44 protein-coding genes, 1 tRNA gene and 1 pseudogene (2 of these 46 cut by a window edge) are annotated in these 57,671 nt (G+C 41.9%); 23 read left to right on the top strand and 23 right to left on the bottom strand.

The window, feature by feature from the left end; genetic code table 11:
• A pseudogene (locus ACXAFK_RS06835) lies at positions 1 to 125 on the top strand (single-stranded DNA-binding protein); its annotated part reaches 124 nt to the left of the window's first position; the annotation flags it as partial.
• Between the two features lie 390 nt (positions 126 to 515).
• Here ACXAFK_RS06835 and ACXAFK_RS06830 read toward each other — a convergent pair.
• The 12 genes from ACXAFK_RS06830 to ACXAFK_RS06775 form a co-directional block, all read right to left on the bottom strand.
• On the bottom strand, positions 516 to 1,184 hold the full coding sequence (locus tag ACXAFK_RS06830; RefSeq protein ID WP_369884912.1) for a bifunctional 4-hydroxy-2-oxoglutarate aldolase/2-dehydro-3-deoxy-phosphogluconate aldolase: 669 nt from the start codon (positions 1,182 to 1,184) through the stop codon (positions 516 to 518).
• 21 nt (positions 1,185 to 1,205) lie between these two features.
• Complete coding sequence (locus tag ACXAFK_RS06825; RefSeq protein WP_369884911.1) at positions 1,206 to 2,252, bottom strand: PfkB family carbohydrate kinase; 1,047 nt, start codon at positions 2,250 to 2,252, stop codon at positions 1,206 to 1,208.
• Between the two features lie 106 nt (positions 2,253 to 2,358).
• Entirely contained in the window at positions 2,359 to 3,453 is a 1,095-nt protein-coding gene (locus tag ACXAFK_RS06820; RefSeq protein WP_474957223.1) for a bile acid:sodium symporter family protein, read from the bottom strand.
• 29 nt (positions 3,454 to 3,482) lie between these two features.
• The gene (locus ACXAFK_RS06815) at positions 3,483 to 3,965 is read right to left on the bottom strand and encodes a nuclear transport factor 2 family protein (protein ID WP_474957222.1); all 483 of its coding nucleotides are present in this window, start codon (positions 3,963 to 3,965) and stop codon (positions 3,483 to 3,485) included.
• A 31-nt stretch (positions 3,966 to 3,996) separates the two neighbouring features.
• A complete protein-coding gene (locus ACXAFK_RS06810; protein ID WP_474957221.1) occupies positions 3,997 to 4,854 on the bottom strand; it encodes an RraA family protein in 858 nt (285 codons plus the stop codon).
• A 121-nt stretch (positions 4,855 to 4,975) separates the two neighbouring features.
• Positions 4,976 to 5,911: an RraA family protein gene (locus tag ACXAFK_RS06805; RefSeq protein WP_474957220.1), complete on the bottom strand. Its 936-nt coding sequence runs from the start codon at positions 5,909 to 5,911 to the stop codon at positions 4,976 to 4,978.
• A gap of 28 nt (positions 5,912 to 5,939) precedes the next feature.
• On the bottom strand, positions 5,940 to 6,905 hold the full coding sequence (locus ACXAFK_RS06800) for an RraA family protein (RefSeq protein ID WP_474957219.1): 966 nt from the start codon (positions 6,903 to 6,905) through the stop codon (positions 5,940 to 5,942).
• Between the two features lie 60 nt (positions 6,906 to 6,965).
• The gene (locus tag ACXAFK_RS06795; protein ID WP_474957218.1) at positions 6,966 to 7,604 is read right to left on the bottom strand and encodes a NanQ anomerase/TabA/YiaL family protein; all 639 of its coding nucleotides are present in this window, start codon (positions 7,602 to 7,604) and stop codon (positions 6,966 to 6,968) included.
• 24 nt (positions 7,605 to 7,628) lie between these two features.
• Positions 7,629 to 9,260, bottom strand: a complete 1,632-nt coding sequence (locus ACXAFK_RS06790) for a RagB/SusD family nutrient uptake outer membrane protein (RefSeq protein WP_474957217.1) — start codon at positions 9,258 to 9,260, stop codon at positions 7,629 to 7,631.
• A gap of 11 nt (positions 9,261 to 9,271) precedes the next feature.
• A complete protein-coding gene (locus ACXAFK_RS06785; RefSeq protein WP_474957216.1) occupies positions 9,272 to 12,643 on the bottom strand; it encodes a TonB-dependent receptor in 3,372 nt (1,123 codons plus the stop codon).
• Positions 12,644 to 12,728: 85 nt separating this feature from the next.
• Positions 12,729 to 13,892, bottom strand: coding sequence for a FecR family protein (locus ACXAFK_RS06780; protein ID WP_474957215.1), 1,164 nt, complete (start codon positions 13,890 to 13,892; stop codon positions 12,729 to 12,731).
• A 190-nt stretch (positions 13,893 to 14,082) separates the two neighbouring features.
• Entirely contained in the window at positions 14,083 to 14,655 is a 573-nt protein-coding gene (locus tag ACXAFK_RS06775; RefSeq protein ID WP_474957214.1) for an RNA polymerase sigma factor, read from the bottom strand.
• A 502-nt stretch (positions 14,656 to 15,157) separates the two neighbouring features.
• Here ACXAFK_RS06775 and ACXAFK_RS06770 point away from each other — a divergent pair.
• Positions 15,158 to 15,523 carry a hypothetical protein gene (locus ACXAFK_RS06770; RefSeq protein WP_474957213.1) on the top strand — a complete coding sequence of 122 codons (366 nt, stop codon included), beginning with the start codon at positions 15,158 to 15,160 and terminating at the stop codon, positions 15,521 to 15,523.
• A 64-nt stretch (positions 15,524 to 15,587) separates the two neighbouring features.
• Here ACXAFK_RS06770 and ACXAFK_RS06765 read toward each other — a convergent pair whose 3' ends face one another.
• The 3 genes from ACXAFK_RS06765 to ACXAFK_RS06755 all read right to left on the bottom strand — a co-directional run bounded on the left by ACXAFK_RS06765 (position 15,588) and on the right by ACXAFK_RS06755 (position 24,464).
• Positions 15,588 to 15,842 (bottom strand): Arm DNA-binding domain-containing protein, encoded by a 255-nt coding sequence (locus ACXAFK_RS06765; protein WP_474957212.1) that lies wholly within the window; start codon positions 15,840 to 15,842, stop codon positions 15,588 to 15,590.
• Between the two features lie 216 nt (positions 15,843 to 16,058).
• Positions 16,059 to 16,132: transfer RNA gene (locus tag ACXAFK_RS06760), tRNA-Pro, on the bottom strand.
• Between the two features lie 97 nt (positions 16,133 to 16,229).
• The gene (locus tag ACXAFK_RS06755) at positions 16,230 to 24,464 is read right to left on the bottom strand and encodes a T9SS type B sorting domain-containing protein (RefSeq protein ID WP_474957211.1); all 8,235 of its coding nucleotides are present in this window, start codon (positions 24,462 to 24,464) and stop codon (positions 16,230 to 16,232) included.
• Positions 24,465 to 24,693: 229 nt separating this feature from the next.
• Here ACXAFK_RS06755 and ACXAFK_RS06750 point away from each other — a divergent pair, with 229 nt between their 5' ends.
• A complete protein-coding gene (locus ACXAFK_RS06750) occupies positions 24,694 to 25,812 on the top strand; it encodes a PQQ-dependent sugar dehydrogenase (RefSeq protein ID WP_474957210.1) in 1,119 nt (372 codons plus the stop codon).
• A gap of 8 nt (positions 25,813 to 25,820) precedes the next feature.
• On the opposite strand, the gene murQ is transcribed toward ACXAFK_RS06750, so the two are convergent.
• Both murQ and ACXAFK_RS06740 read right to left on the bottom strand, forming a co-directional pair.
• Positions 25,821 to 26,633, bottom strand: a complete 813-nt coding sequence (murQ, locus tag ACXAFK_RS06745) for an N-acetylmuramic acid 6-phosphate etherase (protein WP_293299169.1) — start codon at positions 26,631 to 26,633, stop codon at positions 25,821 to 25,823.
• A 7-nt stretch (positions 26,634 to 26,640) separates the two neighbouring features.
• Positions 26,641 to 27,390, bottom strand: coding sequence for a DeoR/GlpR family DNA-binding transcription regulator (locus ACXAFK_RS06740; RefSeq protein ID WP_224835070.1), 750 nt, complete (start codon positions 27,388 to 27,390; stop codon positions 26,641 to 26,643).
• Between the two features lie 179 nt (positions 27,391 to 27,569).
• Between ACXAFK_RS06740 and nagB the strand changes: the two genes are divergently transcribed.
• The 9 genes from nagB to ACXAFK_RS06695 all read left to right on the top strand — a co-directional run bounded on the left by nagB (position 27,570) and on the right by ACXAFK_RS06695 (position 40,520).
• Complete coding sequence (nagB, locus tag ACXAFK_RS06735; protein WP_474957209.1) at positions 27,570 to 29,477, top strand: glucosamine-6-phosphate deaminase; 1,908 nt, start codon at positions 27,570 to 27,572, stop codon at positions 29,475 to 29,477.
• 53 nt (positions 29,478 to 29,530) lie between these two features.
• The gene (locus ACXAFK_RS06730) at positions 29,531 to 32,503 is read left to right on the top strand and encodes a SusC/RagA family TonB-linked outer membrane protein (RefSeq protein WP_474957208.1); all 2,973 of its coding nucleotides are present in this window, start codon (positions 29,531 to 29,533) and stop codon (positions 32,501 to 32,503) included.
• A 17-nt stretch (positions 32,504 to 32,520) separates the two neighbouring features.
• Complete coding sequence (locus tag ACXAFK_RS06725) at positions 32,521 to 33,855, top strand: RagB/SusD family nutrient uptake outer membrane protein (RefSeq protein WP_252079254.1); 1,335 nt, start codon at positions 32,521 to 32,523, stop codon at positions 33,853 to 33,855.
• Between the two features lie 90 nt (positions 33,856 to 33,945).
• Positions 33,946 to 35,430, top strand: coding sequence for a glycoside hydrolase family 10-like protein (locus tag ACXAFK_RS06720; RefSeq protein ID WP_474957207.1), 1,485 nt, complete (start codon positions 33,946 to 33,948; stop codon positions 35,428 to 35,430).
• A 7-nt stretch (positions 35,431 to 35,437) separates the two neighbouring features.
• On the top strand, positions 35,438 to 35,920 hold the full coding sequence (locus tag ACXAFK_RS06715; protein WP_474957206.1) for a GNAT family N-acetyltransferase: 483 nt from the start codon (positions 35,438 to 35,440) through the stop codon (positions 35,918 to 35,920).
• Complete coding sequence (locus ACXAFK_RS06710) at positions 35,917 to 37,197, top strand: MFS transporter (protein ID WP_224835076.1); 1,281 nt, start codon at positions 35,917 to 35,919, stop codon at positions 37,195 to 37,197. Before ACXAFK_RS06715 ends, ACXAFK_RS06710 begins: the two co-directional genes overlap by 4 nt.
• A complete protein-coding gene (locus ACXAFK_RS06705; protein WP_474957205.1) occupies positions 37,190 to 38,773 on the top strand; it encodes a glycoside hydrolase family 3 protein in 1,584 nt (527 codons plus the stop codon). Before ACXAFK_RS06710 ends, ACXAFK_RS06705 begins: the two co-directional genes overlap by 8 nt.
• Positions 38,770 to 39,435: a class I SAM-dependent methyltransferase gene (locus tag ACXAFK_RS06700; RefSeq protein WP_474957204.1), complete on the top strand. Its 666-nt coding sequence runs from the start codon at positions 38,770 to 38,772 to the stop codon at positions 39,433 to 39,435. Before ACXAFK_RS06705 ends, ACXAFK_RS06700 begins: the two co-directional genes overlap by 4 nt.
• Positions 39,432 to 40,520 (top strand): anhydro-N-acetylmuramic acid kinase, encoded by a 1,089-nt coding sequence (locus tag ACXAFK_RS06695; protein ID WP_474957203.1) that lies wholly within the window; start codon positions 39,432 to 39,434, stop codon positions 40,518 to 40,520. The genes ACXAFK_RS06700 and ACXAFK_RS06695 overlap by 4 nt, the downstream gene beginning before the upstream one ends.
• Here the strand turns inward: ACXAFK_RS06695 and ACXAFK_RS06690 are convergent.
• The 4 genes from ACXAFK_RS06690 to ACXAFK_RS06675 all read right to left on the bottom strand — a co-directional run bounded on the left by ACXAFK_RS06690 (position 40,517) and on the right by ACXAFK_RS06675 (position 45,463).
• Positions 40,517 to 41,731, bottom strand: a complete 1,215-nt coding sequence (locus tag ACXAFK_RS06690; RefSeq protein ID WP_224835080.1) for a multidrug effflux MFS transporter — start codon at positions 41,729 to 41,731, stop codon at positions 40,517 to 40,519. The genes ACXAFK_RS06695 and ACXAFK_RS06690 overlap by 4 nt on opposite strands.
• Positions 41,732 to 41,966: 235 nt before the next feature.
• Positions 41,967 to 43,508 (bottom strand): acyl-CoA carboxylase subunit beta, encoded by a 1,542-nt coding sequence (locus ACXAFK_RS06685; protein WP_293294455.1) that lies wholly within the window; start codon positions 43,506 to 43,508, stop codon positions 41,967 to 41,969.
• A 5-nt stretch (positions 43,509 to 43,513) separates the two neighbouring features.
• A complete protein-coding gene (gene accC, locus ACXAFK_RS06680; RefSeq protein ID WP_474957202.1) occupies positions 43,514 to 44,956 on the bottom strand; it encodes an acetyl-CoA carboxylase biotin carboxylase subunit in 1,443 nt (480 codons plus the stop codon).
• 6 nt (positions 44,957 to 44,962) lie between these two features.
• Positions 44,963 to 45,463, bottom strand: coding sequence for an acyl-CoA carboxylase biotin carboxyl carrier protein subunit (locus tag ACXAFK_RS06675; RefSeq protein WP_293294451.1), 501 nt, complete (start codon positions 45,461 to 45,463; stop codon positions 44,963 to 44,965).
• Between the two features lie 180 nt (positions 45,464 to 45,643).
• Between ACXAFK_RS06675 and udk the strand changes: the two genes are divergently transcribed.
• The 11 genes from udk to ACXAFK_RS06620 all read left to right on the top strand — a co-directional run bounded on the left by udk (position 45,644) and on the right by ACXAFK_RS06620 (position 55,943).
• A complete protein-coding gene (gene udk / locus ACXAFK_RS06670) occupies positions 45,644 to 46,252 on the top strand; it encodes a uridine kinase (RefSeq protein WP_224835084.1) in 609 nt (202 codons plus the stop codon).
• A 2-nt stretch (positions 46,253 to 46,254) separates the two neighbouring features.
• On the top strand, positions 46,255 to 46,584 hold the full coding sequence (locus ACXAFK_RS06665) for an FtsB family cell division protein (protein ID WP_224835085.1): 330 nt from the start codon (positions 46,255 to 46,257) through the stop codon (positions 46,582 to 46,584).
• Complete coding sequence (locus ACXAFK_RS06660) at positions 46,581 to 47,966, top strand: methylmalonyl-CoA mutase subunit beta (protein ID WP_474957201.1); 1,386 nt, start codon at positions 46,581 to 46,583, stop codon at positions 47,964 to 47,966. The genes ACXAFK_RS06665 and ACXAFK_RS06660 overlap by 4 nt, the downstream gene beginning before the upstream one ends.
• Positions 47,959 to 50,031: a methylmalonyl-CoA mutase gene (gene scpA, locus ACXAFK_RS06655; protein WP_474957200.1), complete on the top strand. Its 2,073-nt coding sequence runs from the start codon at positions 47,959 to 47,961 to the stop codon at positions 50,029 to 50,031. Before ACXAFK_RS06660 ends, scpA begins: the two co-directional genes overlap by 8 nt.
• Positions 50,032 to 50,164: 133 nt before the next feature.
• On the top strand, positions 50,165 to 50,938 hold the full coding sequence (locus tag ACXAFK_RS06650) for a ParA family protein (protein WP_224835088.1): 774 nt from the start codon (positions 50,165 to 50,167) through the stop codon (positions 50,936 to 50,938).
• Positions 50,939 to 51,844 (top strand): ParB/RepB/Spo0J family partition protein, encoded by a 906-nt coding sequence (locus tag ACXAFK_RS06645; RefSeq protein ID WP_474957199.1) that lies wholly within the window; start codon positions 50,939 to 50,941, stop codon positions 51,842 to 51,844. It begins immediately after the preceding gene.
• Entirely contained in the window at positions 51,837 to 52,484 is a 648-nt protein-coding gene (locus ACXAFK_RS06640) for a DUF5683 domain-containing protein (protein ID WP_293294440.1), read from the top strand. The genes ACXAFK_RS06645 and ACXAFK_RS06640 overlap by 8 nt, the downstream gene beginning before the upstream one ends.
• Before the next feature lie 4 nt (positions 52,485 to 52,488).
• Complete coding sequence (dapB, locus tag ACXAFK_RS06635) at positions 52,489 to 53,190, top strand: 4-hydroxy-tetrahydrodipicolinate reductase (protein ID WP_474957198.1); 702 nt, start codon at positions 52,489 to 52,491, stop codon at positions 53,188 to 53,190.
• Positions 53,191 to 53,240: 50 nt separating this feature from the next.
• Positions 53,241 to 54,983 carry a signal peptidase I gene (gene lepB / locus ACXAFK_RS06630; protein WP_474957197.1) on the top strand — a complete coding sequence of 581 codons (1,743 nt, stop codon included), beginning with the start codon at positions 53,241 to 53,243 and terminating at the stop codon, positions 54,981 to 54,983.
• A 23-nt stretch (positions 54,984 to 55,006) separates the two neighbouring features.
• The gene (locus ACXAFK_RS06625) at positions 55,007 to 55,642 is read left to right on the top strand and encodes a WbqC family protein (RefSeq protein WP_474957196.1); all 636 of its coding nucleotides are present in this window, start codon (positions 55,007 to 55,009) and stop codon (positions 55,640 to 55,642) included.
• Positions 55,635 to 55,943, top strand: coding sequence for a DUF6122 family protein (locus ACXAFK_RS06620; protein WP_474957195.1), 309 nt, complete (start codon positions 55,635 to 55,637; stop codon positions 55,941 to 55,943). Before ACXAFK_RS06625 ends, ACXAFK_RS06620 begins: the two co-directional genes overlap by 8 nt.
• Here ACXAFK_RS06620 and ACXAFK_RS06615 read toward each other — a convergent pair.
• A complete protein-coding gene (locus ACXAFK_RS06615; protein ID WP_293294430.1) occupies positions 55,932 to 56,987 on the bottom strand; it encodes an endonuclease/exonuclease/phosphatase family protein in 1,056 nt (351 codons plus the stop codon). The genes ACXAFK_RS06620 and ACXAFK_RS06615 overlap by 12 nt on opposite strands.
• Positions 56,988 to 56,990: 3 nt before the next feature.
• On the bottom strand, positions 56,991 to 57,671 hold the 3' portion of the coding sequence (locus ACXAFK_RS06610) for a rhomboid family intramembrane serine protease (RefSeq protein WP_474957194.1). It continues 183 nt past the right edge of the window; the window shows 681 of its 864 coding nt (coding positions 184-864); its start codon lies off the right edge, out of view; its stop codon occupies positions 56,991 to 56,993.

Here is a 57,671-nt window from a genome sequence, read left to right as displayed (position 1 = left end):
ACAACCAAGGGGAAAAGATCCAGAACACCGACTGGCACCAGGTCGTGGCCTGGGGCAAGACCGCCGAAATCCTAGAAAAGTACTCCACCAAAGGCAGCGAAATCGGCGTGCAAGGTAAGATCATAACTGGACCATCCATATTTTTATAAGTTAATGTAAATCAAAAACTAACACTAATATTTTAAATCCTGTACACCTTATTGCACATTTTTGTATAGATTGAGTATAAGTACATGTCCTCCAGAGAATAAAACCAGAGAATAAAAATAGTCAAAACCGTACAAAAAGTACCAAATATTTTATAACTAAATCCACATTATGTAAATTCTGGATAATCCTCCCAAATTAAATACTAAATCTATTTTAAGCTTTAGATTTTTGGTAAATCAAAATATTGAATTTTCAATATTTGTAGTTGAAATAAATACATCAGTATTCATCGTAACTATGGTTTTAACTAGTGCTCAGTCTCATCCTGGACTTACAACAATAAGCGAGTAATTAAATAAGGGCTATCAGTTTCTTATTTTGATAATGGTAGCCAAAGTTTCCCTGACCAAATGTTCGAGACCTTCAAAATCTTTATTGGCCAAAATATCCTTGCTGATCAGTTTGGATCCCATGCCCACGCAGGTAACACCCGCATCGAACCATCCTTTTAAATTGGACTCCTCGGTGCTCACGCCACCGGTGGGCATGATGCTCGTCCAGGGCTGGGGGCCCTTGATCGCCTTCACGAACCCGGGGCCATAGGTAGAACCAGGAAAAAGCTTGATCACCTCGCAGCCCAGCTCTTCCGCACGGTTGATCTCCGTCAAAGATCCGCAGCCAGGGGACCAAAGTACTTTTCTGCGGTTGCAGGCCAGGGCTATGTCTTCCCTTAGGGAAGGGGTCACTATAAAATTGGCCCCCATCTGCATGTACAGCGATGCTGCTGCAGCATCCGTTATGGAGCCGACCCCCATGATCATTCCGGGCAGTTCTTTGATCGCATACTTGTTCAGCTCGGAGAACACCTCATAGGCAAAATCGCCCCGGGCAGTGAACTCCATCAATCTTGCCCCGCCATCGTAACAGGCCTTGAGCACCTTTTTGCCCAACGCTATATCGGGGTGGTAAAAAAGAGGGACCATTCCTGTATCCCTCATTGCGTTCACTACATCAATTCTTGAAAATTGTGCCATTTTTATGTGCTTTGTGATTTTTTATCTGGCCACCCTTCCGGAGGCATCGCCACTCATCAATTTTTCTACTTCGGCCACTGTTGCCAAGTTGGCATCTCCCTTTATGGTATGCTTTAGGCAGGATGCCGCTACGGCAAAATCCAGTGCGTTCTGGTCGTCCTCAGGGTACTTGAGCAGTCCGTAGATCAATCCGCCCATAAAGGAGTCCCCTCCTCCGACACGGTCCACTATGTGGGTAATCTGGTATTCGGGGGACTTGTACATGGTCTTCCCGTCATAAAGCACCCCCGCCCATGTGTTGTGCGATGCCGATAGGGAGCCCCTTAGTGTGGTGATCACCTTCTTGGCCCGTGGGAAACGTTTCATCATCTGCTCACAGACCGATAGGAAGGCCTCGGCCTTTACGTGCTCTCCCTGGGTGGTAATGTCCAGACCTTCTGGCTTGATCCCGAAGTGCTTCTCCGCATCTTCCTCGTTGCCCAGTACTATGTCGCAGTACGAGGTGAGCTCCGACATGATCTCCTCTCGTTTGGCATCATCGCAATAGTTCCACAGCTTGGCGCGGTAGTTAAGGTCCGTGGATATGGTAACTCCCATATCGCTGGCCACCTTTACAGCCTCCAGACAGGCATCGGCCGCGCCTTGGGAGATCGCAGGGGTGATCCCTGTCCAATGGAACCATTCCACACCCTCAAAGACAGCTTTCCAATCTACCATGCCCTGCTCGATCTCGGCCATGGCCGAATGTGCTCGGTCGTAGACCACCTTACTGCCACGGGTAACGGCACCGGTCTCCAAAAAATAGATACCCAGACGATCGCCTCCAAATATGACCTTGTCCGTACCAACACCGCGCTTGCGCATCTCCATAAGGGCGCAATCCCCTATGTCGTTCTTGGGCAAACGTGTCACAAAATCGACCGGAACTCCATAATTGGCCAGGGAAACCGCTACGTTAGACTCCCCGCCGCCATAGACCACATCAAAGGAGTTTGCTTGTGAAAACCTTAAAAATCCCGGAGGGGCCAAACGAAGCATGATCTCCCCGAACGTTACTACTTTTTTCATTTTTGTATATTTTTTGTGAGAATTAAAAAGGGAAGAGGACATGATGGGCATGCTATTCTCTTCCCAATCAACTAAACAAACTCAAACAACTTAAATTTATATTTGTTCATGAATTGATAACTTGATTTGGTGTTTTTTTATGCCAATATGAAGCTAAAATGGAACCAGTAATATTCATTAACGGCCCGAATACTGCAGGTGCAAGACCCATTGTAGCTATCTTACCAAGTGTATTGGCTATTCCAGAAGCCAAACCGCCATTTTGCATCCCAACCTCAATGGATATGGTACGAGCGTCTCGTTCATTCATTCCTACCAAACGTGCATACAAATACCCTAAAAGGTAACCAAATAGGTTGTGCACCAATACAAGTAATAAAAGTAAGCCTCCTATATCCAACAAACTATCACGTCCAGCTGCAGTGATAACTATAATAATTAATCCGATTGCCAACATGGATATGAGTGGCATAGCCTTATCCAGCCATTTCGTTCTACCAAGTAATAAGTGGTTGAACAACAATCCTGCTCCTATTGGCAATATAATCATCTTGGTAATGCTCCACATCATCGTAAGCACATCGATCTCCACAAACTGACCTGCAAGAATTTTCATTAACAAAGGTGTAACAAAAGGTGCCAAAAGTGTTGCAATCGAGGTAATAGTTATGGAAAGGGCCAGATTGGCCTTGGCCAGATAGGCCATTACGTTTGAAGCAACCCCACTGGGCGAACACCCAATCAGAACAATGCCTGCTGCAATTTCAGGAGGAAAACCACTAATTTTTGCAAGAAGAAAACCCACAAGTGGCATTATGGCCAATTGTGCCGAAACCCCAACAAAAACACCCTTCGGGGATTTAATGATTTCAGCAAAATCCTTGATACTCATTGAAGTACCCATTCCAAACATGATAATTTGGATTAACGGTATAATCAAATTTGTGAGTTTGAAATCCCCAATTTGAACAAAATAATTTGGCCAATATAAAGAGAGAACAACTCCCGCGAAAATTAATGCGGCAAACACATAACCTTTAAGGTTTTCATATCCTGAAAATCCAATCGCCAGTAAAATAAAAAAGCCTACAAGCAGGATTCCGCTCGACTCAATACTCCCTGTTGCGACCATAATCGAATATGTCAATAGTAAAAGTCCAGCGATGATCAATACGTACGAATGAATTTTTGATTTTTTCAAAATATATATTAGTTAAGTTGTACAACTTTTTATCTTAATTTGTATGCTTGGCGAGCCAATAACTTCCAAATTCCAGTTTTGTTCTTTTGATAAACTTGGATATTTCCTATTCTAATATCCACTTGTTCTCCATTATTAGTAGCCTTGGCTTGAAACACATGCCTTACGATAGCCGTATCATCGAACAGGTATATATTCTGTTCAGGATTATCGATCATGGAAAAGTCAAAGGGCCCATTGACAACATCGTTTATAAATTCATTTTTGTTCTGAATAAGTCCACTGGAATGACCATAGGTCAATGCATCTGAGGTCAACTTTTTAAGTTGAACACTGTCTGCATTTACCATCGCATTGTTGAAATCGGTAATAACTTTTTGTATTCCCTTCCGGTGGTTTTCATCCAGTTCTTCAATCTGTACAACTGAAACATCAGTTTCCTTTTGACTTTCCCCGATACAGGATACACAAAAAATGGTGATGATCATGATATACTTACCAAACTTTGACATTTCGATTTATTTTTAATTAATGCTTAATTCTTTACCAAGTTCTTTCACTTAGAACGTTTTCCAACTGTTCCTTGGACATGCTACCGTATTCTGGATGGTTGCCCAGCCATTCTAAAAAATCATCTTTGATAGTGTCGGTCCATTTATTGTCGATTTCTCCTGTGGTGTATTTTTTTGACCTTACCATTTCAAATCCAAACATATCCTTTAACCCTACAAACTCAGCCGTTGATACCGCTAGTTCTGCTAGGTGGGCCGGTATGAACAAGACACCTTCCCTTTTAGCCAATACCAAATCTCCTGGAAGAACCATTACGTTTCCTATTCTTATCGGGGTATTGAGCCCCATTAATACTTCTTCTTCCAAAAATGAAGGGTGAAAATCACGGACAAATGCATTGAACCCTTCAATTTCACTTATGGCCTCTAAATCCCTAGCACTTCCATTGAACACTACCCCATTACCGGATTTACTAAAAATTGAAGTGGCCAGTGTGGCCCCCATAAGGGTCCCAGCATCGATTTTCCCAAAACTATCGGCCACATAAACATCTCCATCAGAAAGGACTTCTATAGGCCAAGAATTGGTATTTCCTTTTCTTCCATGGGAATTAATGCCCCTTTCCTTTATATTTTTCTCAACATCTGGACGACTGGGCATAAAAACTGCTGTCAATGCTCTTCCTACGACCGGCACATCATCGTGCACCATTTTCCAATTGCCTTCAAACTGATTGGTATAGCCTTTGTTTTCCAAAACGGTCCACGCATCGTCTATTCCAATTTTTGCTGCTCTTTTCAATACTTCATTTGGGATTTTAGGACGACCGTCCGCGAACCTCTCCCCCTTCCATTCCGATGTGAGAAAAATTAGTTCTTCTTTGGACATGGTCTGGCCAATTAGGGATAATCCTGTTGTGATAAAAAAAATAACTGATAACAGTATGTGAAGCTTTCTATAAATCATAATTTTAGGATAAATTGACAAAACGGGTTAAGTCCGAAGCTCATCAATGTTTTCTTTTGGCCAAATAATTTTCGACATCTTCCTTGGTGACTGTAAGTGGCTTCGGATATTTTTCGACCCATGCCCTAAATTCATTGGCAATTTTATCAGACCATTCGCCATGTATCTCTCCAGTAGGATATTTGTTCTGCTGTAACAAGTACCTTTCAAACTCATCGTTAAGAGAGGTCATTTCTGCGGAGGAGACCAAATCATTCACCATATGGGCGGGAATAAATGCCACTCCGTACTCATTGGCGAAAACAATGTCTCCCGGAAATACTGTTACTTCACCAATCCGTATGGGTGCATTGATCGATGTTGGTGTCATGTCCTTGATAAAAGAAGGGTGGTGCCCCTTTACCCATGCATTGAAGCCTTTGGTTTCCTTAAGTTCTTGCATATCCCTTATAGAACCGTAGAATATGATACCCTTTCCGGTTTTACCATAAATGGAATTACCTAAACTGGAACCGATAAGGGTACCATCTTTGATTTTGCCATAGCCATCGGCCACATAAATATCATTTTTGTCCAACACATCAATGGGCCATGTGTTTATACCTCCTCTTTGTGGCCGCCCCTCAAGTTTACCTTGTACCCTAATAATACTATCCAAATCCGGTCTAGTAGGCATAAATTGGGCTGTAACCACGCGCCCGGTCATAACCTCACCAGGTTTTAGCACTACCCAATCCAGTTCCACCTGGTTTCGATAACCTTTGCGCATCATGTAACCCCACACCTGCTCCAAAGTAGCATGCTCAAGTCGCTCCAATACCAAATCCGAAACTTTAGGCCTCCCATCTTTATATCTTTCACCCTTCCACTGGGATGTCAATGTTTTAACATACTCCGGAGATGCACCAATGTTTTGTGCAAATACCTGTAAGTTTCCTAAAACAGTCATGATTGAGAATATAATTATTGCTTTTTTCATTTTCTTATTTGTTTAGACATTTTTGATTTCAGCTATCTCTCCTCTTTTGTTCTCTCTCCTTTAAATAATTATCCAATTCCTTCTTTGGCATTGGTAAATTTGGATGTTTGTTCAACCATGCCTTGAAATCCTTCTCCAATACATCATCATCTACTACAAATCGCTCATTTACGTATTCATATTTATTAGTATTCATGGCAAACTTGATATACTCGTCATAAAGTGCCGTAAATTCGCCCGCAATCACCACTTTTTGCACCAAATGTGGAGGGATAAAGGCTACTCCGGTAGATTTGGCAAGAACTACATCGCCTGGAAGTACTGTCACCCGTCCAATACGGATCGGAGCATTTACACTGGCTGTCAGCATTTGTTTGATCGCCGATGGGTCCGATCCGCGAATCCAAAAATTAAATCCTTCTATTTCCGAAAGCCCCTCAACATCGCGTAATGAGCCATTGAATATCACCCCCCTTTTACCTGCTTTATAAATTGCGTTTCCGAGATTGTCACCTATCAATGTTCCATCTACCATTTTTCCATAGCTATCCGCCACATAGACATCTCCATTCATCAATTTGTTTATGGGCGCATAGTTGGTGACCGGTGTTTTAGTTCCTTCTTTTTCGGCCTGTTTCTGTATGTACTTATTGAAGTCTTCACGCAAAGGCATAAATTGGGCAGTCACGACCCGGCCCGTCATGACCTGGTCCGGATGTAATATTTCCCAACCATTCTCATATGGGCTGGCAAAATTTTCGAATTGGTTATGATATCCAAAGTTTCTCAAGGAGCCCCATACCTCTTCCATGGAAAGTGCCTTTAGCCTTTCGAGGAGTTGATCTGAGACTTTAGGCCTACCGTCCGGAGTTCTTTCCCCGGTCCATTCAGAAGTCAACGATTTGATAGTTTCCGGTTGCCACACCACATTCTGTGAATGCAGACCAACAACGGTACATACTATGGCAATACTTGTTAAAAATACTTTTTTCATAATGTTTTATTTTACAACTAACACCTCAATTAGTTCATTTTTAATAGTTTAGTTTTTACTTTATGGAACCCTGACCTTGATCAAGATTTTCTTAATCGTATCATGGCCCTTTTTCCTATAAGCAGGACGATGAATGTCTTTTGGTGAAAAAATGAAGAACGTACCCGGCCTGGCCACATAGAATTTTCCGTTTTCCACATTATAGTTCTCTACATCTCTTTTGGGGTCATAGGCAGCACTGGAACTATACCTAGCAGTTTTTAATGACGTAACGCCCATACCGGCTCTACCAATCGCCACGTATTGTAGATCATTGAAATTTTGATGGGTTTCCCAATTAATTTCCGATATATCCTTTGTGGGCCCTTCAGAAACAAAGGCAGTAACATTTCCCTCATCAATAATATATCGACCGGGTTCAAGGGTTTCTAGATTGTGGGAGGCAAGAAATTCAAATGCTTGGTCCCACCAATTGGGATTGGCACAATATTGACGTGCCAGTTCCTCTTTATCGATTGATCTATGCGGCTTCAACTGTAAGCCATTCATCCAAGCCTTGCTCTTATACCATTTGGAAACATTCTCTTTATCACATGGCGAATCCAAACGTTGAGAATATGCTGCCGAACAACAAAATATGAATACAAGTAGTATAAGAACCCTTTTTCCAAAGGGTTCTTTCAATCTTACTATAACCATGATTATCAGTTTTTTAACAACAGATTAATACCCTGGATTTTGTTCAAACTCCTCACGGTTGGTAAGTCGATCTATCATATTGCTAGGAATAGGACGTAGTAAATGCTTTTCTTCAATATTGTCCCTTCCAAGTACATTATACATTTGCACTCTTTCAATAAGTTTGCCTGTTCTTTTTAAATCGGCCCACCTAAGCCGTTCTGCACCCAACTCCAATGCTCTTTCATCCAAGATAAAATCTATATCGAGCTGGTCTTCGGTGACTTCCATTTCCAACTCTTTTCCAGGCCATGCAGCGCGATGTCTTATCGTATTGATATGATCGACCGCTTCGGCGAGGTTGCCCTCTTTCATATGGGCTTCGGCAGCGATCAAATACATTTCGGCCAATCGAATTTCGATTACATTCTTGGTCCCTACCCCGCTATTTATAGATGGTCTTAATGGATCCTTGTATTTTCTCATATGTGGAAAAAGTTCCCTTGAACCGGTTGGGTTTTCTCCATTATACAAATCATTGATGTCGAAAACACCGTATTTTTGCTCCAAAATTGCTTCTTCACTATCCGGTATGTCCCATGGAACATAAATAAAGGCGGTATCACCAATTTGCATATTACCCACTAAGGTGGATTCATTATTTGCTATCCAGGCCGTTTTCCAAGATTTGGCAAACCTTGAATCATTTTCGCGGTTAGAAGCCAATAAATCAAAGTAGTAACGGGTCGCCACAAATCGCGGCCATGGGCGATCATTTTCCAAAGCCCTTGTCATTCCAGGTTGGAGGTCATACCTTGGTGTAAAGTAAAGGAAATACGCATTTCCGCTCCCATTGAGCCTTTCATCCTGAGAGAATTGTATAGACCAAATCACTTCTGAATTCACTCTGTTATCCACATCCCAAAGGCGTGAATAATCATCCAAAAGTGAATAACCATAATCATTGATCACCTTTTCTGCATACGTTGCCGCATTGTCGTTTTGCTCAAGGGTCAAATATACTCTTGCCAATAAAGCTTGCGCGGCAGCCTTGGTGACCCGTCCAAATTCATCTTGGGTCTCGGGAAGGTGCTGTTCTGCAAACAGCAGATCCTGTACAATTTGTGTATACACCTCAGATTCGGACGCCCTTGTAGCCGTTGTGACCACATCGGTCACCTCCTCTGTGACCAGGGGCACCCCGCCAAAATGCATTACCAAAATATGGTAGTACCAAGCTCGCAAAAAGTATGATTCCGCAACCTTTTGATTGACTTCACTTTCGGACATTTCCTCTACTTCACCTGCCCTTGATATAGCGGTATTACAAGCCGCTATACCTTGGTAAAAAGGCGACCACAAATTCCAAAGAACAGGATTAGCGGGTTGGATACCGGAATTGTATGCGTTGAACTCAATAAATGTTCCATCAGATCCATTGGTCCAAAGGTCAGTTCCAAAGAAAACCAGTGGGGCAAAATTGTTTCCCCCAGCAAACAGCGTCCTTGTAAACGTATAGTTGGAATTTACAAGGTCATTGAACCCCTTTTCCGTGGTAAAATAAGTATTGATCGGTGGGGATACTATCTTTTCCTCATCCAGAAAATCACTGGAACAACCGCTCAAAAAAGTAGCGACAATAATGTTTAGTATTACTATATTGATAAGTCTTTTCATAACTATTATTTTTAGAATTGAATATTAAGACCAAGAATAACTGTTCTGGTAGCCGGGTAAGATGAAATAGTTCTTGTTCCATCAACAACAGTTCCAGCCAAATCGGCTTTCATATTGAAATCCCGCATTTCGGATTTTGTCCAGTAGGCCAAGTTTTCGCCTGACAAATAAAGTCTTATGCCTGAAAGTGGCGTTTTATCGATCAATGAGTCCGGGAACCGGTATCCCAAAGAAACCTGTCGAAGGCTGATTAAACTTGCATCCCTGTATGTCAATGTACTTCCATACAACCCGCTACCCTCATACAGCTGATTTGGTCTTGGATAATTATTGGTTGGATTCGTAGGTGTCCAATAATCAAAGACCAACTTATTGTATCGCTTCTTGGAGAATGGGGCAAAAGGCCCTATTGAAGCCATTCCGCCCCAACGAATATAGGTCTGAAAAGAAAGGTCAAAGTTTTTGTATTTAAAGGTATTGGTGATGTTGCTCACAAAATCGGGTTGAGGACTTCCCAATACCATCCTGTCCGCATCGGTAATAGCTCCATCATTGTCCACATCCAAAACTTTTATTTGGCCAGGCTCCTCCCCATAACTTGCAGCTTCAGCACTTTCATTCTCTTGCCATATACCTATCTTTTTGAAGTCATAGAAAACCTCGATTGGTTCACCAATAAACCATCTATTTCCAACATCATCAACCTTTCCATTGTAGAGTTCGTCAATTTCAGTATTGTTGCGAAAGAACGTTAAATCCGTGCGCCAGTTAAAATCTTCTGCAGCTATGTTCACCGAATTCAAGGATAGTTCAAAACCTTTGTTCTTTGTTTTTCCAACATTTTGGAGTACTTGGTCATACCCTGCCGTAATTGGTAGTTTACGGAACATCAAAAGATCATAGGTATTGGTATTGTATACATCCACACTACCTGAAAGCCTTCCTCCGAACAGCCTAAAATCCACTCCTAAATTATAAACTGCCGTGGTCTCCCATTTAAGGTTCCTGTTTTCCAATTCGGTAGGATAATACCCGAATCCGGGTACTTCGTTCCATGAATAGGCACTTCTGTCAGCGCCACCTTGGGTTTGATATGGACTGATTCCCTGGTTACCTGTAACACCGTAGCTCAATCTTAGCTTTAGGTCGTCCAGCCAGTTATCGGTACTTTTCATAAAATTCTCATCCGATATGCGGTAAGCAAATGCTGCAGAAGGAAAATACCCCCACTTGTGATCCGGTGAAAATTGTGATGCTCCATCAGCACGGATGGACAATGTTAGAAGATACTTGCTGTCATATCCATAAAATATCCTACCTGCATAGGACAGAAGTTTAGTCTCGATCAAATTTGAACTTACCGAATTCACCAAGGTTGCACTACCAAGGTTATGGTACCTGGAATCTTCATAGGGAAGGTCACTAACCCCTGCTCCACTTGTCTCCAACCTGGTTGTTTGAATTCCCTGAATGGCTGTTACGGTCAACTGATGTTTCTCATTGAACAGTTTATTATAGGTGAGGATACTTTCATACAACAATAGATTATCCACTGAGTTGTCCACCTGTGCAGTGGCCGTTCCAAGGTTCCTTGCAAGTGAGTAATAGCCAGCTGACTCTTTAATCGTTCTTAACTTGAAATTGGTTCCAAGGTTTAATCTATAGGTCAAATCCGGCGTTATCTTTGCTTCTCCAAAGACATTTAAAACAGCTCCCCAACTTTTATTATCCCATCGATAGGAATCATAAATATAATCTGCCAATGGATTCAACAAAAGGCCATCTGCTGTTGCTGTAAACCTCGGTGTACCATCATCCTCATATAGTTTACCCAGAGGACTGGACTGAAATGCTTGAAACAGCGCCGCACTTGACTTTCTCCTGTTGTATGAATGATTCAATAGAATAGAAGCCCCTCCGGTAAAAATTGGTGAAAATGTAAAGTCCAAATTGGTCCTCATACTGTAACGGTCAAAGTTTTCTCCGGGTATTATTCCATCTTGCTGAAAATAGTTTCCAGAAAAATTATACTTTACTTTTTCCGATCCGCCACTGACCGTCAATTGGTGCTTCTGTTGAAATCCATGCTCATAGAGCAGGTCTTGATAATTTAAACCATTGTCACCTCGCCTTAGACTCTCTATTTCTATTTCGTCGAATATTATTTCATCATATTCATCACTGGTACCTCCTTCTGGATAGTCGCCAATGGCCCGATAGGCTTCCCTAGCAATCTCAGCATATTGGGGCCCATTGGCATAAGGTATGGTACCATAAGCCATTATAGGGCCTCCATAACTTTCGAAAACAAATCTGGGAGCTCCAGTAACTCCTCTTTTGGTGGTTATAATGATTACACCATTGGCCCCTCTAGCCCCATAAATAGCTGTTGAAGAAGCGTCTTTCAACACATCAACGCTCTCAATATCATAAGGGTTTATGTCATTTAACGTACCATAGTATGGGGATCCATCCAAAATAATCAAAGGGTCGTTTGTAGCCGTAAAAGACCGTTGCCCCCTCAGCTGCAATTGGGTTGAAGACCCAGGTCCTGTTCCGGAAGAAACCACATCTAAACCCGGAATCCTACCTACCATTCCTCCTTCAATAGAGGTCATCGGTATATCTGCTATATCTTCTGTACCTACAGAAGCAACCGAACCGGTAACATCTCTTCGCTTTTGAGTTCCATACCCTACGACCACAACCTCATCCAGCGATTGCGAATCCTCGACCATGACAACATCAATAGTGGTTGACAGTCCAACGGTAATTTCTTGTCTGGCAAAACCAATGGAAGAGAACACCAATACCGATTCCGGACCAGAAACCTCAAGGGAATAATTACCATCGAAATCTGCAGCTACACCATTTGTAGTGTTCTTTTCCACTACACTGGCCCCCGGAATAGGAATCCCTTGGTTATCCACAATGGTTCCACTAACCGTCTGTTGAACAATTTTCGGTTTGGGCGGTGGAATATTTTTAATTTGATCCTCCACACTCTTTGTGATGATAGGATGGATGGTTTTTTTAAGGACAATTTGATTTTTCACTATGGAATAACTGACGTATTGTCCCGCAAAAATCATATCCAATATCTCTGGTATACTTTTCTTCCTTACTTCAAGGGAAACAATTCTATCCTCATTGATCTCACCTATCTTGTAAAAAAAAGTGAATTCACTTTTTGCCTCTATTTCTTCAAGTACACTTTGGATGGTCCCATTTTCCACGTTCAGATTTATTTTCGTTTTTTGGGAAAATGTATTCGCTTGCACATTGAGCAAGGCACACACCAAAAGAAAAAATGAGAGCTTCATAGTTCGGTTCTTGTTAAGAATATTTTCCAGAAAGTCTGGAAACCAATCTATTTTTTGCATAATTTTGAATGGTTTTGATTAGTTACTAACATTTCAATTAAAATCAATTATCATCGGGAGGTGTTGCACCACTTCCCGATTTTTTTTATCTGTTCACATCTTCATCATAGGCATCTAGTTTTTTGTTTATTATTATTTTTCCGTCACCGATTTTATAATCAAAGCCTGCACTTTCTTTGAACGTGTCCATTAGGTCTATGATCGATTCTTCACTAAACTTGCCATGAAAACGGGTCCCTTCCAATTCAGAATAGTTATTTTGGACTTCTACATTATATCGACGTTCTATTTTTCGAATGATTTCCGCGAATGAATCGTCATTGAAAATGAGTATATCTTTGGTCCAACCAATATAATCCTCTACATCTACCTCATTTATGTTCAGTCCTTCATGAACCAACGAGGCCTTCTGACCTGGTTTTATCACCATGGGAGCAAAATTGACGGCTTTAGCACCATTGTTACTGACCTTTACACTACCTTCAACCAATACGGTATGATATGTAGATCCTTCATAAGAACTCACATTGAATTGTGTGCCCAACACTTCAACCTCCAGTTCATTGGCCATAACAATAAAAGGAAGCTGCTCATTTCGCTCAACTTTAAAGAATGCCTCGCCTGCCAAGAATACTTTTCTATTTCCATCGGGTAAAAAATTGACCGGAAACTTTAATCTTGTGCCAGCATTTAGGTGGACGTTCGTACCGTCTGAAAGGACCAGTTTAAAGGTCTTTCCCTTTGGGACACTGATCTCGTTATAAACAATGTCCTTGATAGTACTATCTTTCTTATAAGTAAGAACTCCTTTATGTTGGTATGCTATGACTTTTCCAGATTCATTGGTAATTTCCCCTGCCCTATTTTCATTGAGGTTATTTTTTCCCTTTCCTGTTTGAAGAACTATCATTTCACCTTCCATTTTATTAAGCTCCTCCTTTGGGATGCTGAATAAGTAATACGACATGAAGGCGAGGGTCAATCCGATAAAAACAGCTGCATATTTGAGCCAAGAAGCACTATATATTTTTCTCAGGCTACCTTGGTCATTAGTACTGACCTTTGATTTCAACCTTTCCCAAACCTCCTGCTTTATGGTCTCATTAAAATCCAAGTCAGACCAATCATGTCTGTCATCTTGATATGATTCCAAAAAACTTTCCAATAGCTCTTCTTCCGCAACAGTACATTTACCGTTAAGGTACTTTTCAAATAAGCTTTTGGCCTCTTTTTTACTTAGGTGTCTCATGTAGCTCTTTTAGTTGGACATATTGTCCTTCTGTATACTAAGTACCAAATCGTATCAAAAGGTACCTGTTGAGATTACATTATTTTTAATTTTAAGGTATATTTTTTATCATTACACATTTTATTTATGCGTAAAATTGACATTATAATAAGTTTAAAAGGACAATGCTAAATATATCAGAAACTTGTTCTTATATAAAGAAGACGAAGAACAGGGATTGGCTAAAGACTATTTGTTCAGGTGAAATTTGTTGCCTTAAAATCTTGAGGGCCTTGCTTATTTGGTTTTTTACGGATTGTATGGACAAACCCAATTCTTCGGCGATTTCTTTGTTCGACTTTTCTTGAAATCGACTCATGATAAAAATCTCCCTACATCTTGGACTTAGATTATCCACCAGTTTCTCTATCCATGACTCCAATTCATCATATTCCATTCTTCTGGAAGCATTCAATGATGCATCAATTAGGTTTAACCTGGTCAAATCTGTCTCGGTAAAACGTTGGTTACGCAACTTCTTGAAAATTTGGAACTTTACCGCTTGGTACAAATAAGCTTTTAAATGAGTAACCTTATGTTCCTTTCGTTTCACCCATAGCTGAATAAATACATTTTGAAGAATATCTTCGCAAAGTTCTTGTTGTTTAAAGATGTTCATTGCATAGACAAAAAGTCTTTCTGCATATTTAGAGTAAATCTCCTCATAAGCAATCACATCATCTTTTCTAAGACGAAAGAGCAACTCTTGGTCTTTTTCTGGCATTGGTTTTGGCTGATATTCATATAAAACTAATTATTTTATTTTATAAATAGCAATATGATAAGTATTTTTCACTTTTACTGTTTTATTGGTAATATTTAACTACAACCTTTTCGTACAATATATCATGATTTCTTACATATTGTTTCAATTCCAATGAAAAATTCATCCGTTTATTGATTTAAGCAATCAACTTGAAGAGTGGCGATAGGGTTATCGTATTTTTTGGTCAAGGATACCTTATAGTTTTCCACAATAGTATTTAAGGTAGTCGTATCCTATCTGTGTTAGATAAAAGTGAGATACATTAATTTAGACTTATAACAAAAAAGTGGACAATCAGTTAAGAGTCCCGCCTCTGATTTGTGGTTATACATTTCGTTTTCAAATTCCCTGTAAGCTATTTAGTATTCCCCAGAGTTTATGAGCAAGATCATCTCCAAGGGCTCAAAAAGATTGATTTTCAACATCCAATACATATCTTTAGAAAGATTAAAGTTAAAAAATGAGATCAAACAAAGAAGTATTAGATAACTTTGGAAAGTTAATCATTGAAAACATCTATGATGATGGACTGTCCAGTTTAAATCAAATTATTACAGGCACTACTGCATGGGGCAGAAACCAAGACTTAGTAGACTTTTTTATGACCCTTTCGGATTCGGACAAACAATTAATGGAAAATTATGCCCGGACACTTCTAAGGGTCTCATTATTTGCTTTCTTAGGTATTTTTGAAGAGCGGGAAGACTATAAATTAATTTATCAAGAAAATGATAAACAACTCAATTTGGTTGAAATTAGTGAAATGTTAAAATCTGAACTTCATGGAAGTGATAGTTGGATAGAACGTTTTAGCAAGTTTAGCTAATCTGTATTCAACATGTCCAAGCAAACGCAAAAATCACCGAGACCCGATTTATTGTCAAGGTACTTCACAACTCCCTATGAACATTGAGGATTTCACTATAAACAGTGTCAAGGTAAGCGTTCAAATCTTCCAAGGTTTTGTTCCTTGGAAAGGCTTTTCCGCGTTTTTTGTCCCAATTGCACACCTTTATGCACCTTTTTAAACTGACCTCTGCACGCGCTTTTTTTACAGTTACGCACAGGTAGATGTCGTACATGTTCGGGTCGTTGCGTTTTTTTCTTACGAAGAAATTTATTCCTAAAGTGCTGTCTGTCCGCATGTTGTAATAGTTTAAGTTGAACAAATGTTAGTGGTCGGACTGCCCTTAAACCTCAATTGTCCATACCTAAAACTACAATAATCTGTGTATAAGTGTGCTCACCTTATTTCACACCGAAAATTTGGATTTAGATGATATCAAATGAATGCAATAAAAACAAAAAGCACTGTCAATCAGTCAGTTGACAGTGCTTGATACCATGTGAATTATGGTTCGTCGGGATGACTGGATTCGAACCAGCGACCACACGCACCCCATGCGTGTACGCTACCAGACTGCGCCACATCCCGAAAAGGGATTGCAAAAATAGAAATTTTGATGATATTTCTACCCGATACCTTTAAAACTTTTTTCTAAAATATAGGTCTACAGTTTTTGCCGATCCTTTTACTCCCGGTACAGCGTAAAGTGTCCTACGAACTGTTGTTTTTCATTGTCGTTGGCATAAACCACATACCAATAATCCCCAGTAGGCAAAGGCTTACCGTCATACGTGCCATCCCATTTTTTAACTTGATCTAAGCGGGCCACTACTCTACCGTACCTATCATATATAATTACATCGATAAATGGGAAGTATTCACGATTTTCCGGATACCAATAGTCGTTCATATTATCTCCATCTGGAGTAAAGAAGTTCGGCATTTCCGGCATTCCTTCAAAATCAAACGGCATTATCAGTGTTGCTTCACATCCGTTTTGATCTCGCACCATAATCGTTATGTTTGAGTCAACTGTGACATTAAAGGTATTCACCTCTCCGTAGGACTCTCCTTGGAAGAAATATTCATATCCACCAAAGCCACCGGTGGCAATGGCCGTAATTTCATCTGGACCGGTTTTTGTCGCTTCCAATGTGAGCGGTTCATATGCCTCTATTTCAAATTCCACAAAAGTGACACATCCGTTGGCATGGTATATATATACCGTATGCTCTCCAGCCGGAAGATCCCCGAACGTTCTTTGAGTGGTAGCCAATGCTATATCGTCCACATCTAAAGAAAACAATAAATCCGACAACTGGGACTGGTCCTCAATAGAAATAGTCGCAGTGCTATTGGGAAATATTCCCTCACAACCATATTCAACTATTGGTTCCGCAACAATATCTATCCCTATTCCTATTTCCGCAATAACATTGGTTTGACAACCATTGGCATCCCTAACAAATATGACATAGGTTTCACCTCCCTGAAGATTATCAAAGAACAAACTATCGTTTTGAACAAAATCCGCATCGTCGGCAGAATTTACACTAGTAAAATAAGGAGCGGTACCTCCGGTCACTTCAAGGGTCAGGGTTCCGTTGGCATCGCCCATACAGGTTTCGGGCGTGGTATTGACCACTCCTGCTACCAACTCCATGGGCTGGGTAATCTCTACTGTTCTTGTTATGGTACAACCCAAATCATCTTGAATGATGATGTCGTACGTGCGAGGTGCCAAGTCCGTAAAGGTTTTTCTATTTGGATTTACTGGATCATCCCCTTCAAAAAATTCACTTAAGGTATCCGAAATGGAATATCTAATTTGTCCGGTTCCCCCACTGGCCTCAATAATAATCTGTCCATTCATATCTCCCGCACAAACTACCGGTACAGCTTCCAAATAATCCAATACCAAAGGGTCTTTTGGTTCAATGATAATTGGATTGGATATGGCCTCGCATCCTCCACTTTGAGCAAAAACATAATACGTACCGGGATTCAACTCCCTAAAGATACCCGAGCTTTGTGCAGGACGAACAATTGTTGCAGCCGATGGAGGCAACGTATTGGAGTTTACCAAGGTATATACATAGTTTCCTATACCCCCAAAAGCTTCAGATCGTATTATTCCCGTTGCCTCTCCAGCACAATTAATGGTAGCGTTGGTCAAATCCAAATCGATTACCAAAGGTGCAGCTGGATCTAACGAGATTTGGTTGGATTTCTCAAATGGACATCCATTGGAATTTTGAACATCGTACTGGAACGGCCCTGGATCCAAGGTTATATCTGCGGCAATCTCTACGCTGGTCATTCCAGCCCCGAAAGGCACAAATGGGTCAGTGGTTCCCGATCTTCTATAAAAATAATCCACTCCTGGTTCTGGATTGGTCACCGTAAGTTCCATTCTACCTAAATTTCCGCATCCCGGTGGTTGTAATTCCACTAGTTCGGCAACTACGATTTCGGGGTCTTGAATATCAATGGGAAGGGTTGTAAAACTACAGTTCCACCCATCAAAAATGGTTATGGTATATTCTCCTGCAGACAAATTGGCAAATCTCGGTGTGGTTTGAAGACCACTATTGGTACCGTCCGTAATTCTATTCAATTGATATAAGTAGTTTCCAATTCCCTGTCCTCCAGATTCGTTGAATGCTTCGATTACGGCATTGTTATCGTTGTTACAGGCCAATGGGCTTACCACTTGGATATCTGCAGTTATTGGTGTGGGCAATGGTAGGTCAATGTCGATTGTAGATTCACAACCTCTCAAATCACGCACATTTACGGTGTAGGTATCCGTAGACAAGTTTTCAAAAACGGGGTTGGTGTTCGGATAATCCACCAAAATAGTACCATCCGATGCTACCAATTGATATTCATAGGTACCCCATCCCCCATCACCAGTAGCAGTTATTTCACCAAAACCGGGCACATTACAAGTAACCGGTGATGTCTGAACCGCATTCACCGATAGCGCTCTATCGGGGGAACGAACGGTAGTAACATTACTTACCGCATCACAAAATGGAGTATTCAAGGCTTCGATCCTGACTACCAAGTTTCCAGCAGGTACATTTTGAATAATTTCAGGGCTGTTTATCGGTGCATTGGTATCAAAAGTTCCCGTGACCCCTGTGGATGTTTCAACTCCTGCATTGTCTCGTGTGAAAACCTCATAATTATAAACTCCGCTATAATTATTTATTTCCAGACTTATGGAACCGTCACTACCATTAAAACAGGTTACAGGATCTACTTCTGAGATTACCGCCTCAATATTGTTGTATTCGGGCATAGTGATCGTAGTGGTCAAGTATGTACATCCCCCGCTGCCTACATCGGTTACTGCAAAAATATAATCACCTGGTGTGGAAATATCCCAGCTTACCCTATCGCTACCGCCTGAACTTCGTGCGGGCTCCGAACCTAACGGCAAGATTTCCACTTCATAATTCCCTGGACCTTCGTTCACAATAATATCAATAGAACCGGGACTTACACCTGCTCCTGAAGCATCGCAAGTAATTTGGTTCACATTGTAACTAAAGGTAATGTCTGTTGGCGTATTGATGGTTACCGTGGCGGTTTCTTCACAGCCATTTTGATCTCTGGCGGTCAGAATAATGGTTTGGTCCGTACCATTATCAATAACTTCAAAGGTATTGCTGGTCTGGAAATTGGTGCCATCAAATTGTGGCGTACCATCATTCATGCTATACGTATAGGAACCCGAACCTGTTGGGGCGCCCGTGCCATCTCCATTATCATCGGTATATATAGTTATGGTTGCCGTACTAAATTGATTGCTGGATGGGTTACAGCTAAATTCGGTATTGACAGCATTCACCAATAATTCGGTAGGTTCATCTATAATGATGTTGCCTGTTCGATCAGAACAGCCTCTATCCGAAACCACTTCTACCTGATAGGTATCGGGCTGAAGATTATCGAACACAGGTGAACCCTGTGGCCCGGCAATAATATTTGATGTTGATCCTTGATACAAAATATAGCTGATAGGCGTATCGGTATCACTTCCCGGTTGAAGTTCCACAGTTATCGTCCCGTCATCCGCCCCAAAACAAGTAACATCGCTGCTTGGTGTCGCCGTAATCACTGGAGTGTCCACCAAAGAAACGTTTACTATGGCTTCATCGGAACACAAAGGCATAGTGTTGGAGTTTAAATCCGTTACCAGAATATTGTAATCTCCCGGTAACACGTTCGTGAAAATATTGGTGCTCTGCGCTGGACCAATATTGGTCAATGTGGCGGCATCTCTCAATTGATATTCAAAAGTGCCACTTCCCCCAGTGGTATTCACGGTTATCTCACCATCGCCTGCGTTACAGGTCGGGTATGAGGTAGCATCGGCACTGATCGCAAAGAAATCGAATACATCTGCCGTTACCGTATTGATACATCCATTACCATCCCTAACCGTGATGACGTAGCTTCCTGGATTGGGCACTATAAATGTTGTCCCGGTCTGGAATCCACTACCAATATCGTACTGAAAAGTTTCTTCTGGCAATCCCGAACCTGTTGAAAGTGGGGATACCATATTAATTTGATAACCACTTGTTGCGGTACATTGATTGACTACATCGATCACAGGGTTGGGCACCCCTGCTTCTTGAGTAACGGAGAGTGTTGTGAGCGCAGTACACCCATTGGCATCCTGCACATAAAAATCATAGTCGTTCGGGTATGGACCCGGTATTTCAAATGTTGTTTCGGAGGTAAATGTTACTGGCGCAGGGTCACCTGTGGGCACGTAAGCATAGGTATATGGGCCTGTACTCCCAAAACCTCTTACAGTGACCAAGGCCCCGACGTTACATGTGGCCTCCACAAAATTATCGATGGCAATGGATACCGAACTAATATCAATAAAAGCCAAAGTACTTCCACTACAACCATTAGTGTCGTCCGTAACTATAATCTGATAGTTCCCGGGTGCCAAACTTGTAAATGTATCCGTATAAGGTATGGTTTCGCCGCTGAATGATTGGGTAGAAACCGTTGTTCCCGTATCTGTATTTTGCAGGGTTACCGTAAAGTCACCTGGTGCGGAAATTCCAGAAACTTCATAATCAATAGAACCACTGCCCGCCACATTACACGAGGCAGACAAAGAGGTTGCCGCAACGGCCACGGGGTTTACAGGGCCAATTGGATCTATTTCTTGAATATAGGTACAGCCCAAAGCGTCCCTTACTTCCACAAAGTAAGTTACTCCAGGCACTACAAGTCCGGTTACATCGAAAATATCATTACCTGCTCCTGTCCCTGGGGTCCAAATAGGGTCTCCCACTAATCTGAATTCATAAGGCCCTGTTCCTCCCGAGGCCTGAACCCTATATGGAAATACAGTATCGGAACACAATAGCGGTGCTGCATCCAAAGGCGTAAGATTGAGCTGGTTTTGATCAATAACTACCTGATCTCTGTCCTCACACCCTTGAGAATCTGTAGTAATTACAGTATAGTTTCCTATGGGTAGATTCGGGAAGTTTACCGTTGTACTTGCCGTTCCTGTAGAAGACGCTACCATTCCCCCAAATTCATCCACTAAAATATAATCATATGGCCCTACACCATTGTTTATGGTAGTGGATATAGACCCATTCACAGATCCTATCGCACAAACGGCGTCTGTTGGGGTGGCTGTTGCATCCAATGGATCACTTGGTGCTATGGTTACCGAATATGCCGGACTCACACATCCTCTGCTATCCCTGATTATAAATCCACCATGCACACCAGGTCCGTAACCAGAAAATATATTTTGTGTGCTAAAGGTCGCTCCATTATCGTTACTGAACTCATATGGTGGAACGCCCTGAGTAGTGTCAGGAATCAATTCTACCAATCCACTGGTATTATCCCCACATTGAGTATCCGTGGCCACTGCCGTTCCAGCAATGGTTTCTGGCGGGGAAATGGTCACAGTATTGGTCTCTGTAGTACATCCTCTAGCATCTGTAATCAAGAACTGGAAGGTGGTATCCGAAATTATGGAACCATCGTTGGGAATATTGTACACAAACGAATTTCCTGAAATATTGTTATTGTTGGCGGTATATGGAGCACCATTGATACTGACTTCATATATATCGTAATCTCCAGAAGAGGTATATCCATTGCTTATGTCCACCTGAATCTGACCAGGAGGTCCTGCACAATCCAATTCTTGGATGGTGGTTGCATTGGCCATTACTTGTGGTTCTATAGTTGCCGTTACGGTGTCTCTACAATCGTTGGCATCCACTACTTGAATGGTATAGGTTCCCGGGGTTAGTCCCGCAAAACTATTGCTAGCTCCCAAGGAACCTCCATTGATCCTATATTGATAGGGCGCCAAACCACCAGAAGCGTTTACCACCAACGTTGCCGCTGTAAAGTTATCATAACAATAGTCCGATGCCACATTGTCCAGAGTCAAAGTCGGTGCAGCGAGTCGAGTCAATGTAAAACTGTCGGTCACGGTACATCCGTTGGCATCCGTTACACTTACTTGATAGGTTCCATCTTGGGACAAATTGGAGAATGTACTGCCATTTTTGGGCCCACGAGTAGATCCATCGGGCTGGGTCAAAGTATACCGATTACCGCCCCAACCGCCAACGGTATTGATACGAACTGCTCCAATGTTTCCGTTTTGACAGCTCATATCGGTAACATCGAGACTAGCTATTGCAAATGCCGTGGCTGGTTCTTCGATGACCAAAGTTGCCGTATCGGTACAATTGGTTTCTTCATCGGTCACTAAAATTACATAACTACCTGCTGTTAATCCCGTTAACGGTAAAATATTGCTGTTCTGGCCCGTGGTTACCGGACCTCCGTCAATACTATAACTATATGTGGTATTGAATCCATCCACCAAAAAACGTCCCTCACCATCAGAATCGCCAACACAGGTAACTACTTTGGTCTGTTGTCCTTGCACCCCAATGGAACTAATATCGGTAATGGCATAATTTTCATCATACGAACAGCCTTCATCATCGGTCACCCTAAAAGTATAAGTCCCTAATCCCAAACCTGGGAACGTGCTGCTGCCTCCATTGTTTACTGCACTGGCTGCAGGGGCGATAATCTCATAAGTATAGGTTCCCGAACCTCCTGTAACCGTTAAGTCCAAAGTGGCGGTTGTGGTGATACAATCCAAACTGGAAATACTAAAACCGATATCCGATGGCTTGTTCAAAGCATTAAAGGTGATATCGGAAAGCGCCTGTACACAGCCATTGGCATCACGAATCATTGGTGTATAAGTTCCAACTCCCAAATTGGGAAATACCGGATTTGTACTAAAACCGGCCCCAACACTATACTCATAAGGAGCCGTTCCTCCACCTACTCCCGAAATGGTGATCTGTCCTCCATTTTCGTCCAAACAGGTCGGTTCGCTGTCCGGGGTAGCTGTAGCGGTAATTGTTGACGGTGTACCGATAGTTGCTGTTTGTGGCGTTGTTGTACAGGAGAACGAGTCTTGCTCGTAGCGGAGCACAACATCGTAATTTCCCGGGGCTAAATTGGAGAATACATTACTTATCTGAAAAGTAACTCCGTTATCTACACTATACAGTATTTCGTATCCAAAACCACTGGTCACATTTATGGTAATCCTTCCATCATTGGCTCCTCCACAATTGGCATCTTCTTCTATAAAACTAAAAATTGGCGGTGGTATATCCTCTACATCCACTGCTGCGGTTCGTTGGCATCCATTGGCATCCTCCACCAATATATTATATGTACCTGCGGTAGTTACGGAAAAGGTGGAGCTAGAGGTGTAGGTAGAACCAAATGGCCCTCCATCTACACTAAATCGGTACGGTGCGGTTCCTCCATTGGTGACTACGTTCACATTTACAGAAGCAGCTCCACAACCAAAACTATCCGATGCGGTTGCAGAAACGGCCAAAGGACTTATACCTCCACCGATTGTTATGGGATCACCATCAATATCGGTTGTAATGGTTTCCGAACAGTTATTGGTTTCCACCCGAATACTATATGTTCCGGGGCTTACATTTGCAAAAGTGTATGTATCCGATCCGTTAGGACCGAAGGTGTCCACAGTAACCCCATTTTTAACCAATCGATAGGTATAAAAACCCGGTACTCCGGAAACAGCGACATCTATACTGCCCAACTCGCCACTACATAAAATATCGTTTGCAGTAACATCTACATTGATGTCCAGATCATCAACGGTGACAAGATTGGAAGGAAAAACACATGCCGTAGCAGAAACATTCTTTAACCGAACGTATACTCGGTAATCGCCTGCGGCCGTGATATCAAAAAAAGGATCGTCTTGAAAGGGTCCGGCAGCACTGTTCAAGCTATATTCATAACCTGCTGGAACATTGGTCACTTCTACCCTGCCCGGATTGCCACAGATGATATCTTCTTTGATCAATTGTGGATTTAATGGGTTTAGTGTGGATTTAAAATAAAAATATTGACCGGAATCAACACGCACCCTAAATTCGCCAGCAGTGGAAAGATCAAATGTAGGATCCATACCTACTGTATTCCAAGTACATGCGTTATTTATTGTTGGACAATCATCTACAACTGTAGGGGCACAAGAATTAGGGTCAAGCTGTTGCCATTCGTACAAGTTTCCGGACTGACTTAATGTTAGTGTGCGGATATCACTGGTACCACACAAGAAGAATTTTGCCAAAGTGCTTCCATCGTTCGGACATACCACCTCCTCGTTCGCTCCATTAATTATGGTAGCAAACATTGGAGCAGTCGCGAATAATTCAATATCTTCGGAGGATGCTCTTTGGATCGTAGTGCTGGGAACCTTCTTTTCTGTTTTGGACTCTGTAGTGTTGGATACCAAATTAACCAGTATCCTTGTTACATTGGTCTTTGCCAAAACTGTTGAGCCGAAGATTGATATGAACACCAACAACACGACATATAATAAATGCCTTGTTTTTTGTGGGAGCATAGGTTAAGCCTTGTTAAGAAGAACACTCAGATTTGGGGTCTTAATATTCTTTGATAGTAATTTTCTTTTCTTATATAATTCTGATTATCTTAAACACACACGGCACCAAAATATTGCCGTTAATCTATAAAATCTGTTACTTTAACGTAAAAGTATGCAAAAAATTATCCTGATCATCTATTTTTTCGTTGTACTGCTAGGTACATCTTGCGCCCAAACATCCGATAAAGACATAAAAACTCCCAAATCCCTTGATTTTACTACGGAACTTGTCCAAGGAGGCATACAAAACCCTTGGGGAATGGTTTTTCTGTCCAACACTACCTTTTTGGTTACCGATAAGTCTGGCAAACTGATAGTTAGCAAATCCGGAGAAGCCATTGAAGTTGAAAATACCCCTTCAATTTATAACCGTGGCCAAGGCGGATTAATGGATATTGAACTGCATCCTGATTATTCCCAAAATGGATGGATATATTTCTCCTACGCTTCGGAAGAGGGAGAAGGAAAAGGTGGAAACACTGCCATTATGCGCGCAAAACTGTCCGGGTACAAATTGGTTCAACAAGAGGTATTGTACAAAGCATCACCCAATTCGACCAAAGGGCAACACTTTGGGTCACGCATAGAGTTCGACAACGATGGCTATCTATACTTTTCTGTTGGTGACAGGGGAGACAGAGATGTAAACCCCCAAGACATTACAAGAGATGGAGGCAAGATTTATCGTCTACACGATGATGGTCGGATTCCGGACGACAACCCCTTTGTAAACGAACCCAATGCAAAAAAAGCAATTTACAGTTACGGACACCGCAACCCACAAGGCCTAGTATTGCATCCAGAAACAGGAGAACTATGGGAGCATGAACACGGCCCAAGAGGTGGTGACGAACTAAACATTGTACAAAAGGGCAAAAACTACGGATGGCCCGTTATTACTTACGGAATAAATTATAGTGGAACATCAATCACCGACGAAACCAGTAGACCGGGCATGGAACAACCCATCCATCAGTGGACACCATCCATTGCTCCGTCCGGTGTTACCATTGTTACTTCGGATAAATATCCTGATTGGCAAGGAAATCTGCTGGTCGGCTCTTTGGCATTCCAATATTTGGAACGATTGGTAGTCGAAAACAACACGGTCACCTATCGAGAAAAATTACTCGATGGTATGGGGCGAGTCCGAAACGTGCGTCAAGCTCCGGATGGTTTTATTTATGTGGGTATCGAAGGGAAGGGAATATTCCGTTTGGTGCCCAAGTAATCGACCCACTACTTTAATGCATCGATGGCCAGCTTAACAGAACCGTATTTTTTGAGTACTTTTTCAGCTTCATCGTAACTAAGACCAAGCTCTTCCATTATGTAGCGCGTGCCCCTGTCCACCAGCTTGGTATTGCTCAACTGCATGTTCACCATTTTATTTCCTTTTACCCTGCCGATGCGAATCATTAGGGCCGTAGAAATCATGTTCAATACCAGTTTTTGACTTGTTCCGCTCTTCATTCGGGTACTTCCTGTTAAAAACTCTGGTCCAACATTTACCTCAATGGGAATATCAACGGATGTGGCCAAAGGCGAACCTGGATTGTTTGTAATTCCACCCGTAAGAATACCATGGGCCTTGGCATCGGCAATTCCACCCAAAACGTATGGTGTTGTACCGGAGGCCGCTATACCCACAAGAACATCATTTTCATTAATATCGTATTCCTTGAGGTCTTTCCAAGCCTGTTCGGTATCATCCTCGGCAAACTCCACTGCTTTTCTAATAGCTTGATCACCACCGGCAATGAGTCCGATCACCTTATCGTAGGGCATCCCGAACGTAGGTGGTATTTCGGAAGCGTCTAAAATACCTAGTCTCCCACTGGTACCTGCACCAATATAGAAAAGCCTGCCCCCTTTTTCAAAACGTTTGGCAGTCTCATCCACTATTTGGGCTACTTGCGGCAGCACCGACTCCACTGCATCTGCAATCTTTTTATCTTCGTTGTTGATGTTGGCAACTATTTCCAAGGTATCCATTTGGTCCAATCCGTCGTAATTGGATGGCTCCTCCGTAATCTTAATGTGCTTTTCTATCACTATATTATAATATTTGTATGTTCAGATTTTTAAATGCGTCCAGTTTCATGTCCCAAGGTTCCAATTCTGTTATCATTACATCAACTTCTTCTACCCCGCATATTTTATAACGTTGGGTCGACCCGATTTTTTCTGATATGCAAGGCGACACTACTTTTCTTGAACTATGTATCATAGCCTTTTTCATTTGGACTATCTCCCAATCAAATTCCGTTAACCCCTCCATGGGATGAATCGAGTTGGTTCCCAAAAAGCAGATATCCACTTTTATTTCCGACAGCATGTTGATAGCGCTGCCGCCAATGGTAATTTGTGAGTCTTTGGACAATCGGCCCCCAATAAAGATCACTTCAATATTGTCCTTGCTCAAAAGTTGAACTGCAATGGGAAGGCTCGGGGTAAAACATGTGAGTTTTATTTTCGGGGGGAGTTTTCTGGCCAGTTCCAGATTGGTTGTCCCTCCACTCAGTAAAATTACCTGTCCATCCTTAATGAGTCCAAGTGCTTTTTCCGCAATTTGCGATTTTTTTTCTAAGGAATAAATTTTTTTTCCTGTAGGATTATAATTATTAAACCCAAGAGAAACAGCTCCGCCATGCACTTTTTTTAATTGCTTAGAACTATGTAACTCCTTAATATCCCGTCGAATGGTATCCACCGAAACATTTAACCGATCGGCGATATCCGTCAGCAATATTCTGTTGTGGATTCCTACTTCATTCAATATAAACTGGTGTCTTTCTTCTTTTAACATACGTGGGATAAAGTTAAATAAATCCCAAAAACGGAACTAATAACCGCAAAATACTGCAAATAAATGCAGTTTTCAAGTGTAATTGTATATTATTTGCATTTTATTGCATTTAATGCAGTTTTTTGCATACATTTGGAATTAACTTTTCAGCATTTTGCTAGAACCTTATACATTTTGTTATGTACCAGCCTTATCAAGAAGAATTAAGATTTGAGAAAATCCACACCATTATTCATGGAAATTCTGATGTAGCATCGTTATCCGTTGCCAACGAAATTGCCAGTTTGATCAACCAAAAACAGGAAGAAGGAAAAAAAGCCGTTTTGGGCTTGGCTACGGGCTCAACCCCTGTAAAAGTTTACGATTACCTAGTTCAATTTCATAAAGAAGGACGGTTGAGCTTTAAAAATGTCATCACCTTTAACTTGGATGAGTACTTCCCAATGAAACCGGATTCCATCCATAGCTATGTGAGATTTATGAACGAGCACCTGTTCGATCATATTGATATTGAACCACACAATATCCATATCCCAGATGGTAATATTTCCATGGACGAAATAAGAAAGTACTGTGAGGATTATGAGGAGAAAATTAAAAATGTAGGCGGAATAGACATCCAAATATTGGGTATTGGACGAACGGGTCACATTGGTTTTAACGAACCGGGATCCACATTGAACAGTAAAACCCGTCTGATCCGTTTGGACAGAATGACGAGACTCGATGCCGCAAGCGACTTCTTTGGCGAGGAAAATGTTCCCAAACGAGCCATTACCATGGGAGTCGGTACTATTATGAGTGCCCGTAAAATAATTCTTATGGCTTGGGGCGAAGGAAAGTCCAGCATTGTACAACAAGCCGTAGAGGGAAAAATAAAAGAATCGGTTCCGGCAACCTTCCTTCAGTATCACGATAATTGTGATTTTGTTTTGGACGAAGCGGCTGCATCATCCCTAACCAGAAAAAAGACCCCTTGGTTGGCCACAGAGTGTGACTGGGACGATAAATTGATCAAAACCGCCACCATCTGGCTATCAGAAAAGCTTGGAAAAGCCATTCTAAAATTGACCAACGAGGACTACAACGAATACGGAATGGGCAATCTGATCGCAGAGATCGGTTCCGCAGAACAAATAAACCTAAAGGTTTTTAACCAGTTACAGCACACCATTACGGGCTGGCCAGGAGGAAAACCGAATGCAGACGATAGCCAACGTCCTGAAAGAGCACAACCGCACCCAAAAACTTCCTTGATCTTTAGTCCGCATCCAGATGATGATGTGATTTCGATGGGAGGTACCTTATTGCGCCTGGTAGATCAGGGTCACAATGTACATGTGGCATATCAAACCTCTGGGAACATTGCTGTTTTTGATGATGAAGTAATCCGCTTCTTGGATTTTGCCATAGATGTACAAAAAGACAACAAAGAGCTTAAACAAAAGATAAAGAAAGTTAGAGAATTCTTGGCCAATAAAAAGCCTGGTGAATTGGATAGCCCCGAAGTACAAGAGTTCAAAGGCCTGATCAGAAAAGGAGAGGCTTTGGCCGCTTGTAGATATTGTGGCGTACCGGAAGAGAACGCCCATTTCCAGAACCTTCCGTTCTACGAAACAGGGGCAGTTCGCAAAAAACCACTTTCCGATGAGGATGTACAGCTAACGTACGACTTGCTCAACAAATTGAAGCCCCACCAGATTTTCGCCGCCGGAGATCTGTCGGACCCACACGGAACACATAGGGTATGTCTTCAGATTATTTTTAAGGCGCTCGAAAAATTAAAAGAGGACCGGGTAGATTGGATACGGAACTGTTACGTATGGCTGTACCGTGGAGCGTGGCAAGAATGGGACATTGCCGATATGGAAATGGCAGTACCGATCGGACCCAAGGATATGGCCCGTAAGATCACTGCCATCTTTAAACATCAATCCCAAAAGGACAGCGCCATGTTCCCGGGCAACGACGATCGTGAGTTTTGGCAACGCGCCGAACAAAGAAACAAGGACACGGCGAACAGATACAACGAGCTTGGAATGGCAGAATATGAAGCCATGGAAGGATTTGTACGCTATCATTTTTAAAGAACGAACACTAACAACTCGATAAACTAAATTCAATTAAACTACTCAATTTTATGCGAAAACTTCATGACTATTTAGGATTGAGGTTCCGATTGGTGCTATTTGCACTCTTGGTATCAACGCTTTCCGCGTTTGGCCAGAGCCAGTACACTTTTTCTGGAACCGTTACAGAAACCGGAACCAACCTTCCCTTGGCAGGTGCATCGGTTTTTATTGAAAACTCATCATTCGGCACCGTTACCGATTTTGATGGAAACTACACGTTTACTGCAACTCTTGACTCGGGTTCTTACACACTAGTGTTCAGTTCACTAGGATTTACATCACAACGAATATCCATTGATGCCGGTGGTTCAACCACTATTACCAACGACATGGCCTTGGCCGAAGACCTTTTGAGCTTGGACGAGGTAGTTGTTACAGGTAGTGGCGCCGGTGTAAACAAAAGGACTTTAGGGAACGCCATTTCTTCTGTTAAAGCCGAACAATTGGTAGAAAATGGTGCTACACAGATCGATCAGGCCATTTCAGGTAAAATCACAGGTGCATTGGTACAACAAAATTCTGGAGATCCTGCCGGAGGTATCAGTATCCGTTTAAGGGGACCAAGTACCATCGCCGGTAGTTCCGATCCGTTGTATATTATTGATGGAATCATCATTAGCAACTCAAGTAACGAGTTGGTAGACTTAGGGGGTAATGCCCAGAACAGATTAGCGGACATTAACCCTAACGACATTGAAAAAATCGAGGTGATCAAAGGAGCCGCTGCAGCAGCTATTTATGGTTCTCGAGCAAGTAACGGTGTTGTACAGATCTTTACCAAACAAGGTAGGAGCGGTGAACCCAAGTTTACTTTTATGACCAATGCCCGTATCAATGAACTAAGAAAAGAAATTGATTACAATACAGTACCATTGGCCTGGGAAGTTCCTACGGACCGATCTAACCTGGCAACTTACGAAGTGGACCGTTACAACCTACAAGATGAGTTGTTCGATACTGGTTTTGGTATAGAAAACTATCTATCCATGACCGGCGGTACAGAAAAAACATCGTACTTTCTATCGGCTTCACACTTGGACAACGAAGGAATCATTAAAAACACAGATTTTAAAAGATACGGTTTTAAAGCGAACATTACCCAAAAGGCTTCGGATTGGCTGGACATTACCGGTGGGTTCAACTATGTTCGCAGTGTAAGCAAGGATGTACCGAATGGTGGTATCAACAACCCATACGGTGCAATAACTGGTTATGTGTTCAGTGACAACTCAATAGACCCGTCACCGGATGAATCCGGGGTATACCCTGTAACCTCTCCATTGGTTCCAAGAACCAATCCTGCAGAAGCAGTGGCTCGTTTCGATTTCGGTCAGAAAACCAATCGTTTTATCACCAGCCTTGCTTTAGATGCAAAGTTCAACGATAACTTAAGTGCCAAATACACTTTTGGTATGGATTACTATAACCAATCGGCAACGGCATACATTCCAATTAACAATACATCTCCAAATGCCGATGGATATGCAAGAAGAGCTGATTTGAACAACTTTCAGTACAACTCGGACCTTAACGTAACGTATAGAACCGAGCTTACCGATGATATTAGGTCAACCTCTACCATTGGCGGATCTTGGCAGTATGAGGAACGCGAGAGCGTTGGCATAAACGCAACAGGGCTTCCTCCATTGGTTCAAACGGCAACAGGCGGAAGTATTTTAGAGCAAGGCGAAAGCCGTTCACAGATCTCTTATTGGGGTGCCTTCTATCAGCAATCATTCTCGTACAAGGACAAAATTTACATCAATGGTGCCGTGCGTATGGACGGAGCTTCTTCTTTTGGAGAAGACGAACGTAACCAATTGTATTTTAAAGCCAGTGGTTCTTACGTAATGTCGGACGAGGAATTTTGGCAAAACACCTTTGGTGACGCTTTCAACATCTTTAAAGTTAGGGCATCTTGGGGTCAGGCAGGTAACCTTACCGCACTTGGCGCCTATTCAAGATTTACGAATTACAATCCATCAGCATTGACCGGAGCAGTTAGTCTTACTCCAAGCACTCTTCTTGGTAATGCCGATCTAAAACCCGAAAGACAAGATGAGTTCGAATTAGGTTTCGATTCAGGCTTTATGAACAACCGCTTAGGTATCGAGTTTACTTATTACAAACAAAAAGTAACCGATTTGTTGCTGCAAAGGGTACTTGGCCCATCGAGTGGGTTTGGTTCTCGTTTTGAAAACGTTGGTAACTTGGAAAATACCGGTGTTGAAATACTATTGAGAGGAACCCCGATCAAGTCCCAAGATTTTAACTGGGATGTGACCGCTACTTTCTCCAAAAACAAAAACGAGGTTACCAATGTTGCCGGAGGTGGAAGAATTGCGCTTGGAGGAAGTTTCTCTACCAACTACGTAATCGAAGGTGAGCCATTGGGTGTATTCTATCGTCAGTTCTACGCAAGAAACGAAGACGGTTCCATTGCTTTGGATGAAAATGGATACCCATACAGAGGTACAACCGAAGATGGTGAAGCATCCAAGGTAATCGGTGATCCAAATCCAGATTGGTTTGGTTCTATAATCAACGAATTCTCCTATAAAGATTTCGGTCTTAGAGTTCAATTCGACGCCATCCAAGGCTACGATGTTTTCAACTGGAACAGAAGATTGATGGATAACGTAATCTTTGGTGGAGGTTCACAAGTTGGAGCAGAATTGTTAGGTGAGCTTCCCAAAGGATATGGTAGTGCACAAGCTAACATCTTCGAAGAATTCGTTGAAGATGGTTCTTTTGTAAAACTTAGAGAGGTTGCTTTGAGCTACACCCTTAAACCAAAATGGGATTATATAGACAATGTGAAGTTCAGCCTGGTAGGACGTAACCTGATCTCTTGGGACGACTATTCCGGATGGGACCCAGAAGTAAGTGCTGCCGGACAAAGCAACGGTGTAAGAGGATTTGATTTTGCTACGGTGCCAATACCGAGAACCTACCAGTTAGGTGTAAACGTAAGCTTCTAATCTTAAAAAAATTGACAATGAAATTTTATAGATATTCTACATATAAGCTGATGTTCCTGCTAACCACCGTATTGGCAATCACATCGTGCGAAACAGACTTTGACAATCCAAATGCCGCTGCAAGTGATCAAGTTTTCACTTCCAGGGAAGGGATTTTGGCCACTACCATTGGAATGCAGGAACTGTATTCCACTACCGGTATGCGATATATTATCGAAACCCCTGCAATTACTACAAGAGAAGGTGGAATCACCACTACTTTCCAAAACATGATTGACCTGGAAGACGGTGGGGACATCCCTAATACCAATTCCAATGTAGTGGGATTGTGGACAACAATGCTAAGAGTAGTGGGAATTGCCGAGGACATTGCAGCAAATGCTGCCGAACTCGATATCGATGCAGGGACCAAAAGTGGTTTGATCGCCAATGCGAAACTATTTCACGCCATGAGCATCGGAGCCATGGCTCAGAACTATGAGCAAGTAATTGTGGCGACTTCCGAGGACAACCCTCCTTTCATATCAAGAATTGAAGGGTACAACACCGCAATCGCCTTGTTGAACGAAGCCAAGAGTGCCATAGCCGCAAATCCGATTTCTGCAGAGTTCGAAGCAGAGGTATTAAGAGGGGATATTGATTTGGAGAACACCATAAATGCCATGTTGGCCAGATTTAATCTGTTTGCGGGCAACTACGATGCGGCCATTGCTGCAGCATCCGAAGTGGACCAAACCTCTAGTTCAGTTTTTACCTACGATACTCAAAACCTTAATCCAATTTGGAGCAGGGTTTTCCAGAACAGCGCTCCGAACTTTAAACCACAGGACAATTTTGGCTTGCCAGCTAGTTTTGTATTCGAAGACGGTGACGGCAGATTTGACTTTTACATGGTTCCTTTGGATGAATTGAACCAAAACCAATTCCCGATCGAAGATTTGGCAGGTTTCTTTAATGCCGACACAGGATCTATTCCAATTTATCTACCGGACGAGATGAACCTGATTATTGCCGAGGCCAATCTTAGAAAATCATCCCCCGATACAGGTGCTGCCGTTACCGCCCTAAATTTAGTGCTAACCGATACCGATGATGTTTTTGGGGTAAATGCCAACGTTTCTGCTTATGATGGGGATACTTCGGTTGCCGTATTGTTGGACGAGGTATACAAAAACAGAAGAGCAGAACTGTTCTTAACAGGAATGAGTTTGGAAGATAGCCGACGATTTGGAAGACCCGACCCGACCCCTACAGTTCAGAATTTTGACGAAGAACGTAATAGAAACTTTTATCCTTACCCTAACACGGAAAGAGATAATAACACCAATACACCAGATGACCCAGCCATCTGATACAATTTTGTTTTAAGTTGTTAGTTGTTTAATTTAATCTTGCAAAAAGGCCTACATTTAGTGCATACGTAGGCCTTTTTTTTCGCTTATATGTTTCGAATTCTATACATAATCCCAGTTTTTATTTTTCTTTCCTGTGCTACCACCAAAGCCCCAAAAGAAGAATTTAGAGGTGTTTGGGTTGCCACTGTGGCCAACATAGACTGGCCCAAAAGTCCCGATGATCCCGTCAAAAAAAAGAAAGATGATTTTATCGACATCCTGGACTTCTACCAAAATATGAACTTCAACGCGTCCATTGTTCAAGTTAGGACCGCAGGAGATGCCCTCTACCCTACCGATTTAGCACCGTGGTCCAGGTATCTGACCGGTAAGGAAGGAGAGGCCCAAAAAGAGTTCGATGAACCTCTAAAATGGATGATCGAAGAAACACACAAACGAGGTATGGAATTTCATGCTTGGCTCAATCCGTACAGAGCTACAGTTAGCTTGGACACCACCCAGCTCTCACAAAAGCACGACTTTTTCCAACATCCCGATTGGATCATCAAATACGGAAAAAAATATTACTACAACCCCGGACTGCCAGCGGTACGGGAAAAATTCAATCGAATCATTGAAGAACTGGTCACCAATTATGAAATAGATGCCATTCATTTTGATGATTATTTCTACCCCTACAAAGTTGAAGGGGAAACTTTTGATGATACCAAAAGCTATAAAAAATATGGATTGCCGGGCCAGTCTTTGGAAGATTGGAGAAGAAGCAATGTGGATTCCTTGGTGAAGGATGTGCACAAAACCATCAAAAAACATAAACCTTGGGTACAGTTCGGCATTAGTCCATTTGGCGTTTGGAAAAACAAAAGTACCGACCCTTTGGGCTCCGATACCAAAGCCGGACAAACCACCTATGAAGACCTATATGCCGACCCCGTACTTTGGGTTCAAGAAGGTTGGCTGGATTATTTAGCGCCCCAAGTGTATTGGAGCATGGATTACCCCGTGGCATCACATAAGATTATCACATCTTGGTGGGCCAAAAACACACCCAACACCAATCTATACGTGGGCAATGGCACGTACAAAATCAAAAATAATGCAGACAAGGCTTGGAAGAAAAACAATGAAATTCCCAAGCAGTTGCATTTTGCCCGGGATTTAGATAACATTGACGGTAATATCTTTTTCAGCGCAAAATCCTTGATCGGTCAGCACGAAAAGGTCAACAAAAAACTCCAAAAGAAATTTTACAATCTGCCCGCAAAAAATCCAGGGCCATTAAATCGTGTAGTGCGTGTAGTTCAACTTCCCGCTATCAAATCAGTCGAAGTCAGCAATACAATCATTGATCTATGTGTTTCCCATACGGATAATGTTCCTCGTTTTATAAACCTTTACGTTGTAAAACAAGGCAAAACAGAACTCATTGGAAAAGAATACCTTTCCGAAAGTGATGTAGAAGGGTGTTATCAATTCAATATTACAAAAAAACATCTACGAAAAGATTTAGTAATCAACATAAGTGATGCATACGGTAACGAAAGCGCTGTGCAGCCACTAAATTTAAAATAGACCACTCATGCACGATATGCTTGTTCGACTTTTGGACCTTCCCGACATTTCTGAGGCGGAAAAAAACCTCTTCGAAAATCACGGCATAATATTCAAAAGGCCCATTAGTCCGGAAAAAAGTATTGTTGTGGATTGGACAAAGAAGCATTTCAGCAAAAATTGGGCGGACGAAACAGAAGTTGCCTTTGCCTCCAAGCCCGTAAACTGCTTTATTGCTCAGCGTGGACAGGAAATTTTAGGTTTCGCTTGTTTTGAAAGTACCGCCAAGAATTTTTTTGGCCCTACCGGTGTCCTAACCGACCAAAGAGGTAAAGGCATTGGTAAAATATTACTGATAAAGGCACTTATGGCCCTCAAAAATATGGGATACACCTATGCAATTATTGGAGGGGTCGGCCCTGCTGGCTATTATGAACAGGCCGTAGGCGCCAAGATCATAGAAAAGTCGGAAAAAAGTATTTATCAAAATCTATTAAAACAGCCCAAATGAATGTAGCTCCAAAAGATAAAAACGCTTGGTTATGGATTCCTTTTTTATACTTCACTCAGGGAATCCCATACATTCTCGTGGTAACCGTTTCAGTAATCATGTACAAACGATTGGGCATTGGAAATGCAGAAATCGGCCTGTACACAAGTTGGTTATATCTACCATGGGTAATAAAACCATTATGGAGCCCCTTGGTGGACATTAACGGTACCAAACGAAAGTGGTTCTTGGCCATGCAATTGATTATTTCGTTGGCATTTTTGGGAATCGGACTTTTTCTACCGTCCAACTCGTTCTTTATTATCACCTTAGCGTTTTTCTGGATGGCTGCTTTTGCATCGGCCACAAACGACATTGCCTCCGATGGGTATTATATGATCGGCCTTACACAGAAAAAACAATCTTTTTTTATAGGACTTCGCAGCACTTTTTACCGTTTGGCCATGGTTACCGGACAAGGGCTTTTGGTAATCTTTGCCGGTTTTCTGGAAAATAAATACGGGGACAATACCAAAGCATGGTCCATTACAATGATCTGCGCTGCTGTTTTAATGATCGCTTTGACCATATCCAACTTTTTTACCGCACCAAAATTTGAAGAGCCTGTCTCGCGATCGGATGAAAAACCTGCTGGATTTTTCGAAGTATTCGCCACCTTTTTTAGAAAACATCAAATCGGGGTAGCATTGCTGTTTATCCTAACCTATCGCTTGGGGGAATCCCAATTAGTTAAGATGGCTTCTCCCTTTTTACTGGACGGACTGGAAATGGGTGGGTTAGACTATTCCACCGAAGCCGTGGGCACCATTTATGGCACCGTAGGCGTAATTATGCTATCACTTGGTGGCATTTTGGGCGGTATTTTAATATCTCGGGATGGCCTAAAAAAATGGATGCTTCCCATGCTGCTCGCACTAAATTTGCCCAACGCGCTGTATGCACTGTTGGCAGTAACACAAACGACCAGTATTTACGCAGTGGTGGGCACCGTTATCATAGAACAATTTGGTTATGGTTTCGGTTTTGCAGCATTTATGATGTACCTCATCTATGTGGCAGAAGGAGCGTCGAAAACATCGCACTATGCCATTGCGACCGGTTTTATGGCTCTTGGAATGATGCTGCCCGGAATGCTAAGCGGCTACATACAAGAATGGTTGGGTTATGATGGCTTCTTTATATGGGTGGTAATTGCCGCCTTGCCGGCTTTTATTGTGCTTCGTTATTTAAAATACCCTGCCGATTACGGCAAAAAAACTACCGATTCAAATGATTGATACCCATAGAACATACACACTTACCTCTGAACAACTTTCTTTACAACAGAAGGTAGGGCAATTATTTATGCCTGCCGTATTCATCAACGATACCGAAGAAGAGGTTCAAAAAATGGAAAAATTGATCAAGGATCACCATGTAGGATCCATTTGTTTTTTCCACAGCAGGGCCAGTGCCGCAACCAACTTCGAAGGCAAGAAAAAAGTGGTGCACAACGAAAAAAGCTATGATCGGCTATTGGAGCTTATAGACCGATACCAAAAAGCCGCTCAAATTCCGCTCATCATAGCCATCGATGCTGAATGGGGACTTGCCATGCGCATCGAGAACACACCACAATTTCCTTATGCGATCACATTGGGCGCCCTGAACAATAACAACGAACTTATTTATAAAGTGGGAGAAGCCATCGGGAAAGATTGTAAACATGCGGGCATCCAATGGAATTTGGCCCCCGTGGTCGATATCAACAACAATCCGGAAAATCCTGTTATTGGGTATCGGTCTTTCGGGGACGATAGGGATAGTGTACTCTCCAAGGCAGAAGCATTTCTAAAGGGAATGTCGGAAAGTGGGACTCTTAACTCCATTAAACACTTTCCCGGGCATGGCGATACGGCCACCGACTCCCATTTGGGACTGCCTGTTATCGATAAACCCTTGGATGACCTATTGAAGAATGAACTATATCCTTTTAAAAAACTGATAGATAAAGGGGTCGACTCCGTTATGGTCGGGCATTTGCTCTTGCCACAGATAGATCCCGATCACCCATCCACTACATCATCAAAGATTATTTCCGAGCTACTCCGAAAAGAGTTGGGTTTTAATGGCGTAGTAATTTCCGATGCACTAAATATGCATGCCGTATCCAAAAAGTTCGTTGAAAAAGGGGCGTTGGAAGCGGCTGCGTTTTCTGCTGGTATGGATGTACTATGCTTTACCGAAAATGTGGCGGAAGGCATTACAAGAATCATAAATAATTCAACTAAAAAACAAATAGAACAAAGTTTTGAAAGGGTTTGGGCATTAAAACAGAAAGTTTTCGCCCCAAATACCGCTGTGCAAGCTTCAAATGGGGATACTGTCCAATTAAACAAAGAAATCGCCCAAAATACCATTACGGAGCTTTATGGCAATCCGCTCCTGGCAGAAAAAATCAAATCCTCCAACTTCTTGAATGTTTCTATAAGTTCTGGAAAAAGGAACCACTTTGCGGAACAGATAGCGGCACATTCGGGAATACAAGCCATAGATTTGGATACTGCATTGGCATCGGATAAAAAAAATGCCTTGCTGAGTATATTTCCACCCGCTGTAAAACCTAAAGATTTTTTTGGGTTTGATAAGAAGACATTGGCGTTGATCCATAGACTGATTCAAGAAAAAAACATCTTGATCTACCTTTTTGGCAACCCTTACGTGCTCGATATTTTACAATTGGCAGCGAATTCCAATGTAGCATTGATCTATCAGGATTTTCCAGAATTCCAAGAAGTTGCCGTTGAACACTTTTTAGGAAAAATAGAAGCTAAAGGATCGCTTCCCATTCAATTGAAAACATTCCAGCTATGAGTGATGAAATCAAAAAATCTTGGCATAAAAATGCCGAAGAATGGGTGAAAATTATTCAAAACAACGCCATTCCATCAAGAAAATATACAAATACGGCCATTCTCGACACACTAAAATCTTTGGATGGTGACTCCTTGGCGGACATTGGCTGCGGAGAAGGTTGGTTATCGCGGGAAATGCACACCTTGGGTTGGAAAACTACAGGAGTAGATGCAATACCAGGCTTAATCGAGCAAGCAAAAAAACAAGGTGACCAATCTTTTGAAGTGTTCACTTTTGAGGATATTATTGACGGAAAAGCAATTCCAAATGCACCTTTTGATGTTGCAGTCTTCAATTTTTGCCTGTATCTAAAAGATGGAACACAAGAATTGTTTTCCAATACTTTAAAGCAATTAAAAGCAAACGGCACCATTGTGATTCAGACTTTGCACCCCTATTTTTTGATTGAAAACGGTCTACCATATCAAAGTCAATGGCTCTCCGATTCTTGGAAAGGCCTGCCGGGCAACTTTACCGACGGACATTCTTGGTATGCTCGGACCATGGAAGATTGGATCGAGGTATTAAATATGGTTGAGCAGAGTAAATTTAGTTTTAAAGAAATCTTGAATAATGAACACAAGCCGATTTCTTTAATCATAAAAATAAGTAAGATATGAACACGTATAAAGTCTTGGGACTAATGTCCGGTACTTCTTTGGACGGTCTCGATATTGCCTATTGTCATATTTGGGAAGAGGCCGGAAAATGGAATTTTTCCATTAAAGAAACCGCAGAAATAGATTATTCCGACAAAATGCGGGAAAATCTTAAAAACGCCATCCATCTTTCCGAAGAAGACCACGATCAATTGCACAAAGATTATGGAATTTTTTTAGGGCAAAAGACCAAGGAGTTTATAGAAAACTTGAAAAGAGATGTGGATTTTATTGCAAGTCATGGACATACTTCCCATCACAGACCGGAAGAAGGGATTACGTTTCAACTTGGAGATGGTCAACTATTGGCCAACACTTCCGGAAAAAAGGTAGTGTGCGACTTTAGAACCAAAGATGTGGCACTAAAGGGACAAGGAGCTCCCTTGGTACCCATTGGTGATGAGCTTTTGTTCCATGAGTATGACTTTTGTCTGAATTTGGGCGGCATCAGCAATATTTCTTTTAAAAAGGACGGTAAACGTATAGCCTATGATATTGGTTTGGCCAATATGCCCTTGAACTTTATTACCCATAAAATGGGTATGGCCTATGATGAAGATGGAAAATTGGCACGTTCTGGAAAACTGGACCGGCCCATGCTGGACAAACTGAACAACTTGGAGTACTACCAACTGCCCAATCCCAAATCCACGGGCTTTGAATGGTTTTCCTCCGAGATTCTACCAATAATAGAAAGCTCAAAAGCTTCCAATAAAGACCTGTTGCACACATTCATCCACCATAATTGCGAACAAATCGCAAATGCAGTACATCAGCACAAGAACAGTAGCGAAACTGACATCAAATTATTTGCTACGGGAGGGGGTGCACTTAACTCTTTCTTTATCGAAACGCTTCAAGAAAAGTTGGGCAGGGAAATCCAAGTTGTTGTACCGAGCAAAACTTTGATCGCTTATAAGGAAGCCTTGGTTTTTGCTTTAATGGGCGTTTTACGGCTAGAAGGTAAAATAAACGTATTAAAGTCAGTTACCGGTGCAACGGAGGATTCTTGCAGTGGTGAAATATTCATGCCCACAAAGGTTTAAGTCGTAGCTACCCTTTTTCTTTTAGGTTTGTTCACCCAAAGAAAAATGGTCAATGCGCACAATCCGCAAATGGCCAGACCGGCAAATAAAGGCCAAACCGTGTCTTTTACGAATTCACCGATAAAAGTGGCTATAGGTATGGACAGTAGAGTGGATACAAATCCGTTAATAGCAGCACCGATACCAGCAATGTGACCGATAGGCTCCATGGCAATGGATCGGAAATTTCCCCACATAAACCCAAGACAGAAAAACTGGATGGAAAGAAACCCTACCAAAATATAAATGCTGGGATTTGGTGAGTTCAAAAACAAAATGGAATACAAAATGGCAATAACACAAAAGGCTATAGTGGCCATAAGCGAAAGTTTCCGCATTCCAAAACGCATAACCAGAGTTCCGTTTAAAAAAGTTGAAAGACCTATGGAAATGGCCAATCCTGCAAAAATGTATGGAAACATTTCCTTGAGTGCGTATTGATCTTCAAAAATATGCTGGGCAGAACTTAAATACACCAAAAATGCTCCGGTCACCAGTCCCGATGTCAATGTAAAAGCAACCGTTTCCCTATGTTTGATAAATTCGCGAACACCATCGATAAACACATGCTTAGTGAACGGTATTTTATATTGTGGATGTAAAGTTTCCTTTTGACGTTTCCAAAACCAAATAGCAACAATAAGTACAAATACCAATTGAACATAGAAGATGGCCTTCCACCCGGCAGCGTCCAAGATAAGCTTACCAATGGCAGGAGCCACGACCGGTACCAGAATAAAGAAGGCAACCACAAAAGACATAATTTTTGCCATGTAGTCTCCTTCGTAGGTATCCCGAATAATGGAGATGGAAATGGTTCTTGGAGCGGAAAGTCCAATACCCTGTAAAATTCTTCCGACCACCATAATTTCCAACGAGGGCGCATATAAACAAATAATACTTGCCACTAAAAATATTACGAAACCAACATAAACCACCGGTTTTCTCCCAAAACTATCGGATATGGGGCCAAAGAATAATTGTCCCAGACCAAGACCCAAGAAAATCATGGTGACCAATAACTGGTTATCCGTTGGGTCGGTACTATTAATAGCTTCTCCGATATTGGAAATGGCAGGCAAAATGGCATCTATGGCCAAGGCCACGATGGACATTAAAGCAGCCATCATGGCCACAAACTCAAAATTGGGTTTTTGATTTTGTTTTTGCATCCGGCAAAATTAGTGATACCCAATGGATCGCTAAAGCTTTTAAGAAAGGTTTAATGTTATGGAAACACTTATAACGTTGTAGTTAAAAATAAGTAAAATCAATCCTTGGAATTTTCTCTCGGTTTCGCTCAGGATTCGATGTAAAAAATCAATCTACCCAACAATTCACTTTATAACTACTTCAATATTATTATTTTCCAACCTTAAAGTTGAAACCTCTTAAATCCGGACTAACCTACAACGGAATGTTGCCGTGCTTCTTCCAAGGGGTCTGCACTTCTTTTTTTTCCAACATGGCAAACGTTTTCAACAATTTACTTCGGGTATCCTTTGGTAAGATTACCTCATCAATAAAACCGCGTTTGGCCGCCCTGTAAGGGTTAGCGAACTTGTCGGCATATTCGGTTTCCTTTTCCTTCAGTTTGGCTTCTGGATCTTCGGCTGCTGCAATTTCACGCCTAAAGATAATCTCACTGGCACCTTTCGCACCCATTACGGCAATTTCGGCAGAAGGCCAAGCATAGTTAAAGTCCGCACCAATGTGTTTGGAGTTCATTACATCATAAGCACCGCCATAGGCTTTGCGTGTAATTACGGTGACTCTTGGCACGGTTGCTTCACTTAAGGCATATAGTAATTTAGCGCCATGCATTATAATTCCGCTCCATTCCTGATCAGTTCCTGGCAAAAATCCGGGAACGTCCACCAGCACCAATAAAGGAATATTAAAGGAATCACAGAATCTCGTAAATCGTGCCGCTTTCCTGGAACTCTTTACACCAAGTACCCCGGCCAAGAACATGGGTTGATTGGCAATTACACCTATACTTCTTCCACCCAACCGGGCAAAACCGGTAATTATGTTTTCCGCATAATCCTTATGAATCTCGTAAAACGAGTCTGCGTCGATGATCCCATTGATCACATCGTGCATATCGTAAGGTTTGTTGGGATTATCGGGTACGATCCCCATTAGCTCCTCTCTGGTTTCATCCCCAAGTTCGTAGGGCAATAATGGCGTGGTTTCTTTATTGTTTTGAGGAAGATAATCCAATAATTTTCGGATATCGTCCAAACAAGCTGCATCGTTGGTAGAGGTTTTGTGGGCCACTCCCGATTTTACCGCGTGGGTACTTGCCCCGCCCAATTCCTCGGATGTAACGGTTTCGTTGGTTACCGTTTTTACCACATTGGGTCCCGTTACGAACATATAACTGGTTTCCTCTACCATTATAATAAAATCCGTCATGGCGGGGGAATACACTGCACCGCCTGCACAAGGCCCCATGATAGCGGAAATTTGAGGAATTACGCCGGATGCCTGCACATTTCGGTAAAAAATATCGGCATAACCTCCCAAGGACCGAACCCCCTCTTGTATTCTAGCACCTCCCGAATCATTTAAACCAATAATTGGAGCGCCTACCTTCATGGCCAGGTCCATGATCTTACATATTTTTTCGGCGTGTGTTTCCGACAATGCGCCACCAAAAACAGTAAAGTCCTGTGCATACACATAAACCAATCTTCCGTTTACCGTTCCATACCCGGTTACAACACCGTCCCCGTAATACATTTCCTTGTCCATACCAAAATCGGTGGTACGGTGGGTCACCAAAATTCCCATTTCTTCAAAGGAACCTTCGTCTAAAAAATAAAGGATTCGTTCTCGGGCGGTAAGCTTTTTCTTTTGATGTTGTTTTTCAATCCGTTTTTCGCCACCCCCTAAATGGGCTTCGGCAATTTTTTCTTGTAATGCTTTTATTTTGGGATCCATAGGATTCAGTTTGAAGGTAATCGTACTATTTTTTTATCTTCCAGATATTGATGCAGTGCAACCATTGCGGCAATCTCGGCCTCGTTGCCCATTTGATCCTTTATTTTCTCTGGAGAATAATAATTCTTTACAAAATGGGTATCAAAATTCCCTGATCGGAATGCTTCGTGGGCAAAAACAAAACTTCCAAAGGGCAATGTCGTCTGCACTCCTTTAACTTTGTAATTCTGAATTGCTTCGAGCATAAGTTCAATGGCTTCTTCCCTAGTTTTACCATAAGTAATGAGCTTGGATAACATAGGGTCATAGTAAATAGGTATGTCCATGCCCTCCCTAAATCCATTGTCCACCCGAATGCCATCGCCCACTGGCAATTGATAGGTCTCCAAGTTTCCTACACTAGGGAGAAAATCGTTTAAGGGATCTTCCGCATATACCCGTAATTCCACTGCATGCCCTTGAATTTTCAAGTCTTCCTGTTTCATAGGCAGTTCTTCTCCCCGGGCCACTTTTATTTGTAGCTCAACCAAATCCACTCCGGATATTATTTCGGTGACCGGGTGCTCCACTTGCAAACGGGTATTCATTTCCAGAAAGTAAAAATTGTGGTCGGCGTCCATTAAAAACTCCACTGTGCCAGCCCCAATATAATCGCATGATTTTGCCACTTTACAAGCTGCAATCCCCATTTCTTCTCGCAGTTCAGGAGTTAGAATGGCCGATGGTGCCTCTTCGACCACTTTTTGGTGGCGACGTTGCACGCTACATTCCCTTTCAAAAAAATGAAGTACGTTTCCGTGGGTATCGGCCATAACCTGAACCTCGATATGCCGGGGAGATGTAACATACTTTTCCACAAAAACGGAACCATCTCCAAAGGCCGAAGTAGCCTCACTAATGGCACGTTGCATTCCGGATTCGAGATCTTCTTCTTTTTCAACGATTCGCATTCCCTTTCCTCCACCACCAGCAGAGGCCTTGATCAACACAGGGTAACCTACTTCATTGGCTATGTCGTGGGCCTTCGCCACATCGGAAATTGCTTCGTCTATACCGGGGACCATAGGAATATCGTAAGCCTTTACCGCTTCCTTGGCAGCCAATTTGCTTCCCATTATTCGAATGGCCTTGGATTTTGGCCCAATAAACGTGATGCCGCTTTTTTCAACAGCTTCGGCAAAATCGGCATTCTCGCTTAAAAACCCGTATCCCGGATGAATACCATCCACATTCAGGCTCTTGGCCACCTCAATTATTTTGTCACCTCGTAAATACGATTGGTTGGATGGTGCCTCACCAATACAAACCGCCTCATCCGCAAATTGGACATGCGGTGCATTGCGATCTACTTCCGAGAAAACAGCTACGGTCTTTATGCCCATTTTTTTTGCGGTCCTCATTACACGAACTGCAATTTCGCCACGATTGGCCACTAATATTTTTCTCATGATGTTTTATTGAAATTCTATCAACAATTGTTTCTTTTCAACGGCATCACCTTGCGACACGCCAATTTTTTTTATCACACCATTACGTGGTGAGGTAATTATATTTTCCATTTTCATGGCTTCCAAAATTACCAATTGGTCCTCTTCGGATACTTCTTGGCCTTCCTTCACCAAAATATCCAAAATCAGTCCCGGCATGGGGGCAGCAATGGAGTCTATGTTTTTACCGCCATTGGTGGCAAAGCCCATTTTTTCTATGAGTTCGTCCAGAGGAGTTTGTATGGTGGCCCGATGTTCGCTTCCATCGACACTAATGGTATAAACGCCATTGTTAAAATCGGTCTCCAAGATCTTTACATGGTACGACCTACCCTCCTTTAATAAATGAAAGGTGCCGTTACCGGTTTTGATCAGATCTAACGAAGATATAGTGTCGGTGGAGAGTTTAAAGTCGAAGCCATCCCCTACTTTAACAGAGTATATATTGTCCATAAAAAAGGTTTCCATTGGTTAGCTTGATAAATATAAAGGTTAATGAATAAAAAACCATGTAAAGCTATACCTAATAAGCAGGATAAATTATGACAATCATCATTAATTGTTTTTATTGTAATCATTAATTATGCAGTATACTGGGATAGTTGGGAACAAAATCATTTGTTTATTTTTGACGACAAATTTTAAACTATGTTGATCTTAGGGATAGCAGGGGGCACAGGGTGCGGAAAAACAACGGTTGTAAACCAGATCGTGGAGCAATTGCCCCAAGATGAAGTGGGTATAATATCCCAAGATTCCTATTATAACGATCTTTCCCATTTAAGCAAAGAAGAAAGAGCGAAGGTAAATTTTGACCACCCCAACTCCATAGATTTTGATCTGCTGATCGAGCACATAGAACTATTAAGACAGGGTAAGTCCATAGAAACCCCCATTTATTCGTTCGTGGAAGAAACCAGGATGAAGGAAACCATTACCACACACCCCCGCAAAGTTATGATCGTGGAAGGTATTTTAGTTCTGAGCAACCCCAAATTAAGGGAAATGTTCGACATTAAAATCTATGTGCATGCCGATTCGGATGAACGTTTGATCAGGCGGCTACAAAGGGACACCCGCGAACGGGGACATGATTTGGACAAGGTTCTAACAAGGTACCAAACCGCTGTTAAACCCATGCACCTTCAATTTATTGAACCATCCAAGGAGTTTGCGGACATAATTATCCCGAACAATCACTATAATACCGTAGCCGTGGATATTGTTAGAACCATAATCAACAATAAACTTGTATAGGTATGGGGTTAAAGGAATTGAAAAAAAAGAAGTGGTTCAAAATTATGACCAATACCTATATTTTGGTATTGACCATATTCGTGATCTGGATGGCCTTTTTTGATACCAATTCCTTGTTGATCCATTTGGAGCTGGAAAATGAAATAGACAAGCTCGAAAAAGAAAAAGAATTTCTGGAAACTGAAATTGAGAAGGACAAGGAAATCTTAAAAAAAATGTCCGACGATAAAGAATTGGAGAAGTTGGCCCGAGAAAAATATTTTATGAAAAAGGACAACGAAGAAATATTCCTTATCGAATATGAAGACAGCTTAAAGACTAAACAAAAATGAGCGACACTAACTTATTTCAAGAATTTCCCGAAGTCTCCACCAAAGAATGGAAACAAAAAATACAGGTAGACCTTAAAGGCGCAGACTACAACGAAGCATTGGTCTGGGAATCTTTGGAAGGCATCAATGTAAAACCATTTTACAACCAAGATGATCTAAAGGACATTCACTCCTATTCGATGCCCAGCGACCACAAATGGCACATTGGGCAAGCCATTTATGTCGCAGACCCTATCAAAGCCAATTCCAAAGCTCTGGAAATTTTGAAAAAAGGAGTGGAGAGCCTTGTATTTACCATACCAGAGGAATCCATCGATTTTGAAAAATTGCTATCGGGCATCGACAAGACCGGAGTGGTACTTTATTTCAATTTCGAGTTTTTAGCCCTGGAACCTACAAAAAAGCTAGTCTCTCTCCTATCTAAAGAAAAGGCTAAGGCTTATCTGAACATAGACATTATCGGCAATTTGGCCAAAGAAGGCAACTGGTTCTACAATTTGGAAAAAGACCACGATATTTTTACCGAATTGGTGTCATTGGGCACTTCGGACATCTCCTTAATAGGAGTAGATCTATCGCTTTATCAAAATGCTGGAGCAAATATGGTCCAGCAATTGGCCTACGGCTTGGCCCATGCCAACGAATACCTCGACCATTTTATCAATTCCAAAAAAATCGAGGCACATCTCCCCATTACATTTAAAGTTGCGGTGGGCAGTAATTATTTTTTTGAAATAGCCAAAATAAAAGCACTTCGGTGGCTTTGGAACTCCTTGGCTTCGGAATATGGAATTTCCGGTGAGTGCCATATTATGGCCCAACCCTCCAAACGTAATAAAACACTCTACGATTACAACGTAAACATGCTACGGACCACATCCGAAAGCATGTCCGCCGTTTTGGGGGGTGCCGACACGGTTTCCAATTCGGCATACGATGCCATATACCATAAGGACAATGCATTTGGAGAACGCATAGCCCGCAACCAATTGCTACTTTTAAAAGAAGAAGGGTATTTCTCCGATGCAGCCCCATTCACGGACGGTGCCTATTATATAGAATCGGTAACTCATCAATTGGCGAAAAAGGCTCTTTCACTTTTTAAACAGGTTGAAAAATCCGGAGGTTTTTTGGAAAACTTAAAAAAGGGCAACATCCAACAAAAAATAAAGGAGAGTGCCGAAAAAGAACAGCAACTATTTGATGCAGGAAAGATCGTTTCCCTAGGCACCAATAAATACCAGAACCCGCAAGATAGGATGAAAGACGACCTTGAACTCTATCCCTTTGTAAAAACCAAAGCGCGCAAAACCATTATCGAGCCCATTATTGAAAAACGATTGGCCGAAGCCACCGAACAAAAAAGATTGAACGATGAGTAGAAAAGACCTTCAACATCTGGAACTATCTGTCAGGTCGAGCGTAGTCGAGACCCAAAAAAACGGACACGAAAATTTTGCCGCGGGCATTGCCCCTTTCTTGCGTGGCCCCTACTCTACAATGTATGTGCGCAGACCATGGACCATTCGCCAGTATGCCGGGTTTTCAACAGCCGAGGAAAGCAACGCCTTTTACCGAAGGAATTTAGAGGCAGGACAAAAAGGCCTTTCAGTTGCTTTTGACCTACCCACCCACCGTGGATATGATTCGGACAACGATCGTGTTGTTGGCGATGTGGGCAAAGCGGGAGTTGCCATAGATTCTATCGAGGATATGAAAATCCTGTTCAACGGAATACCTTTGGATAAAATGTCGGTTTCCATGACCATGAACGGGGCTGTAATTCCCATTATGGCCTTTTACATTGTAGCAGGATTGGAGCAAGGAGTGGCCATGGAGCAACTTTCCGGGACCATCCAAAATGATATTTTGAAAGAATTCATGGTTCGGAATACATACATTTATCCTCCCTCACCGTCCATGCAGATCGTGGCGGATATTTTTGAGTTTACCAGCAAACACATGCCTCGATTCAACAGTATCAGTATTTCCGGGTACCATATGCACGAAGCAGGAGCTCCTGCCGCTATGGAATTGGCCTACACCTTGGCCGATGGGGTAGAATATATTAGAACCGGGATAAAGGCAGGACTAAAAATTGATGAGTTCGCTCCTCGCCTATCATTTTTCTGGGGGATCGGAATGAATCATTTCTCCGAAATTGCCAAAATGAGGGCAGGTAGGATGCTCTGGGCCAAATTGGTCGAACAGTTCAACCCGACCAACCCAAAATCATCCATGCTCCGAACACACAGTCAGACCAGTGGCTGGAGCTTAACGGAGCAAGATCCATTCAACAATGTCGCAAGAACTACGATCGAAGCCATGGCGGCAGCATTTGGGGGCACACAAAGTCTTCACACAAATGCCTTGGACGAAGCCATAGCACTGCCAACCGATTTTTCTGCACGGATTGCTCGAAACACACAAATATATCTTCAGCAAGAAACACACATCACTAAAACCGTTGACCCTTGGGCCGGGAGCCATAAAGTGGAACAACTCACCCAAGAAATTGCAGAAAACGCATGGGAATTGATCCAAGAAGTAGAAAAATTGGGCGGCATGACAAAAGCCATTGAAAAAGGTATCCCAAAAATGCGTATTGAAGAGGCCGCAGCCAAAAAACAAGCTCGTATCGACAGTGGACAAGATGTTATTGTAGGAGTGAACAAATACCGCTTGGAAAATGAGGACGACCTTCAAATTTTGGAGGTGGACAATGCCAAGGTGAGAAAACAACAAATGGCACGTCTTGACGAAATTCGAAACAAAAGGGACTCAAAAGCCGTAGAAAAAGCGCTCGATGCAATTCGAATTGCATCGAAAAAAGCCATGAACAACGATTCGGACCGTGGAAATTTGCTAGCTTTAGCAGTAGAAGCAGCCAAATTACGTGCAACCCTCGGCGAAATTAGCGATGCCATGGAAAGTGCATTTGGACGATACAGAGCTAAAATTCAATCTTTTACCGGAGTGTATTCCAAAGAAATTAAAAACGACGCGAGCTTTGAGAAGGCTCGAAAACTGGCAGACAGCTTTGCTGAACAAGAAGGCCGGAGACCTCGTATTATGGTTGCAAAAATGGGGCAAGACGGTCACGACCGTGGAGCCAAAGTTGTTGCCACAGGATATGCCGACCTTGGTTTTGATGTAGATATAGGACCATTGTTCCAAACCCCGGCCGAAGTAGCCAAACAAGCCGTAGAAAACGATGTGCATATCTTAGGAATTTCTTCCTTGGCCGGAGGACACAAGACCTTGGTTCCAGAGGTAGTAAAGGAATTGAGAAAATATGGGCGTGAGGATATTATGGTAATCGTGGGGGGAGTGATCCCAAAGCAAGATTACGACCATTTATTGACAAATGGTGCCGTTGCCGTTTTTGGTCCAGGGACCAAAATAGCCGATGCCGCCACAGAGATGCTGAATATTTTAATGGACTAAAACTTTAAGACTCTACCAATCAAAAGTTTAACGTACTTTAACGCAGAATACTAGGTTTATTCACCCACTGTTAACAAATTACATTTTATTGCGTCCTAAATAATCGTATTTTTAGCCCCTAACTTACTATGAAATGGGCAAGATTATTGCAATTGCAAACCAAAAGGGTGGTGTAGGCAAAACTACCACAACGGTAAACCTTGCGGCCTCCCTTGGTGTATTGGAAAAAAAGGTATTACTTATTGATGCCGACCCCCAAGCCAATGCAACATCTGGTTTAGGTGTTGACGTGGATTCTGTAGAAAAAGGAACCTATCAGCTTTTGGAACACACCATGAGTGTTGAAGAAGTGACCATACCTACGGATTCACCGAACGTAGATTTGGTACCTGCACATATTGATTTGGTTGCCATCGAGATTGAATTGGTGGACAAGGACAATCGGGAATACATGCTCAAAGAAGCCTTGAAAAATCTGGGCGATAAGTATGATTTTGTATTGATTGATTGCGCCCCCTCACTAGGCCTATTGACCTTGAACGCACTTACGGCTGCAGACTCCGTAATGATTCCTATACAATGTGAGTATTTTGCCTTGGAAGGTCTTGGCAAACTATTGAACACAGTAAAGAGCGTCCAAAAAATACACAACAACGATTTGGACATCGAGGGCATGCTCTTGACCATGTACGATTCCAGGTTACGACTGTCCAACCAAGTTGTTGAAGAAGTAAAAAAACACTTTGCGGATATGGTCTTCGATACCATTATCCAAAGAAACGTTAGGCTCAGTGAAGCTCCAAGTTACGGGGAGAGCATCATAAAATATGACGCCAGTAGCAAAGGAGCGTCCAATTACCTTAACTTGGCCAACGAAATTTTGAAAAAAAACAAGGAGAAAGTTTAAATGGCGAAAGCAACAAAAAAACAGGCTTTGGGAAGAGGCCTGTCCGCCCTTTTAAAAGACCCGGACAACGATATAAAGTCCGTGTCGGACAAAAATGCGGATCAGGTAATCGGCAATGTAGTGGAACTTGATGTAAATTCCATAGAAGTAAACCCTTTTCAACCTCGTTCCAATTTTAACGACGAAGCACTCGAAGAACTGGCCAGTTCCATCCGTGAGTTGGGCATTATACAACCCATAACCGTTAGAAAACTGGACTTTAACAAGTTCCAACTGGTTTCCGGGGAACGTAGGTTCCGTGCTTCAAAATTGGTAGGATTGGAAACTATTCCTGCCTATATCCGCATCGCCAACGATCAGGAATCCCTAGAGATGGCCTTGGTGGAGAACATCCAAAGACAAGATCTTGACCCTATCGAAATCGCACTCTCCTACCAAAGGTTGATTGATGAAATAGAAATCACCCAAGAAAAATTGAGCGATCGTGTGGGCAAAAAACGTTCCACCATTACCAACTATCTACGATTGTTAAAACTCGACCCCATTATCCAAACGGGTATGAGAGATGGGTTTATAAGCATGGGGCATGGTAGGGCATTGATCAATATCGACAAGAAAAAGGAACAGATAGCGATCTACGAAAAAATTGTATCGGACGGCCTTTCCGTTAGAGCTACGGAACAATTAGTAAAGTCGCACAAAAACCCAAAAGCCACTGCAACCGAGAGCAAAAAAAATTCGCAGAACGTACCCGGGTTTGTTTCCGAAAGTTTGGATTCCATCAAGAACCGGTTGGCCACCAAAGTGGATATCACCGCCTCGAAGAACGGAAAAGGAAAGATTGTGATACCATTTCATTCCGAAGAAGAATTCCAGCGCATCAAAAAATTATTGACAGGTGAATAAAAACCTCCTTTTATTGCTCTTTGCCTTTTTGATGTTTCAGTCCAGCTTTTCTCAAGAAGAAGAAAAAACTGAACGGACGAAAAAAACTCAAGATACCGATTCCCTTACCCAAAAAATGGAGGGAGAGGGTGTTACTTTTGAAGAAGTTACAAAAAAAGAGAACATCAACCCATTGGCACCCAGTAAAGCCGCATTCTATTCTGCCATTCTTCCAGGTTTGGGGCAGATATACAACAAACGGTATTGGAAAGCTCCAATAGTTTGGGGAGCTCTGGGAACCAGTATCTATGTGTATTCCTTCAATAATACAGAATATCGCAGGGCAAGAAATGCCTTTAAAAGAAGACTTGCCGGGTTTGCCGACGACGAATTTTATGATATCAATGGGGATGGAAGCGGACCCGATGTATCTTCCGAAGCATTGCAAGAAGCTCAGGAAAGTAGTCAAAGAGACAGGGATTTGGCCTTGGTGATCAGCATTGCACTATACGCCCTTAATATTATCGATGCCAATGTGGATTCCCACCTTAAACAATACAATGTAAGCGATGACCTTGCAGTGGATTTTAACCCCTACATAGAAATTAATCCTTTTACCAATAAGCCTAACTATGGAATGGCTATGGTCATAAAATTTTAGTTTGATGAATATTGGTCTGTTCGGATATGGTAAAATGGGAAAAAAAATCGAGCAAATTGCTCAGGATAGAGGTCATACCATAACCGCAAAAATAAACGATAGCTCGCAAGAAGTTGATTATTCCGCATTCGATGTTGCTATAGATTTTAGCACGCCGGAAGCAGCTTTTGAGAACATAACCCGTTGTTTTGAGCACAAAGTGCCCGTAATTAGTGGCACAACAGGTTGGTTGGAAAAATACGAAGATGCCATCGAGATTTGCAATGCCAACCAGAGCGCCTTTATCTATGCTTCCAATTTTAGTTTGGGAGTCAATATTTTTTTTGAACTTAACAAGAAACTGGCCCAAATGATGGCCGGATTAGATCAGTACAGGGTTTCCATGGAAGAGATCCATCATACCCAAAAGTTGGACGCCCCTAGTGGCACGGCAATTACTCTTGCAGAGGGGATTATTTCAAATTCAACTTACAACAAATGGAAATTAAATGAATCCGGAGACAATATTGTTCCCATAAAATCGATACGGGAAGGTACGGTACCCGGCACCCACACCGTAAACTACGGTAGTGCAGTGGACAACATCCAAATAAAGCACGAAGCGCACAATAGGGAAGGTTTTGCACTGGGTGCGGTTATTGCCTCGGAATGGATTCAAGGAAAAAAGGGCGTTTTTACCATGAGGGATGTGTTAAACCTAAGCTAAAAAACGTAACAAGAATATAGACCAAAGGTCTAACAAAGAAATATTTTAATATGGACGGTACACGGTGGATCATTTTTATCCTGATCATTCAGGTCATCCATTTTTTAGGAACTTGGAAACTATATGTTAAAGCAGGTAGAAAACCTTGGGAAGCGGCCATTCCAATTTATAACGGTATAGTGTTGATGAAAATAATAAATAGGCCATGGTGGTGGGTTTTATTATTGTTCATCCCCATAATCAATTTATTGATGTTCCCTGTAGTGTGGGTCGAAACCATAAGAAGTTTTGGCAAAAACACGTTGGTGGATACCTGGTTGGTAATTCTGACCTTAGGCTTTTACATCTATTACATCAACTATGCTGAAGATGTGGAATACATTAAAGACCGTAGTTTAAAGCCAAAAACAGGTTTGGGCGAGTGGGTAAGCTCTATAGTTTTTGCTATAGTTGCCGCCACATTTGTGCACACCTATTTTATACAACCATACGTAATTCCTACGGGATCTTTGGAACGTACTTTGCGAGTGGGAGACTTCTTATTTGTAAGTAAGTTTCATTACGGAGCAAGAGTACCCATGACCACGCTGGCCGCACCCATGGTACACGATACGCTGCCAGTGCTAAAAACCAGATCTTATTTGGCGGATGTAAATCCAGAAACCCACAAAACCTCGTGGATAAACAAACTGCAATTGCCCTACATGCGATTGCCCGGTTTTGAAAAGGTCAAGAAGAACGATATTGTGGTCTTCAGTTTGCCCGCGGACACCTTGTACCAATTCTTTAAAGCTCAAAAGGCAGTTATAAAACCCATCGATAAAAAATCCAACTATGTAAAACGATGTGTTGGAACACCAGGTGATTCGTTAGAGGTAATTGGCGGGTATGTTTACATTAACGGAGAGCAATTACAGTTATCGGACAGGGCAAAACCTATGTACGTTTATGATGTTTATGCCAAAAATGGGGTGTCCAGTAGATATTTGGAAGAGGTAGATGCCTCCGATTACCTACGAACATACATTGCCACCAACCTCAACGAAGCACAGTACAATGCACTTGTACCATACGTATCCGGGGCAAAAACAGGTAACGATGGAAAAATAGAACTTTACACAAGCGAGAATGGGATACCCACAGAGGTTATCCGGCAATTTAGGATTTCGCTGTCGGAACAAAAACCACGCTCACGTATGGCGAATTTAACCAGTGACATGGTTACTGAGTTAAGAAACAATCCCGCCATTGATTCTGTTGTTCAAACCAACGACCCTAAGGGCATGTACGGTGGCAATACATTTCCGCAAAAGCCTAATTTATATCCTTGGAACAACGACAATTTTGGACCAATTTACATACCCAAGGCCGGTACAACAGTAGAAATCAATTCCAAAACCATTCCGTTGTACAAAAAAATTATTCGCGATTATGAACACAACGATGTCAAGGTTACCGGCAACAAAGTATTGATCAATGGCGAGGAAGCCGATAGCTACACATTTAAGCAAGATTATTATTGGATGATGGGCGACAATCGCGACCACTCCGAAGACAGCAGGACTTGGGGGTATGTGCCCGAAGACCATATTGTTGGCAAACCCGTATTCCTTTGGATGAGCTTTGATAACTTTAGGCAAGGTATTTCCAATTGGAGGATTCGCTGGGAGCGAGTATTTACCACAGTTGGAGGTAGTGGAGAACCCGTATCCTATTTTTGGTACTTTATTGCCCTTTTGGCAGGTTGGTTCGTATTTGATTTCTTTAGAAAGAAAAAGAAGAAAAAAGCATAGCTAATATTTAATATTGTTGTTCCTTGAAAATTCTGTTGCACCCGTCTTATTTTCCGAGTATTGCCACCTTTGCAGCTATTGCTCAATATGAAGTTGTTTGGGAAGCGCACGACAATTTTCAAAAACAGACGTATAGAAATCGCTGCTATATTTCCACGGACAAGGGCAAACACATGCTCAATATCCCAATTAAACACGTTGGCGGTAAAGAAGGGCGTCAAAAATATGCCGATGTTGTTATGGAAAACAGCTACAATTGGAAAAAGGAGCATTGGCGCACCTTGGAGACAGCCTATCGGACCTCTCCCTTTTTCGAGTTTTATGAAGATGACCTAAAAACACTCTTTACCGGACCCGACGAATCACTTTTCCGTTTCAACCAAAAGACGATTTCTTGTATTGCGGACTGTATCGGAATCAAAGTGCCGAACGAAACAACAGATCGATACCAAACGGCGCCTAAAAACCTAATTGATGCCCGTTTTTTGGTCAATGCCAAAAAAGAACAGGTATGGGAGATGGAAACATACACACAAGTATTTGAGGAACGCCATGATTTTATCCCCAATTTGAGTGTGCTGGACCTTTTGTTCAACGAAGGTACCAACACCCTGAGTTATCTAAAAAGCTTCCCTTTAGATCTTAACCCACATGCTTAGGCACATTATCCACTACGGAATACATTTTTTGGTCCCAATCCTTATTGCTCTTTATTTTTTTAAAGACAACAAAATAAAGGTTGCTTTAATACTTTTGGCCGGTATTGTAATCGATTTGGATCACTTGTTGGCCACCCCTCTTTTTGCCCCCGATCGTTGCAGCATAGGATTCCACCCATTACATAGTGTTTGGGCCATTTTGGTGTACAGCCTTTTGCCTTTTTTTAAACCGACCAGACTCGTGGGCCTTGCCCTGCTCCTTCATATTATTGCTGATATAGCAGATTGCCTACTCATGTGAAGGCTTTAAGCGCAAGGTGGCCATAACCGGATAGTGATCGGATAATTTCACATCAAAATTTTGATGTGAAACAACCTCAAAATCAGGGTCTGCCAATATATAATCGATACGCAGTGGGAGTTTCCATAAATCGTAGGTCCGACCAAAACCACTTCCGCTTTCCAAGAAAGAATCAATCATATCACCTTGAATTAGGCGATAAACATTGGAATATTGTGTATTGTTAAAATCCCCAACTACCAATTTCGTGTATTTTGTATCATCCATATTTTCGCGGACAAGCTTGGCTTGTTGGTATTGTTTAAGCATTACATTTTTATACCTTTTAAGGAGCTTTGCAGATTCCTGATTTTGTATCGCATTTAAACCAGGAACTATTCTAAAGCTCTGTAAATGTAGATTATACAATCTAACAGTATCGTTTTTGATCAAGATATCGGCATAAATGGCATTGTTATAGCTCTTGGGGAAATTTATAGAATCTATATTTAGAATCGGATACTTTGAATAAATGGACTGAATTACTTTACCTCTATGTTTACCATAAATAAAGTCCACAAATTTATAAGGGTACTGACTCAAGGCATCATTGGCTTTCATAGCATACAAAGTCTCTTGAAAACACACTATATCCGGGTTTTTCTCCAATACAAATTCATAAATTCGATTTTCTATGTTTTCTTCCTTTATCTGCTCTAATTCATTAAAGCTCCTCGCATTAAATGTCATTATGGACACTGTACGGGAATTTTCAACAGTTGACTGATCAACACCATTGGAAAAATGATAAAACGGCCCCAACATTATGTACCAGGCCAAGATCAATACTCCAGACAATAGAAAATTTCGTTTTTTTCTCAACAACCAATAGCATAAAAATGCCACGTTTACAATAACAGTAATAGGAACAACAATACTTAATACAGCAATCGAAGAAGTCAAAGTTGCTGGGGTGAAGGGAAGCAGCAAAGAAATTAAGAGCACCAAGGCAGCTATGGTGTTTAAAAAAAAGATAATCTTATCGATAAATGAAAGGTTGTTCACAATTTAATCTTCCTTGCCGGCTTTAAACAAAAAATCCTTTTCTTCTTTGGATAGGCTCTCATAACCCGATTTACTGATCTTATCCAAAATCGTATCTATTTTCCGTTGTTTAGCTTGTTTATTGTATGCCTCCGAATTCTGAGACGCCGATTTTTTCTTGTAGACCGTTTTTAACGGAGCCTTTTTTTCTTTTGGTTTAAAAAGGTCCATGATAGACTGTCTAAATTTGAAAAAACCAGCACCTATATCATTTCCTTTATATAACTGTCGTGCATACATATAGCCTAAAAATGCACCGCCCAAGTGGGCCATTCCCCCACCAATATTCTCTCCCATTCCGATCAGCACCAAATCCTTGATCACCAAAGCCGCGCCGATATACCATAATTTAATATTAAAGAAAATTAGACGAACCTCCTGGTTGGGCAAATAGGCGCACACAAAGATCAAAACAGCGTTCACACCGGCCGAGGCACCGATCAAAGCCGTGTTGGAGTTGATCAAGGTCGGAAAAACGTTGTAGCTTAATAGAAATAGCATGCCGCCCAACATTAACCCCAAAAAATACACATTGATAAATCTTTGTGCATCAAAAAGATTCAGAAATATTCTGCTGGCAAAATACAGCACGATCATATTCCAAAAAATATGTCCCAAGCCGGCATGAAAAAAAGAGTAGGTCAC

This window comes from Flagellimonas sp. ABD4_174 (assembly GCF_056160185.1).
Note: the sequence above shows the minus strand (reverse complement) of the source record. Positions and strands in the feature narration are given on the sequence as shown.

Excerpts from the sequence above, each read along its gene's own strand:
- ACXAFK_RS06830 (WP_369884912.1), bottom strand. The coding sequence starts at position 1,184 with ATGGCACAATTTTCAAGAATTGATGTAGTGAACGCAATGAGGGATACA.
- ACXAFK_RS06825 (WP_369884911.1), bottom strand. The coding sequence starts at position 2,252 with ATGAAAAAAGTAGTAACGTTCGGGGAGATCATGCTTCGTTTGGCCCCT.
- ACXAFK_RS06815 (WP_474957222.1), bottom strand. The coding sequence starts at position 3,965 with ATGTCAAAGTTTGGTAAGTATATCATGATCATCACCATTTTTTGTGTA.
- ACXAFK_RS06810 (WP_474957221.1), bottom strand. The coding sequence starts at position 4,854 with ATGTCCAAAGAAGAACTAATTTTTCTCACATCGGAATGGAAGGGGGAG.
- ACXAFK_RS06805 (WP_474957220.1), bottom strand. The coding sequence starts at position 5,911 with ATGAAAAAAGCAATAATTATATTCTCAATCATGACTGTTTTAGGAAAC.
- ACXAFK_RS06800 (WP_474957219.1), bottom strand. The coding sequence starts at position 6,905 with ATGAAAAAAGTATTTTTAACAAGTATTGCCATAGTATGTACCGTTGTT.
- ACXAFK_RS06795 (WP_474957218.1), bottom strand. The coding sequence starts at position 7,604 with ATGGTTATAGTAAGATTGAAAGAACCCTTTGGAAAAAGGGTTCTTATA.
- ACXAFK_RS06790 (WP_474957217.1), bottom strand. The coding sequence starts at position 9,260 with ATGAAAAGACTTATCAATATAGTAATACTAAACATTATTGTCGCTACT.
- ACXAFK_RS06785 (WP_474957216.1), bottom strand. The coding sequence starts at position 12,643 with ATGCAAAAAATAGATTGGTTTCCAGACTTTCTGGAAAATATTCTTAAC.
- ACXAFK_RS06780 (WP_474957215.1), bottom strand. The coding sequence starts at position 13,892 with ATGAGACACCTAAGTAAAAAAGAGGCCAAAAGCTTATTTGAAAAGTAC.
- ACXAFK_RS06775 (WP_474957214.1), bottom strand. The coding sequence starts at position 14,655 with ATGCCAGAAAAAGACCAAGAGTTGCTCTTTCGTCTTAGAAAAGATGAT.
- ACXAFK_RS06770 (WP_474957213.1), top strand. The coding sequence starts at position 15,158 with ATGAGATCAAACAAAGAAGTATTAGATAACTTTGGAAAGTTAATCATT.
- ACXAFK_RS06765 (WP_474957212.1), bottom strand. The coding sequence starts at position 15,842 with ATGCGGACAGACAGCACTTTAGGAATAAATTTCTTCGTAAGAAAAAAA.
- ACXAFK_RS06750 (WP_474957210.1), top strand. The coding sequence starts at position 24,694 with ATGCAAAAAATTATCCTGATCATCTATTTTTTCGTTGTACTGCTAGGT.
- ACXAFK_RS06740 (WP_224835070.1), bottom strand. The coding sequence starts at position 27,390 with ATGTTAAAAGAAGAAAGACACCAGTTTATATTGAATGAAGTAGGAATC.
- nagB (WP_474957209.1), top strand. The coding sequence starts at position 27,570 with ATGTACCAGCCTTATCAAGAAGAATTAAGATTTGAGAAAATCCACACC.
- ACXAFK_RS06730 (WP_474957208.1), top strand. The coding sequence starts at position 29,531 with ATGCGAAAACTTCATGACTATTTAGGATTGAGGTTCCGATTGGTGCTA.
- ACXAFK_RS06725 (WP_252079254.1), top strand. The coding sequence starts at position 32,521 with ATGAAATTTTATAGATATTCTACATATAAGCTGATGTTCCTGCTAACC.
- ACXAFK_RS06720 (WP_474957207.1), top strand. The coding sequence starts at position 33,946 with ATGTTTCGAATTCTATACATAATCCCAGTTTTTATTTTTCTTTCCTGT.
- ACXAFK_RS06715 (WP_474957206.1), top strand. The coding sequence starts at position 35,438 with ATGCACGATATGCTTGTTCGACTTTTGGACCTTCCCGACATTTCTGAG.
- ACXAFK_RS06710 (WP_224835076.1), top strand. The coding sequence starts at position 35,917 with ATGAATGTAGCTCCAAAAGATAAAAACGCTTGGTTATGGATTCCTTTT.
- ACXAFK_RS06705 (WP_474957205.1), top strand. The coding sequence starts at position 37,190 with ATGATTGATACCCATAGAACATACACACTTACCTCTGAACAACTTTCT.
- ACXAFK_RS06700 (WP_474957204.1), top strand. The coding sequence starts at position 38,770 with ATGAGTGATGAAATCAAAAAATCTTGGCATAAAAATGCCGAAGAATGG.
- ACXAFK_RS06695 (WP_474957203.1), top strand. The coding sequence starts at position 39,432 with ATGAACACGTATAAAGTCTTGGGACTAATGTCCGGTACTTCTTTGGAC.
- ACXAFK_RS06690 (WP_224835080.1), bottom strand. The coding sequence starts at position 41,731 with ATGCAAAAACAAAATCAAAAACCCAATTTTGAGTTTGTGGCCATGATG.
- ACXAFK_RS06685 (WP_293294455.1), bottom strand. The coding sequence starts at position 43,508 with ATGGATCCCAAAATAAAAGCATTACAAGAAAAAATTGCCGAAGCCCAT.
- accC (WP_474957202.1), bottom strand. The coding sequence starts at position 44,956 with ATGAGAAAAATATTAGTGGCCAATCGTGGCGAAATTGCAGTTCGTGTA.
- ACXAFK_RS06675 (WP_293294451.1), bottom strand. The coding sequence starts at position 45,463 with ATGGAAACCTTTTTTATGGACAATATATACTCTGTTAAAGTAGGGGAT.
- udk (WP_224835084.1), top strand. The coding sequence starts at position 45,644 with ATGTTGATCTTAGGGATAGCAGGGGGCACAGGGTGCGGAAAAACAACG.
- ACXAFK_RS06665 (WP_224835085.1), top strand. The coding sequence starts at position 46,255 with ATGGGGTTAAAGGAATTGAAAAAAAAGAAGTGGTTCAAAATTATGACC.
- ACXAFK_RS06660 (WP_474957201.1), top strand. The coding sequence starts at position 46,581 with ATGAGCGACACTAACTTATTTCAAGAATTTCCCGAAGTCTCCACCAAA.
- scpA (WP_474957200.1), top strand. The coding sequence starts at position 47,959 with ATGAGTAGAAAAGACCTTCAACATCTGGAACTATCTGTCAGGTCGAGC.
- ACXAFK_RS06650 (WP_224835088.1), top strand. The coding sequence starts at position 50,165 with ATGGGCAAGATTATTGCAATTGCAAACCAAAAGGGTGGTGTAGGCAAA.
- ACXAFK_RS06645 (WP_474957199.1), top strand. The coding sequence starts at position 50,939 with ATGGCGAAAGCAACAAAAAAACAGGCTTTGGGAAGAGGCCTGTCCGCC.
- dapB (WP_474957198.1), top strand. The coding sequence starts at position 52,489 with ATGAATATTGGTCTGTTCGGATATGGTAAAATGGGAAAAAAAATCGAG.
- lepB (WP_474957197.1), top strand. The coding sequence starts at position 53,241 with ATGGACGGTACACGGTGGATCATTTTTATCCTGATCATTCAGGTCATC.
- ACXAFK_RS06620 (WP_474957195.1), top strand. The coding sequence starts at position 55,635 with ATGCTTAGGCACATTATCCACTACGGAATACATTTTTTGGTCCCAATC.